This is a genomic window from Mesorhizobium sp. P3_A8, assembly GCF_056402995.1.
In genome coordinates this window covers 273,673-326,815 of the sequence record NZ_JBFUGI010000006.1, presented here as the reverse complement: position 1 = coordinate 326,815, position 53,143 = coordinate 273,673, and the positions used below count along the sequence as shown (strand labels likewise).

General features: G+C 62.2%; 63 protein-coding genes and 1 tRNA gene (1 of these 64 cut by a window edge). 37 read left to right on the top strand and 27 right to left on the bottom strand.

Annotation, left to right across the window (positions count from 1 at the left end; genetic code table 11):
• From AC1DX4_RS17005 to AC1DX4_RS16980, 6 genes are all read left to right on the top strand, one after another.
• Positions 1–680 carry the 3' portion of a DsbA family protein gene (locus AC1DX4_RS17005; protein ID WP_477221395.1) on the top strand. Its footprint begins 175 nt before the window's first position, so 680 of the gene's 855 nt are visible here — the last part of the coding sequence; the start codon falls outside the window, past its left edge; the stop codon is at positions 678–680.
• Positions 681–825: 145 nt separating this feature from the next.
• A complete protein-coding gene (gene aroQ / locus AC1DX4_RS17000) occupies positions 826–1,260 on the top strand; it encodes a type II 3-dehydroquinate dehydratase (RefSeq protein ID WP_019857903.1) in 435 nt (144 codons plus the stop codon).
• 26 nt (positions 1,261–1,286) lie between these two features.
• Complete coding sequence (gene accB, locus AC1DX4_RS16995; RefSeq protein ID WP_477221394.1) at positions 1,287–1,745, top strand: acetyl-CoA carboxylase biotin carboxyl carrier protein; 459 nt, start codon at positions 1,287–1,289, stop codon at positions 1,743–1,745.
• 10 nt (positions 1,746–1,755) lie between these two features.
• Entirely contained in the window at positions 1,756–3,099 is a 1,344-nt protein-coding gene (gene accC / locus AC1DX4_RS16990) for an acetyl-CoA carboxylase biotin carboxylase subunit (RefSeq protein WP_477221393.1), read from the top strand.
• A 12-nt stretch (positions 3,100–3,111) separates the two neighbouring features.
• Positions 3,112–3,729 (top strand): leucyl/phenylalanyl-tRNA--protein transferase, encoded by a 618-nt coding sequence (gene aat, locus AC1DX4_RS16985; RefSeq protein WP_477221392.1) that lies wholly within the window; start codon positions 3,112–3,114, stop codon positions 3,727–3,729.
• Positions 3,730–3,742: 13 nt separating this feature from the next.
• Complete coding sequence (locus tag AC1DX4_RS16980; protein WP_477221391.1) at positions 3,743–3,925, top strand: RNA polymerase sigma factor region1.1 domain-containing protein; 183 nt, start codon at positions 3,743–3,745, stop codon at positions 3,923–3,925.
• Positions 3,926–3,950: 25 nt separating this feature from the next.
• Here AC1DX4_RS16980 and AC1DX4_RS16975 read toward each other — a convergent pair whose 3' ends face one another.
• The 3 genes from AC1DX4_RS16975 to AC1DX4_RS16965 all read right to left on the bottom strand — a co-directional run bounded on the left by AC1DX4_RS16975 (position 3,951) and on the right by AC1DX4_RS16965 (position 5,591).
• The gene (locus AC1DX4_RS16975) at positions 3,951–4,337 is read right to left on the bottom strand and encodes a hypothetical protein (RefSeq protein WP_477221390.1); all 387 of its coding nucleotides are present in this window, start codon (positions 4,335–4,337) and stop codon (positions 3,951–3,953) included.
• Positions 4,338–4,413: 76 nt separating this feature from the next.
• A complete protein-coding gene (locus tag AC1DX4_RS16970) occupies positions 4,414–5,031 on the bottom strand; it encodes a DUF2155 domain-containing protein (RefSeq protein WP_477221389.1) in 618 nt (205 codons plus the stop codon).
• Between the two features lie 161 nt (positions 5,032–5,192).
• Complete coding sequence (locus AC1DX4_RS16965) at positions 5,193–5,591, bottom strand: NADH:ubiquinone oxidoreductase subunit NDUFA12 (protein WP_477221388.1); 399 nt, start codon at positions 5,589–5,591, stop codon at positions 5,193–5,195.
• Between the two features lie 228 nt (positions 5,592–5,819).
• Between AC1DX4_RS16965 and panB the strand changes: the two genes are divergently transcribed.
• Together panB and panC are read left to right on the top strand one after the other, a co-directional pair.
• A complete protein-coding gene (panB, locus tag AC1DX4_RS16960) occupies positions 5,820–6,680 on the top strand; it encodes a 3-methyl-2-oxobutanoate hydroxymethyltransferase (RefSeq protein WP_477221387.1) in 861 nt (286 codons plus the stop codon).
• Positions 6,677–7,528, top strand: coding sequence for a pantoate--beta-alanine ligase (gene panC / locus AC1DX4_RS16955; RefSeq protein ID WP_477221386.1), 852 nt, complete (start codon positions 6,677–6,679; stop codon positions 7,526–7,528). Before panB ends, panC begins: the two co-directional genes overlap by 4 nt.
• Before the next feature lie 40 nt (positions 7,529–7,568).
• Here the strand turns inward: panC and AC1DX4_RS16950 are convergent, their stop codons facing one another.
• The gene (locus AC1DX4_RS16950; protein ID WP_477221385.1) at positions 7,569–7,913 is read right to left on the bottom strand and encodes a VanZ family protein; all 345 of its coding nucleotides are present in this window, start codon (positions 7,911–7,913) and stop codon (positions 7,569–7,571) included.
• 253 nt (positions 7,914–8,166) lie between these two features.
• Between AC1DX4_RS16950 and AC1DX4_RS16945 the strand changes: the two genes are divergently transcribed.
• Entirely contained in the window at positions 8,167–9,327 is a 1,161-nt protein-coding gene (locus tag AC1DX4_RS16945) for a helix-turn-helix transcriptional regulator (RefSeq protein WP_477221384.1), read from the top strand.
• A gap of 30 nt (positions 9,328–9,357) precedes the next feature.
• On the opposite strand, the gene AC1DX4_RS16940 is transcribed toward AC1DX4_RS16945, so the two are convergent.
• The 3 genes from AC1DX4_RS16940 to gatB all read right to left on the bottom strand — a co-directional run bounded on the left by AC1DX4_RS16940 (position 9,358) and on the right by gatB (position 12,207).
• Positions 9,358–10,056, bottom strand: coding sequence for an AIM24 family protein (locus tag AC1DX4_RS16940; protein WP_477221383.1), 699 nt, complete (start codon positions 10,054–10,056; stop codon positions 9,358–9,360).
• Between the two features lie 155 nt (positions 10,057–10,211).
• Positions 10,212–10,703, bottom strand: coding sequence for a GNAT family N-acetyltransferase (locus AC1DX4_RS16935; protein WP_477221382.1), 492 nt, complete (start codon positions 10,701–10,703; stop codon positions 10,212–10,214).
• Between the two features lie 4 nt (positions 10,704–10,707).
• Positions 10,708–12,207 carry an Asp-tRNA(Asn)/Glu-tRNA(Gln) amidotransferase subunit GatB gene (gatB, locus tag AC1DX4_RS16930; RefSeq protein ID WP_477221381.1) on the bottom strand — a complete coding sequence of 500 codons (1,500 nt, stop codon included), beginning with the start codon at positions 12,205–12,207 and terminating at the stop codon, positions 10,708–10,710.
• A gap of 291 nt (positions 12,208–12,498) precedes the next feature.
• On the opposite strand from gatB, the gene AC1DX4_RS16925 reads away from it, so the two are divergent.
• Positions 12,499–12,756, top strand: a complete 258-nt coding sequence (locus AC1DX4_RS16925; RefSeq protein ID WP_477221380.1) for a YjhX family toxin — start codon at positions 12,499–12,501, stop codon at positions 12,754–12,756.
• Between the two features lie 48 nt (positions 12,757–12,804).
• Here the strand turns inward: AC1DX4_RS16925 and AC1DX4_RS16920 are convergent, their stop codons facing one another.
• Positions 12,805–13,236: a CBS domain-containing protein gene (locus AC1DX4_RS16920; protein WP_475451000.1), complete on the bottom strand. Its 432-nt coding sequence runs from the start codon at positions 13,234–13,236 to the stop codon at positions 12,805–12,807.
• A gap of 88 nt (positions 13,237–13,324) precedes the next feature.
• Positions 13,325–14,080 carry a rhomboid family intramembrane serine protease gene (locus AC1DX4_RS16915; protein ID WP_477221379.1) on the bottom strand — a complete coding sequence of 252 codons (756 nt, stop codon included), beginning with the start codon at positions 14,078–14,080 and terminating at the stop codon, positions 13,325–13,327.
• Positions 14,081–14,361: 281 nt separating this feature from the next.
• Between AC1DX4_RS16915 and AC1DX4_RS16910 the strand changes: the two genes are divergently transcribed.
• The gene (locus AC1DX4_RS16910) at positions 14,362–15,885 is read left to right on the top strand and encodes a sugar ABC transporter ATP-binding protein (RefSeq protein WP_477221378.1); all 1,524 of its coding nucleotides are present in this window, start codon (positions 14,362–14,364) and stop codon (positions 15,883–15,885) included.
• Positions 15,882–16,898: an ABC transporter permease gene (locus AC1DX4_RS16905; RefSeq protein WP_477221377.1), complete on the top strand. Its 1,017-nt coding sequence runs from the start codon at positions 15,882–15,884 to the stop codon at positions 16,896–16,898. Before AC1DX4_RS16910 ends, AC1DX4_RS16905 begins: the two co-directional genes overlap by 4 nt.
• Before the next feature lie 66 nt (positions 16,899–16,964).
• Here the strand turns inward: AC1DX4_RS16905 and AC1DX4_RS16900 are convergent, their stop codons facing one another.
• On the bottom strand, positions 16,965–18,008 hold the full coding sequence (locus tag AC1DX4_RS16900) for a substrate-binding domain-containing protein (protein ID WP_477221376.1): 1,044 nt from the start codon (positions 18,006–18,008) through the stop codon (positions 16,965–16,967).
• Positions 18,009–18,591: 583 nt separating this feature from the next.
• Here AC1DX4_RS16900 and AC1DX4_RS16895 point away from each other — a divergent pair.
• The 5 genes from AC1DX4_RS16895 to AC1DX4_RS16875 all read left to right on the top strand — a co-directional run bounded on the left by AC1DX4_RS16895 (position 18,592) and on the right by AC1DX4_RS16875 (position 22,472).
• A complete protein-coding gene (locus AC1DX4_RS16895) occupies positions 18,592–19,224 on the top strand; it encodes a PAS domain-containing protein (protein ID WP_477221375.1) in 633 nt (210 codons plus the stop codon).
• Between the two features lie 119 nt (positions 19,225–19,343).
• Positions 19,344–19,961 carry a PilZ domain-containing protein gene (locus AC1DX4_RS16890; RefSeq protein WP_477221374.1) on the top strand — a complete coding sequence of 206 codons (618 nt, stop codon included), beginning with the start codon at positions 19,344–19,346 and terminating at the stop codon, positions 19,959–19,961.
• 284 nt (positions 19,962–20,245) lie between these two features.
• Positions 20,246–20,854, top strand: a complete 609-nt coding sequence (locus AC1DX4_RS16885; protein ID WP_477221373.1) for a transglutaminase-like cysteine peptidase — start codon at positions 20,246–20,248, stop codon at positions 20,852–20,854.
• A 189-nt stretch (positions 20,855–21,043) separates the two neighbouring features.
• The gene (locus AC1DX4_RS16880) at positions 21,044–21,802 is read left to right on the top strand and encodes an NYN domain-containing protein (protein WP_477221372.1); all 759 of its coding nucleotides are present in this window, start codon (positions 21,044–21,046) and stop codon (positions 21,800–21,802) included.
• A 109-nt stretch (positions 21,803–21,911) separates the two neighbouring features.
• Positions 21,912–22,472, top strand: a complete 561-nt coding sequence (locus AC1DX4_RS16875) for an ankyrin repeat domain-containing protein (protein ID WP_477221371.1) — start codon at positions 21,912–21,914, stop codon at positions 22,470–22,472.
• 49 nt (positions 22,473–22,521) lie between these two features.
• Here the strand turns inward: AC1DX4_RS16875 and AC1DX4_RS16870 are convergent, their stop codons facing one another.
• Positions 22,522–23,049: a gamma carbonic anhydrase family protein gene (locus AC1DX4_RS16870; protein WP_477221370.1), complete on the bottom strand. Its 528-nt coding sequence runs from the start codon at positions 23,047–23,049 to the stop codon at positions 22,522–22,524.
• Between the two features lie 19 nt (positions 23,050–23,068).
• Positions 23,069–23,404 (bottom strand): DUF6949 family protein, encoded by a 336-nt coding sequence (locus AC1DX4_RS16865; protein WP_477221369.1) that lies wholly within the window; start codon positions 23,402–23,404, stop codon positions 23,069–23,071.
• A gap of 117 nt (positions 23,405–23,521) precedes the next feature.
• Between AC1DX4_RS16865 and AC1DX4_RS16860 the strand changes: the two genes are divergently transcribed.
• Complete coding sequence (locus AC1DX4_RS16860) at positions 23,522–24,253, top strand: hypothetical protein (protein ID WP_477221470.1); 732 nt, start codon at positions 23,522–23,524, stop codon at positions 24,251–24,253.
• Positions 24,254–24,308: 55 nt separating this feature from the next.
• On the opposite strand, the gene AC1DX4_RS16855 is transcribed toward AC1DX4_RS16860, so the two are convergent.
• Both AC1DX4_RS16855 and cysE read right to left on the bottom strand, forming a co-directional pair.
• The gene (locus AC1DX4_RS16855; protein ID WP_195174981.1) at positions 24,309–24,512 is read right to left on the bottom strand and encodes a DUF3126 family protein; all 204 of its coding nucleotides are present in this window, start codon (positions 24,510–24,512) and stop codon (positions 24,309–24,311) included.
• Positions 24,513–24,668: 156 nt separating this feature from the next.
• A complete protein-coding gene (gene cysE / locus AC1DX4_RS16850) occupies positions 24,669–25,517 on the bottom strand; it encodes a serine O-acetyltransferase (protein WP_477221368.1) in 849 nt (282 codons plus the stop codon).
• Positions 25,518–25,663: 146 nt separating this feature from the next.
• Here cysE and AC1DX4_RS16845 point away from each other — a divergent pair, with 146 nt between their 5' ends.
• On the top strand, positions 25,664–26,269 hold the full coding sequence (locus AC1DX4_RS16845; RefSeq protein WP_477221367.1) for an HD domain-containing protein: 606 nt from the start codon (positions 25,664–25,666) through the stop codon (positions 26,267–26,269).
• A 48-nt stretch (positions 26,270–26,317) separates the two neighbouring features.
• On the top strand, positions 26,318–27,289 hold the full coding sequence (gene speB, locus AC1DX4_RS16840) for an agmatinase (RefSeq protein ID WP_477221366.1): 972 nt from the start codon (positions 26,318–26,320) through the stop codon (positions 27,287–27,289).
• Here the strand turns inward: speB and AC1DX4_RS16835 are convergent.
• From AC1DX4_RS16835 to AC1DX4_RS16820, 4 genes are read right to left on the bottom strand one after another with little or no spacing between them, the layout of a single operon-like run.
• Positions 27,282–27,653, bottom strand: coding sequence for a hypothetical protein (locus tag AC1DX4_RS16835; RefSeq protein WP_477221365.1), 372 nt, complete (start codon positions 27,651–27,653; stop codon positions 27,282–27,284). The genes speB and AC1DX4_RS16835 overlap by 8 nt on opposite strands.
• Before the next feature lie 21 nt (positions 27,654–27,674).
• The gene (locus AC1DX4_RS16830) at positions 27,675–28,442 is read right to left on the bottom strand and encodes an alpha/beta fold hydrolase (protein ID WP_477221364.1); all 768 of its coding nucleotides are present in this window, start codon (positions 28,440–28,442) and stop codon (positions 27,675–27,677) included.
• A 20-nt stretch (positions 28,443–28,462) separates the two neighbouring features.
• Positions 28,463–29,026, bottom strand: coding sequence for a DUF192 domain-containing protein (locus AC1DX4_RS16825; protein WP_477221363.1), 564 nt, complete (start codon positions 29,024–29,026; stop codon positions 28,463–28,465).
• Positions 29,027–29,050: 24 nt separating this feature from the next.
• Positions 29,051–29,593 (bottom strand): cold-shock protein, encoded by a 543-nt coding sequence (locus tag AC1DX4_RS16820; RefSeq protein WP_477221362.1) that lies wholly within the window; start codon positions 29,591–29,593, stop codon positions 29,051–29,053.
• A 270-nt stretch (positions 29,594–29,863) separates the two neighbouring features.
• On the opposite strand from AC1DX4_RS16820, the gene gloA reads away from it, so the two are divergent.
• Positions 29,864–30,304 carry a lactoylglutathione lyase gene (gene gloA, locus AC1DX4_RS16815; protein ID WP_477221361.1) on the top strand — a complete coding sequence of 147 codons (441 nt, stop codon included), beginning with the start codon at positions 29,864–29,866 and terminating at the stop codon, positions 30,302–30,304.
• Between the two features lie 144 nt (positions 30,305–30,448).
• Positions 30,449–30,745 carry a DUF2218 domain-containing protein gene (locus AC1DX4_RS16810; RefSeq protein WP_477221360.1) on the top strand — a complete coding sequence of 99 codons (297 nt, stop codon included), beginning with the start codon at positions 30,449–30,451 and terminating at the stop codon, positions 30,743–30,745.
• Positions 30,746–30,849: 104 nt separating this feature from the next.
• Here AC1DX4_RS16810 and AC1DX4_RS16805 read toward each other — a convergent pair whose 3' ends face one another.
• From AC1DX4_RS16805 to ilvA, 3 genes are all read right to left on the bottom strand, one after another.
• Positions 30,850–31,551: an outer membrane protein gene (locus AC1DX4_RS16805; RefSeq protein ID WP_477221359.1), complete on the bottom strand. Its 702-nt coding sequence runs from the start codon at positions 31,549–31,551 to the stop codon at positions 30,850–30,852.
• 158 nt (positions 31,552–31,709) lie between these two features.
• Entirely contained in the window at positions 31,710–32,255 is a 546-nt protein-coding gene (locus AC1DX4_RS16800) for a DUF1697 domain-containing protein (protein WP_477221358.1), read from the bottom strand.
• Positions 32,252–33,508 carry a threonine ammonia-lyase IlvA gene (gene ilvA, locus AC1DX4_RS16795; protein ID WP_477221357.1) on the bottom strand — a complete coding sequence of 419 codons (1,257 nt, stop codon included), beginning with the start codon at positions 33,506–33,508 and terminating at the stop codon, positions 32,252–32,254. Before ilvA ends, AC1DX4_RS16800 begins: the two co-directional genes overlap by 4 nt.
• A 203-nt stretch (positions 33,509–33,711) precedes the next feature.
• Here ilvA and AC1DX4_RS16790 point away from each other — a divergent pair, with 203 nt between their 5' ends.
• The 3 genes from AC1DX4_RS16790 (at position 33,712) to AC1DX4_RS16780 (ending at position 37,595) form a co-directional block, all read left to right on the top strand.
• Positions 33,712–35,115 (top strand): aminopeptidase P family N-terminal domain-containing protein, encoded by a 1,404-nt coding sequence (locus tag AC1DX4_RS16790; protein WP_477221356.1) that lies wholly within the window; start codon positions 33,712–33,714, stop codon positions 35,113–35,115.
• A 100-nt stretch (positions 35,116–35,215) separates the two neighbouring features.
• On the top strand, positions 35,216–36,289 hold the full coding sequence (locus tag AC1DX4_RS16785; protein WP_477221355.1) for an alpha/beta hydrolase: 1,074 nt from the start codon (positions 35,216–35,218) through the stop codon (positions 36,287–36,289).
• Between the two features lie 142 nt (positions 36,290–36,431).
• The gene (locus AC1DX4_RS16780) at positions 36,432–37,595 is read left to right on the top strand and encodes an alpha/beta hydrolase (RefSeq protein ID WP_477221354.1); all 1,164 of its coding nucleotides are present in this window, start codon (positions 36,432–36,434) and stop codon (positions 37,593–37,595) included.
• Positions 37,596–37,620: 25 nt separating this feature from the next.
• Here the strand turns inward: AC1DX4_RS16780 and ade are convergent, their stop codons facing one another.
• Positions 37,621–39,438: an adenine deaminase gene (gene ade, locus AC1DX4_RS16775; protein WP_477221353.1), complete on the bottom strand. Its 1,818-nt coding sequence runs from the start codon at positions 39,436–39,438 to the stop codon at positions 37,621–37,623.
• A gap of 81 nt (positions 39,439–39,519) precedes the next feature.
• Positions 39,520–39,906, bottom strand: coding sequence for a SecDF P1 head subdomain-containing protein (locus AC1DX4_RS16770; RefSeq protein WP_477221352.1), 387 nt, complete (start codon positions 39,904–39,906; stop codon positions 39,520–39,522).
• 190 nt (positions 39,907–40,096) lie between these two features.
• On the opposite strand from AC1DX4_RS16770, the gene AC1DX4_RS16765 reads away from it, so the two are divergent.
• From AC1DX4_RS16765 to AC1DX4_RS16755, 3 genes are all read left to right on the top strand, one after another.
• Positions 40,097–40,765 carry an outer membrane protein gene (locus AC1DX4_RS16765; RefSeq protein ID WP_477221351.1) on the top strand — a complete coding sequence of 223 codons (669 nt, stop codon included), beginning with the start codon at positions 40,097–40,099 and terminating at the stop codon, positions 40,763–40,765.
• 282 nt (positions 40,766–41,047) lie between these two features.
• A tRNA-Leu gene (locus AC1DX4_RS16760) sits at positions 41,048–41,133 on the top strand.
• A gap of 984 nt (positions 41,134–42,117) precedes the next feature.
• Complete coding sequence (locus AC1DX4_RS16755; RefSeq protein ID WP_477221350.1) at positions 42,118–43,617, top strand: HAL/PAL/TAL family ammonia-lyase; 1,500 nt, start codon at positions 42,118–42,120, stop codon at positions 43,615–43,617.
• Positions 43,618–43,669: 52 nt separating this feature from the next.
• Here the strand turns inward: AC1DX4_RS16755 and AC1DX4_RS16750 are convergent, their stop codons facing one another.
• Together AC1DX4_RS16750 and AC1DX4_RS16745 are read right to left on the bottom strand one after the other, a co-directional pair.
• Positions 43,670–44,035, bottom strand: a complete 366-nt coding sequence (locus AC1DX4_RS16750; protein ID WP_477221349.1) for a hypothetical protein — start codon at positions 44,033–44,035, stop codon at positions 43,670–43,672.
• Between the two features lie 522 nt (positions 44,036–44,557).
• Positions 44,558–45,136, bottom strand: a complete 579-nt coding sequence (locus tag AC1DX4_RS16745; RefSeq protein WP_477221348.1) for an NUDIX domain-containing protein — start codon at positions 45,134–45,136, stop codon at positions 44,558–44,560.
• 159 nt (positions 45,137–45,295) lie between these two features.
• Here AC1DX4_RS16745 and AC1DX4_RS16740 point away from each other — a divergent pair, with 159 nt between their 5' ends.
• The 4 genes from AC1DX4_RS16740 to AC1DX4_RS16725 all read left to right on the top strand — a co-directional run bounded on the left by AC1DX4_RS16740 (position 45,296) and on the right by AC1DX4_RS16725 (position 47,512).
• Positions 45,296–46,399 carry an NADH:flavin oxidoreductase/NADH oxidase gene (locus tag AC1DX4_RS16740; protein WP_477221347.1) on the top strand — a complete coding sequence of 368 codons (1,104 nt, stop codon included), beginning with the start codon at positions 45,296–45,298 and terminating at the stop codon, positions 46,397–46,399.
• A 126-nt stretch (positions 46,400–46,525) separates the two neighbouring features.
• Positions 46,526–46,843, top strand: a complete 318-nt coding sequence (locus tag AC1DX4_RS16735) for an SH3 domain-containing protein (protein WP_477221346.1) — start codon at positions 46,526–46,528, stop codon at positions 46,841–46,843.
• A gap of 122 nt (positions 46,844–46,965) precedes the next feature.
• Positions 46,966–47,244, top strand: coding sequence for a DUF982 domain-containing protein (locus AC1DX4_RS16730; RefSeq protein WP_477221345.1), 279 nt, complete (start codon positions 46,966–46,968; stop codon positions 47,242–47,244).
• Between the two features lie 28 nt (positions 47,245–47,272).
• Complete coding sequence (locus tag AC1DX4_RS16725) at positions 47,273–47,512, top strand: DUF2188 domain-containing protein (RefSeq protein ID WP_019857848.1); 240 nt, start codon at positions 47,273–47,275, stop codon at positions 47,510–47,512.
• Between the two features lie 115 nt (positions 47,513–47,627).
• Here the strand turns inward: AC1DX4_RS16725 and AC1DX4_RS16720 are convergent, their stop codons facing one another.
• Both AC1DX4_RS16720 and AC1DX4_RS16715 read right to left on the bottom strand, forming a co-directional pair.
• Positions 47,628–47,912 (bottom strand): hypothetical protein, encoded by a 285-nt coding sequence (locus tag AC1DX4_RS16720; protein WP_477221344.1) that lies wholly within the window; start codon positions 47,910–47,912, stop codon positions 47,628–47,630.
• 54 nt (positions 47,913–47,966) lie between these two features.
• On the bottom strand, positions 47,967–48,971 hold the full coding sequence (locus tag AC1DX4_RS16715; protein WP_477221343.1) for an alpha/beta fold hydrolase: 1,005 nt from the start codon (positions 48,969–48,971) through the stop codon (positions 47,967–47,969).
• Positions 48,972–49,133: 162 nt separating this feature from the next.
• Between AC1DX4_RS16715 and AC1DX4_RS16710 the strand changes: the two genes are divergently transcribed.
• The 5 genes from AC1DX4_RS16710 (at position 49,134) to AC1DX4_RS16690 (ending at position 52,521) form a co-directional block, all read left to right on the top strand.
• The gene (locus AC1DX4_RS16710) at positions 49,134–49,877 is read left to right on the top strand and encodes a competence/damage-inducible protein A (protein ID WP_477221342.1); all 744 of its coding nucleotides are present in this window, start codon (positions 49,134–49,136) and stop codon (positions 49,875–49,877) included.
• A gap of 73 nt (positions 49,878–49,950) precedes the next feature.
• Positions 49,951–50,784, top strand: coding sequence for a universal stress protein (locus AC1DX4_RS16705; RefSeq protein ID WP_477221341.1), 834 nt, complete (start codon positions 49,951–49,953; stop codon positions 50,782–50,784).
• Positions 50,785–50,900: 116 nt separating this feature from the next.
• The gene (gene gpt / locus AC1DX4_RS16700) at positions 50,901–51,401 is read left to right on the top strand and encodes a xanthine phosphoribosyltransferase (RefSeq protein ID WP_477221340.1); all 501 of its coding nucleotides are present in this window, start codon (positions 50,901–50,903) and stop codon (positions 51,399–51,401) included.
• A gap of 211 nt (positions 51,402–51,612) precedes the next feature.
• Positions 51,613–52,101 (top strand): NUDIX hydrolase, encoded by a 489-nt coding sequence (locus AC1DX4_RS16695; RefSeq protein WP_477221339.1) that lies wholly within the window; start codon positions 51,613–51,615, stop codon positions 52,099–52,101.
• Positions 52,102–52,209: 108 nt separating this feature from the next.
• Positions 52,210–52,521: a PilZ domain-containing protein gene (locus AC1DX4_RS16690; protein WP_477221338.1), complete on the top strand. Its 312-nt coding sequence runs from the start codon at positions 52,210–52,212 to the stop codon at positions 52,519–52,521.
• Positions 52,522–53,143 lie beyond the last annotated feature (622 nt).

Sequence of the window (53,143 nt, the reverse complement as noted above, 5' to 3'; positions counted from 1 at the left end):
AGGCGGCCGATACCAAGATCGACCGCGCCGAGGTCGAAGGGATCATCCGCGACTACCTCTTGAAGAACCCGGAAGTGCTGCTCGAAGTGCAGGACGCGCTCGAGGCCAAGCAGAAGGAGGAACAGCGCCTCGCCGCGCTCGGCGTCATCAAGAACGCCAAGGACCAGATCTTCAACTCCAGCTTCGACGGCATCGTCGGCAACCCGAACGGCAAGGTGACGATCGTCGAGTTCTACGACTACAATTGCGGCTTCTGCAAACGCGCCATCGACGACATGCGGGCGCTGACCAAATCCGATCCGGATCTGCGCTTCGTACTCAAGGAATTCCCGATCCTCGGCCCGGATTCGCAAAAGGCCAGCGTCGTCTCGATGGCCTTCCACCTGATGATGCCGGAAAAGTACGGCGAGTTCCACAATGCCCTGCTCGGCGGCCAGGGACGCGCCACCGAAGCGACGGCGATCAAGATTGCGCTTTCGCTCGGCGCCGACGAGGCGACTTTGCGCGAAAAGATGAAGGATCCGTCGATCAGCGAGGCCTTCTCCAAGACCTACGATCTTGCCAATAAGCTGGCGATCACCGGAACGCCGTCCTATGTCGTCGGCAATGAGGTGGTGTTCGGGGCTCTCGGGCAGGAGGTGCTGGCGGAAAAGATCGAGGCGGCGAAAGCCGCGCTTTGATCAGCCGGGGGTTTTCTTCACCGGCGCATTTCGGCCTGTTGTGGACAGTGAAAGAACGCACTTGCGCTCTTTTCGCGGACGGCTATGCCCGGTATAGAGGCCCAGCGCGCCGGTTTGATACCGGCGCCGGAAAAGGTCGGCTTTTTTGAAAACGGTTTTCGTCCTGAACGGTCCCAATCTAAACGCGCTCGGCAAGCGCGAGCCGGGCATTTATGGCGGCAAGACGCTTGCCGCGATTGCCGACGACTGCAAGCAGGCCGGCGCGTCGCTTGGGCTCGAGATCGATTTCCGCCAGTCGAACCATGAGGGCGATCTTGTCGACTGGATCCAAGAAGCCGGTGACAAGGCTGCCGGCATCGTCATCAATCCCGGTGCCTACAGCCATACCTCGATCGCGATCCACGACGCCATCCGTTCGGTCGCGCCGCTGCCGGTCGCCGAAGTTCACCTTTCCAACATCCATGCGCGGGAATCATTCCGCCACGTCTCCATGGTCGCGCCGGTCGCCGTCGGCATGATCTGTGGCTTTGGGCCGCTCGGCTACACGCTGGCGCTACAGGCGCTGGCCGCACGCCTATGACCGGCCAACAAACAGAAGGCTCGAAAATGTCGATAAAGAAGACCGGTGTTGACCAGCAACTGATCCGCGATCTGGCGGGCATACTGAACGACACCAACCTGACCGAGATCGAGGTTGAACTGGGTGACCTGAAGGTGCGCGTGTCGCGGCAGGCGCCTGCCGTCCACGCGATTGCGGCCCCCCAGCCCACCTATGCGCCAGCTGCCGCCCAAACCGCTGCAGCGGCAGCGCCGGCGGTGGTCGACGTGTCGAAGAACGCGGTCACCTCGCCGATGGTCGGCACTGCCTATCTGGCGCCGTCGCCCGACGCCAAGGCGTTCATCGAGGTCGGCCAGAAAGTCAAGGAAGGCCAGACGCTGCTGATCATCGAGGCGATGAAGACGATGAACCAGATTCCTTCGCCGCGCGCCGGCACGGTGACGGCGATCCTGTTCGAGGATGCTTCACCGGTCGAATACGGCATGCCGCTCGTCGTGATCGAGTAGAGCGGGCAGTATGTTCCAAAAAATCCTCATCGCCAATCGCGGCGAAATCGCCCTTCGGGTGCTGCGCGCCTGCAAGGAACTCGGCATCCAGACGGTGGTGGTGCATTCGACCGCCGACGCCGACGCCATGCATGTGCGGCTGGCCGACGAGAGCGTGTGCATCGGTCCGCCGCCATCGCGCGACAGCTATCTCAACATCCATCAGATCGTCGCGGCCTGCGAGATCACCGGCGCCGACGCCGTGCATCCGGGCTACGGCTTCCTGTCGGAGAACGCCAAGTTCGCCGACATATTGGCCGCGCACAACATCACCTTCATCGGCCCGTCCGGCGACCACATCCGCATCATGGGCGACAAGATCGAAGCCAAGCGCACGGCCAAGCGCCTCGGCATTCCGGTGGTGCCCGGTTCGGACGGCGCCGTCACCGATCAGAAGGAAGCCAGGCGCATTGCCGCCGAGATCGGCTATCCCGTGATCATAAAGGCATCGGCAGGTGGTGGCGGGCGCGGCATGAAGGTTGCCCTTACCGAGGCTGACCTCGAGATCGCCTTGCAGACAGCGAGCACGGAAGCCGGTGCGGCCTTCGGCGACGATGCCGTCTACATCGAGAAATACCTGGAAAAGCCGCGCCACATCGAGGTGCAGGTGTTCGGCGACGGCTTCGGCCGCGGCGTGCATTTCGGCGAGCGCGACTGTTCTCTGCAACGCCGCCATCAAAAAGTCTGGGAAGAGGCGCCCTCGCCGGCCCTCAACGCCGAGGAGCGAGCCCGCATCGGCGGTATCTGCGCCAACGCCATTGCCGATCTCGGCTATTCCGGCGCCGGCACGATCGAATTCCTTTACGAGAATGGCGAGTTCTATTTCATCGAGATGAACACGCGCCTGCAGGTCGAGCATCCGGTGACGGAAGCGATCACCGGCATCGATCTCGTCCACGAGCAGATCCGCGTTGCTTCCGGCGGCGGTCTTTCGGTGAAGCAGGAAGACATCAAGTTCAATGGCCACGCCATCGAATGCCGCATCAATGCCGAGGATCCGCGCACCTTCACCCCCTCGCCCGGCACCATCACCCATTTCCACACGCCGGGCGGCCTCGGCATCCGCGTCGATTCCGGCGTCTATTCCGGCTACAAGATCCCGCCCTACTACGACAGCCTGATCGGCAAGCTGATCGTGCATGGGCGCAACCGCGTCGAATGCATGATGCGGCTGCGCCGGGCGCTGGATGAATTCGTCGTCGACGGCATCAAGACGACCTTGCCGCTGTTTCGCGATCTGGTCGGCAATGCCGACATCGCCAATGGCGACTATGACATCCATTGGCTGGAAAAATACCTGGCCAAGGAAGAGTAGTCCGGGAACGCGATGACCCGCCCCTACGCGCCCGGCTATCGCATCCCCACCGACCTCCTGCTCAAGGCATACGCTTCGGGCGTCTTCCCGATGGCCGAAAGCGCCAGCGATCCGGAGGTGTTCTGGGTGCGGCCGGAGACGCGCGGCATCATCCCGCTCGATGGTTTCCACACGCCCAAAAGCCTGAGGAAGGCGATCCGCAAAAGCCCGTTCGACATCCGTTTCGACTTCGATTTCGAGGCGACGATCGACGGCTGCGCCGAAAAACGCGAGGAGCGCCGCTCGACCTGGATCAACGCGCCGATCCGTGAGGCCTATGTGCAACTGCATCGCATGGGCCATTGCCATTCGGTCGAGGCGTGGCATGAGGACAAGTTGGTCGGCGGCCTCTATGGCGTGTCGCTCGGACGGGTGTTCTTCGGCGAAAGCATGTTTTCCAAGGCGACGGATGCGTCGAAGACCTGCCTCGTGCATCTCGTCGAGCGCTTGAAGGCACGCGGCTTCGCTCTACTTGATACGCAATTCACCACCGAGCATCTCAAGCGCTTCGGCGCTGTCGATGTGCCACGCGGCAAATACGAAAAGATGCTGGCTGAAGCACTGAAGGGCGAGGCGATCTTTTTTCCGTGACTGGAGAGCTTCGATGTCGAGCGAAAACCACCTTCGAGCGGATATGCAGCCAATTGTTCAAGCGCTGATCGAAAAGGGCAGAGATGTCACAATGGGTCAGCTCGACCAACTGCTTCCCAAGCGGGAATTCAGTTCAACCGAAATCGAAGACATAATGGCTGCTCTCTCCGAGCACGGGATATACGTCATCGAGTGAGCGATCCGTCGACCAACCCAGATGATCAGCTCTTCGCTGCAGCCTCGATCGGCGTCTGCGAATGGAACATCATCTTCCAACCGTTGACGCGATGGACATAGCCGGTGCTGACCAGCGCCGCATATGGCTCGCCATTCTCCCGCGTCGCATGCGCCTCGTAGGTCAGCATGATGATGTCGCTGCCGGGCTCGATTATCCCCTTGAGGTCGATTTTCAGGTCGCGCCAGCGGTTGGGCTTGGTTGCGGTCTTGGCGAGATCGGCATTGTCCATCGCCTTAGCCATCTGCGGAAATGCCACAAGGCATTCGGTGTCGGCATTGGCCGCATAGTAGGCTTCGTCGCCAGTCCAGAAGCCCTTCTCGAGTTCGAGCAATTCCGCCTTGCCGGCGGTGATCCGCTTGCTATCTGACATCGAAAAATCCTCCAGGCGCATAAATGCGCAGGTCGTCCATGGCCCAACGCACGGTGGCCACGACGGTTCCCAGGGATCAGTTGGTGTCGGTCGTATCGGGTTCGGTGGAATCGGGCTGTTCCACATCCGGGCTGGCTGCAGCGTCCGGCTTGGTTGCGGCGGGCTTGGCCGCGGCAGGCTTGGCCAAGGCAGGCTTCGAAGCGTCAGCCTTGGTCGCGTCAGCCTTGGTCGCGTCTGGCGCCGGCACATCCGACTTCTGCTTGCATTCCTTCAGCCAGACGTCATAGACGGCGTGTTCGACAGCGTTGAGGCCCGGGCTTTCGGCGAACATCCAGCCGGTGAAGATGCGGCGTATCTTGCGGTCGAGCGTGATCTCGTCGACCTCGACGAAGGAATCGGTCTTCGGCTCCTCGGTCTGCGGCCGGGAATAGCAGACGCGCGGCGTCACCTGCAAAGCACCGAACTGCACCGTCTCGTCGATATAGACGTCGAAGGTGATGATGCGGCCGGTGATCTTGTCGATGCCGGCGAACTCGGCAACCGGATTGGTGATGCGATCAGATCCAGCTGACGCCGCCGGCGCGGGTGCCGCGGGTGCTGCCGGTGTGGGCGAAGCCGCAAAGGCCGCCGTGCTGATGGCGAGGCTGGCGGCTAGCGTCAGGCCGCCCGTCGATATCAGGTTGAAAAAGCTCATATAGGGTTACCGGTGGTTCGCGCCCGGGTGATTCCGTCGATCGCCAAGGCTAGTCGCCGTTTTCTGATCAGCAAGCAGCTAAACACCAATTGTGGCGATAAAGGACCGGCCTGCACTTTGCACCGTTACAAGCGGGGGGGCGCCGTTACATACAGGGACCGTTACGACCCGGGCGTCCAGGCGTCATAGTCACCTGTGACCTGCGGGCGATGCTGATTGGTCAGCACCGAGCCCTTCGGGCGATAGGCCGCCGGCGTGCCGGTCAGATTGGGCTGATGCGACTTCTGCCATTCGCGCGGCTTGTAGTCTTCGCTCGGTGGCGCGACGTCGACACGGTGATGCATCCAGCCGTGCCAGCCGGGCGGAATGGCCGAAGCCTCCGAATAGTCGCGATAGATCACCCAGCGCCGCGTGCGGCCTTCCGAATCGATACCGCCTTCGTAATAGACATTGCCGGTCTCGTCCTGGCCGACCCTCTTGCCATACCGCCAAGTGTGCAGGCGCGTCCCTATCGTCTGGCTGTTCCACCAGGTGAAAAACTGCGTCAGGAAAGTCTTCATCTCAGAACCCTCGCGCTGGCGGCGCTGTTTCCTGCTTATGGCGTCAGGCCTTCGGGAAGGCAAGGGTTTTGCCGCAGGGAGCGCGCAAATGGCACGCCAGGCATCCGACACAAGCCTGTGATCCCGAGAGGCGGCAGGATGCACGCTTGCCAAGCCTTTCCGCTCTTTCTAAAGCTCAGCGCGCCCATGCGGATATCCAATCCGGCCAGGGGCCGAAGGAGGTGACGATTGGCCACAAAACTGCCGACCACCGACATTCGCATCGGCACCGAGCTGATTCGCCGCAGCAAGGGCGGCATCCCCTTGGTCTGCCTGACGGCCTACACCTATCCCGTTGCCCGCCTGCTTGATCCGCATGTTGACCTGCTTCTGGTCGGCGACAGCGTCGCCATGGTGCTGCATGGCCATGCGACGACGCTGGCCGCTTCGCTCGAGATGATGATCGCGCATGGGCAAGCCGTGATGCGCGGCTCGGCCAGGGCCTGTGTGGTCGTCGACATGCCAGCCGGCAGCTATGAGGATTCGGCGGCGCAAGCCGTGACCTCAGCGCAGCGCATCGTTGGCGAGACCAACTGCCAGGCGGTCAAGCTCGAAGGCGGCGTCGACGTGGCCGGTCAGATCGCGGCGATCGTGGCCGCCGGCATTCCGGTCATGGGCCATATCGGCCTGCTGCCGCAATCGGTGGAGAAGGATGGCGGCTACAAGATCAAGGGCCGCACGGACGAGACTGTCGCGGCGCTGATGGCCGACGCGCTCGCCGTCGAAAAAGCCGGCGCGTTCTCGGTGGTCATCGAAGGCACCATCGAGGCGGTCGCCGCCGACATCACACGCCGCATCGCCATTCCAACCATCGGCATCGGCGCCAGCGGCGACTGCGATGGCCAGATCCTGGTCATCGACGACATGGTCGGGCTGACCGTCGACCGCGTGCCGAAATTCGTCAAGGAATACGCCGATCTGCGCAGCGTGATCGCGCACGCCGCCGAGCGCTACGCATCGGAGGTGCGAAGCCGGACTTTCCCCGGCCCTGACCACGTCTTTTCGGGTTCAAAAGTCCTTTCGGGCACAAATGGCGGGGATGAGTCGTGAGCCGGCCTGAGGTCGTCGATAGCGTCGCCGCACTTCGCGCCGAGATCCGCGACTGGCGGCGCGATGGCCTGCGCGTCGCCATGGTGCCAACCATGGGTGCGCTGCATGAGGGACATCTCTCCCTGATCAGGATCGCCAGGGAAAAAGCCGAGCGCTGTGTGGTGTCGATCTTCGTCAACCCGACGCAGTTCGCGCCGAGCGAGGATCTCGACAAGTACCCGCGCCAGCTCGCCCGCGACTTGGATATGCTGGCGACGGTCAAGGCCGATCTGGCCTTCACGCCGACGGTCGGCGCGATGTACCCCGCCGGCTTTGCCACAGGGATTTCGGTCGGCGGCCCGTCCGCCGGCCTCGAATCGGACTTTCGCCCGACCTTTTTCGAGGGTGTCGCCACCGTGGTGGCCAAGCTTTTTCTGCAGGCAACGCCCGACTATGCGGTCTTTGGCGAGAAGGATTACCAGCAGCTTTGCGTCGTCAGGCAGCTCTGCCGCGACCTTGACCTGCCTGTCGAGATCATCGGCGCCCCGACCATACGCGACGCGCATGGCCTCGCCATGTCGTCACGCAACGCCTATCTCGGCGAAGCCGAACTCGCGGTCGCCCGCCAGCTCAACGTGATCTTGCAGAAGGCGGCTGCCGCGCTGGCGGCCGGCGCACACCAAGATGACGCGACCGGTGAGGCCAGCCGCGCGCTGATCGCCGCCGGCTTCCAGAAGATCGACTATGTCGAGGCTCGCGAAAGCCTGACGCTGGTGCCTTGGCGCCGCGACCGCGTGGGGCGCCTGCTCGCCGCTGCCTGGCTTGGCAAGACGCGGCTGATCGACAATGTGGAAGTTCCCATAATCTAGGGCAAAGGGTCGATCGGCTGCATTCGGCTTCTTGCGGCGCCTACCTCACGCCTATTCGCCCGCGGGTGCTCACCAATAATTGCCCCACGAGGATCCCAATAATCCCAGCTGATGCTTTCACGAGTGCATCGGCAAGATGCGCGTGGCGACCGGGATCGATGATCTGAAGCAACTCCAGTATGCCGGCAGCCGCAACCACAAAGATCGAGATTTGATACATTCGGTTCGGGAAGCCGACCGCCAGCGCGAAGCCCAACAGTAGATAGGCCAGGGCGCGCTCGACATTCGGGTCGGCTATGTGCGGCCGCATCTGGATCGGCGACAGGGTTGCGAAAATGATGAAGACAAGCAGCACCAGCGCCGCGATGCGGAACAGTTTGATCATGTCCCTGCATATCCGTCGTGAGCCGGCACAGCAAATGCTGGGATGACGCAGGGGCGGATTGGGAACCTATCGGCCGGCCCCACCCGATCGAGTATGCGAACAGCGATGCATGGCTGGCACGACCGTTTGCCACAGCGAAACAATCCACAGATGTATGGCGGCATCAGTAAGTTACATGGCGACCCTATCATGCAATCCTGCTCAACATTTCTGTGGAACTTCACACTTACTTGACGGCGGTACGAGAGGGCCCATGTCCAGGTTGGCGAACGCGATCGACCGCGCCCTGCCGCAGGTCATCGAAGCCATTTATGATTCGGTTGCCGACATCGGCCGCTGGCAGTCGACGCTCGAAGCCATTCGCCGGCTGGCGATTGGCCAGCTTGCCATGCTGGCGGTCGTCGACACAGCCAGCAGTTCCGCTCGATTTTCGGTGTCCTGCGGCGATCCCGCGATCCTGGAGCCACTGCAACGCGACTATGGATCGGAAGTGCCCTTCTTAACGGCCGTTCCCAAGATGGATATCGACATTCCCTTCACGATCGATGCCATCTATGCGCTGCAAGGGCCCAACGCACGGCAGAACTGGATCGAAAGCCGCATCGTGCGCGAATGGGTGGAACCCAACCGGCTGGACGATTTCTTCTGGGTGGCGCTGATGAAGCAGCCGAGCCGCATCGGCACGCTGATGGTGGTGACGGACCAGGACAGGCGACAGATCTCGGCCGCTGATCTCAAGCTGGTGTCGTCACTTGCGCCGCATGTACGGCGCGCGGTGACAATCGGCGACCTGTTCGAGACCGAACGGCGCAAGGCCGAGATTTTCCGCTCGATCATCGAAAGCCTCGATCATCCGGTGATGATCGTTTCCAATGACATGCAGATCATCTTCGCCAATTGCGCGGCCGAAGCCCTGCTGATGGAGAGCTCGGCCGTGTCATCGGTGCGCGGCCAGCTGGCCTTCGCCTACCCGCAAGCCAATGCCGCGATCAGCTGCGCGGTCGAACTCGGCACGCGCGATGAGTTCGCGCTGGGGCCGTCCGGCATCAACATCCCGCTCGCCAGGGTCGGCGTTCCGGCAGTGGCGCATGTCATGCCGCTCGCCCGTCGCGAGATTTCAGCGCGGATGTCGCAGCGCGCCGCCGCCGCCATCTTCATCGCCGCTGCCGGCGCCACGCCGACCCCGGCACTGGACGCGATCGCCGCGCTGTTTGGCCTGACCGCCGCGGAAAAACGCGTTGCCGGCCATGTCGCCGCGGGCAAGACGCGCAAGGAGATCGCCGCTGCCGGCGGCGTTTCCGACGGCACCATCAAATCGCAACTGGCGACGATCTTCGACAAGACGGGAGCGGGCGATCAGCGGGAACTCGAATTGCTGATCCGCGAGCTGTCGCCACCGCTGCGCTCACGCTGAGGGTTGCTCTTCCCTCACGCCCTGTCCGAACTACTCCTCCGTCGGCATATGCAGGTACATCGACTGGATGCCGACGCGGCCCGGGCCGGTGAAGCGGTTGACGATGAAATTCATGTTGGCGCCGAAGAAGCCGCTCGACAGGCGGTCGATCTTGGTTTCCATCCGGACCGAGACATCCTTGAACAGCCAGCCACCCGGTTCGATGTCGATGGTCTCGCCGGCGGCCAGCGTTTTCTCGAAGACATTGCCGTAGCCGTGCAACCAGACGATGCCGTCGCCGCTATCGCCGCGAAAACGGTCGATGAAGAAGCCGCTCTGGCCAAACAGCATCGTCGCCAGGCCGCGGACACGCTCGAAGGTGTAGTCGACATTGCCGGTGGCGGCGAGAAACTGGTGTTCGCGCACCTGGATCTCCTCGCCACGCCTGAGATGGATCGGCACGATGTGGCCGGGCCCGTCGCGGCTGAAGGCGATGATGCCCGCTCCCGACGCCTCGGTGACGAAGATCTGCATGCCAGCCATCATGCGCTTCAGCGCGCCCTTCAGCGATTTCAGGCCGATGGTGATGGTGGAGTTCTTCCACAACAGGATGTGGTGCTCGAAATAGACAGGCATTCGCGTCACATCGACCGAAAGCACAGGCACCAGTTCACCCGCTATGTGGTAGGTGACGCCACCAAAGGTTTCGTCCGACACCTGGGTCGGCATCAGTTCCGGCAAGCTTGGCATGGTTTCCCCCTCGCCGCCTTGCGCGCCAGCCCATTCCGGCTTCCGCACGGTCAGCTGCAGCAGCTTGGTATGTGACCCCTAGGCCGTCAAACGAAAACGGCCCCCTGCCGCACCGCTCGCGCGAAGGTGATCCAGACAGGTATGCGTCGAAGCGATCAGCCGGCAAGAGGCCGGCGATAGACCAGCGTCGGCTCGCCGGAGGCACCCGTACGCTCGCCGGCAGCGCCGGATCGCACGAAGCCGTTTGCTTCGTAGAAAGCGATGGCGCGCGTGTTCTGCGCTTCCACTTCCAGACGGATGGCGTTGGCCTCGGGAAAACTTTCGATGATCTCATCGAGAAGCATGCCGCCGATGCCCCGCCCCTGCAGGCTGGGCAGCACGTAGAGCTGCCTCAGGACGACCGTCTTGCCGCCGTCGATGCCTTCGGCGAAAGCCACGCCGCCAATGCGCTTGCCGTCGTCGGCAACGAGGAAATCACTGTTCGGCTTGGTCAGCCGCGCCTTCAGAGAGACGATCGAATGCCATTCGTCGGTGATTTCGGTGACCTTGGCGGCGCCGTATATGGCGTCATAGGTCGCATGCCAGGTTTCGACCAGCACTGCCCGAATTGCATCAAGGTCACGTTCGCCTGCGGTGCGTACGAACATGGCCTTACTCGATGCCGAGCTTGGCCTTGACGAGGTCGTTGACCGCCTGCGGGTTGGCCTTGCCGCCGGTTGCCTTCATCACCTGGCCGACGAACCAGCCGGCCATGGTCGGCTTGGCGCGCGCCTGTTCCACCTTGTCCGGATTGGCCGCGATCACCTCATCGACCGCCTTCTCGATGGCGCCGGTATCGGTGACCTGCTTCAAGCCACGGCTTTCGACCAACTCACGCGGATCGCCACCTTCGTTCCAGACGATTTCGAACAGGTCCTTGGCGATCTTGCCGGAGATGGTGCCGTCCTTGATCAGGTCGATGACCGCACCGAGCTGGTCAGGCGAAATCGGAGCATTTTCAATGTCCTTGCCGGCCTTGTTCAGCTGTCCGAGCAGATCATTGATGACCCAGTTGGCGGCGAGCTTGCCATCGCGGCCGGCGGCCACTTTCTCGAAATAGTCGGCGATCGACTTTTCCGACACGAGGATCGAAGCGTCGTAGGTCGAGAGACCCAGCGAGGAGATCAGCCGCGCCTTCTTATCGTCAGGCAGTTCCGGCAGTCCCGTGGCCAAAGCATCGACATAGGCCTGGTCGAATTCCAGCGGCAGAAGATCAGGATCGGGGAAATAGCGGTAGTCGTGCGCTTCTTCCTTCGAGCGCATGGAGCGCGTTTCGCCCTTGACGGCATCATACAGCCGCGTCTCCTGATCGATCTTGCCGCCGTCCTCAAGGATGGCGATCTGGCGGCGCGCCTCATAGTCGATGGCTTGGCCGATGAAGCGGATCGAGTTCATGTTCTTGATCTCGCAGCGCGTGCCGAACTCGCCACCGGGCTTGCGCACCGAAACGTTGACGTCGGCGCGCAGCGAGCCTTCATCCATGTTGCCGTCGCAGGTGCCGAGATAGCGCATGATGGTGCGCAGCTTGGTGACATAGGCCTTGGCCTCATCGCCGGAACGCAGGTCAGGCTTGGAGACGATCTCCATCAGCGCCACGCCGGAGCGGTTGAGATCGACATAGGACATGGTCGGATGCTGGTCGTGTATCGACTTGCCGGCATCCTGTTCCAGATGCAGCCGCTCGATGCCGACCTCGATGTCCTCGAACTCGCCCTGCCGGTCCGGCCCGACCGAAACGATCACCGTGCCCTCGCCGACGATCGGCTGCTTGAACTGCGAAATCTGATAGCCCTGCGGCAGGTCGGGATAAAAGTAGTTCTTCCGGTCGAAAACCGACTTGTGGTTGATCTGCGCCTTCAGCCCGAGACCGGTGCGGATCGCCTGCTTGACGCATTCCTCGTTGATGACGGGCAGCATGCCCGGCATTGCCGCATCGACCAGGCTGACATTGGCATTGGGGGCCGCACCGAAAGCGGTCGAGGCGCCGGAAAACAATTTTGCTTCCGAGATGACCTGCGCGTGCACTTCGAGACCGATGATGATTTCCCAGTCGCCAGTGGCGCCGGGGATCAGGCGTTTCGCGTCGGGCGTGCGAGTATCGATGAGGGTCATGGCCTGCCGTCGAATTCAGAATTGATGGTGAATGCACTGCGCATTCAGGAGGTACAAATCGTACTCGCTTCGCTAGTGCAAACCGCCAAAAGAGACAAGCGCAAAGCCACAGACTGGCCTTTTCAGCCGCTTTCGCCTATAGGACGCCCATCCCAATGGAGAGTGGATGTCCACTTACGCTCAGTCCCGGTAAGGCCCTGACCTCGTAGCGAGGTAGGGCAGAAAACCTGAAACCCCGTGCCGCGAAGGTTTCGCGGCGGCGGCCTTTTTCGTTTTCCCGGAAACTCTCACATGGATATTTCGCGCATCGAACAGCGCATCCTGCACCTGCTTGCGCAGGGCGGACGCATTGAAATCGAAAAGAACCAGAAGAAACGGATCGCCTCCGTCAAATGCCTGACCCGCGACGGCTGGCACTATCCGGGCGTCGATCTCGACCTGTTTCGAAAGCTGAAACGCAAGAAGGCGGTTTCGTCGTCAGGCGGCGGTCCCTACCGCATCACAAGGCGCGGACTCGAACTCGTCCGTTCCGAACTCGACAACAGATAGAAATGCCTCCGCCGGTCGGGTCTCCGGCCGGCGGGTCCTTGTCACCGCTCAGGCGGTGGCGATGTAGGCCCTGATCTCATCGGCCTCGCGTTCGACATCCTCGATGCGGCGCTTGACCACGTCGCCGATGGAGACGATGCCATCGAGCAGGCCGTCCTTTTCCACCGGCAGATGGCGGAAGCGGCCCCTGGTCATGATCTCCATCACCTCGTTGACGGTGTGGTTCTCATTGCAGATCTTCACCTTCGGCGTCATCGCCGAACGCACGGCGATATCGAGCGCGGCGCCACCTTCCTTGGCGACAACCCGCACGATGTCGCGTTCCGACAGGATGCCGACGATCTTGCGATCGCCGTTGGTGATGACCAGCGCACCGATCTTGTGGTCGGCGAGCATGCGGATGGCCACGCTAAGTTTTTCATTCGGCCCGAGCGTTAACACGTCGTGGCCTTTTCTCTCGAGAATTGCCTTAACCGTCATGGCGTCCTCCTCTGCTTTTGCCTGCCGGTTCCTGCCCTGACCGGCTTTCACATAAGAGTGAACATCGTGCGCCGTGATCGGTTGCATTTCAAGTGCGGTCGGTGGTTTCCCACTCGGGTGGCTGCCATCGCCGATCGAACCAGCGCAGGCCGAAGAAGGCCGCGACAAAGCCGCCAATATGGGCCTCCCAGGCGATCTGGCCGTCAAGACCGAAGGCGAAGCCGAACAGACCTGTGGCGAGGTTGATCGCCATCCACGCAGCGACAAAAGTCATGATACCACGCGAGCGCAGCACAATCGCGATCGGCAGCACGGGGCCGGCGAAGGCCGCCCCGCCGGGTGAGCGGTCGGTGCGGAAACCAAAACGCACCGCGGCACCCATCATGCCTGATATCGCACCGGAAGCGCCAACCAGCGGTACTTCACCGGAAGGATGAATTGCCCAGAAGAGCACCACGGAAGCCACCACGGTCACCGCGAAGAACAGCGCGAAGCGGAGGGGACCGAAGCGATTGGCCAGCGGCGACCCGAAGGCGGCCAGCGACACCATGTTGATCAGCAGATGCGGCCAGCTGCCATGCATGAACGCATAGGTGAAGGGTTGAAACAGCAAATAGACGGTTGGAGGGTTTTCGCCGGAGTAGCCAGCGGGTGTGAAAGCGAAGTTTGAAACGAATGCGTTGTCCTGCGCTGGCGTAAGCAGATAGTTTTCAACCAGGAAGACGGCCGCGCAAATGCCGATCACCGCCAGCACGATGGGCGGCAGATTGAACACCGGCTCGCGCCGAGGCTCCGGCATCGGTTCGGTGGGTTCGATTTCCAAAGGGCTTACCGGTTCACTCATACGCGCTTGGTCCAGGGATTCGATGCGCGAGCTTTAGAGCAAGGATGCGCGACTTGGAACAATTCTGTTCTCGAAACAGCGAACGCACCGCGCGGCGTTGCCTTCATTTGCTACGAACCGAAAGGAAACGAAGCGGAAATGCTCCGGGATCTGAAAAACTCGCAACGAGCGTTCTAGGAAGCGCCGAGTCCCCTCCCTACAATGCGGCACCATAGCGGGTGACAAAGACGGCCATAACTCGCCGCCCCAAGCGCAATGCCATAACCCGAAGCCCACGCATCTTGCCCCCAGCAAACTCAGCCATCGCCGTCAACGGCATCGAGAAATCCTTCGGTCCGACGCGCGCGCTCGCCGGCGCCGATCTTGCCGTCGCGCCGGGTGAGGTCGTGGCGCTAATGGGCGCCAATGGCGCCGGCAAGTCGACTTTGGTGAAGATACTTTCGGGCTCGTACACGCCCGACGCCGGCACGATCACGCTGGGCGGCAACACGGTCGCCTTCGCCTCGCCCAGCGCCGCCAAGGCCGCCGGCATCGCGACGGTGCATCAGGCGACCGACCAGGCGGGCGCCGCCGGATTGACGGTTGCCGAAAACCTCCTGCTTGACGAGCTTTGCGGCCGCACGGGGCGTTTCCTCGTCTCGGCGGCATCGATCCGCCGGCGGGCGCGCGCGGTCGCGGCGCTGATCGACCTCGATCTGCCACTCGATCGCGACTTCATCGATCTGCGCCCGGCGGAACGGCAATTGATCGCCATCGCCCGCGCCGTCGCGGCCAAGGCCTCCGTGCTTATCCTCGACGAGCCGACGTCGAGCCTGTCGACCACGGAAGCCGAGCGGCTGTTCGCCATCATCCGCCGGCTGCGCGCCGGCGGCATGGCAATCCTCTACATCTCGCACAGGCTTGGCGACCTTGCGGCAATCGCTGATCGCGCCGTCGTCATGCGCGGCGGCCGCATCGTCGGTGCCTTTGCCAGGCCGATCAATTTCCCGGCTGCGGTCGCGGCCATGATCGGCCGGACACTGGAAGCCGCCACACATGACGGCAAGACATCAACGGCGCCGATCATCGCCTCCATCAAGGGGGCGCGGCTGGTTCCCGGAGCGGAGCCTTTCGATCTTGACCTGCGCTCCGGCGAGGTCGTCGCCATCACCGGCACGCTCGGATCGGGCAAGAGCCGGCTGCTGCGCGCGCTTTTCGGGCTCGAAACGCTGGCGCAAGGCGGCTTCGCTCTCGATGGAAAGCCGTGGCTCTCGAGCGGGCCGGCACAGTCGATCGAAAGCGGTGTCTTCATGGTCGCCGAGGACCGCTGGCAATCGTCATTGTTGCCGCCTGAGGTTCCCGGCGCCTCGATCGCCGGCACGATCGCCCTGCCGCATCTCAGACGCTGGTTTCCAAGCGGCCTGCTGCGGGCCGCGCGCGAACGCAAGGTCGCCGTCGAGGCCATCTCGCGGCTCGGCATCAAGGCGCGCGGCCCCGACGACACGCTCGACGAGCTTTCCGGCGGCAACCAGCAAAAGGTCGTGCTCGCCCGATGGCAGGCCGCACCTTGCCGGCTGCTGCTGCTCGACGAGCCGTTCCAGGGCGTCGACGTCGGCGCGCGCGCCGACCTGATCGCTGCCATCCGCAGCAGCCAAAGCGGTTCCGCCACGCTGATCGCCACCAGCGACACCGAAGAGGCGCTGGAGGTTGCCGACCGCATCCTTGTCATGCGCAACCACTCACTTCATGAGGCCGGAGACGGCCATAGCTCGCTGACCGACCAGATCGGCAAGGTCGAGAGCGACAAGGCCGGAGACCACCGATGACCTATCCGACGACGACACAGCAATCCGCCTCGCGCACATCGCTTTTTCGCGAAACGCGCCGCTACGCTCTTTTCGTACTGCTGGCGCTGATGGTGGTCGGGTTCTGGCACGTGCAGCCTGCCTTCATCCGCTCGGCCAATCTGTTCTCGATCCTGCAGGCGGTTTCGGTGGTGGCGATCCTCGGCGTCGGGGTGTCGATCACCATGGCGGCCGACGGCTTCGATCTGTCGGTCGGCAGCATCGCCGCTTCGTCGGTGATGGCAGCAAGCTATGCCATGGTCGTGTGGCAGCTGGACGCGGCTGAGACCATGGTTCTGGTCTTGCTGATGGGTGCCTTCATCGGCCTCGTCAACGGGCTGCTGATTGTCCGCGTCGGCGTACCCGATCTTCTGGCCACGCTGGCGACCATGTTCCTGCTCGCCGGCCTGCAGCTGATCCCGACTGGTGGCCGCTCGATCACCGCCGGCATGGTGCTTCCCGACGGCTCATCGGTTCCCGGCGCCTACGATCCGGCGTTCCTGATCCTCGGCCGGTCACGGCTCTTCGACACGATCCCCCTGTCCGTCGTGGTCATGGCTATCGTCGCCGTGCTAGCCTGGTTCCTGATGGAGCGCACGCGCTGGGGCCGCGTCTTCTACGCCATCGGCGGCAACGAAACGGCCGCACATCTTGCCGGCGCGCCGACCAGGAGATACCGGCTCTGGGCCTACATCCTGTCCGGCACGCTGGCTTCACTGGGAGGGCTGATCGTGGCCTCGCGTGTCGGCCGTGGCGACGTTTCGGCGGGCAATTCGCTGCTGCTCGATGCCGTGGCGGCCTCGTTGATCGGCTATGCCGTGCTCGACAAGCGGCGCCCGCATGTGATCGGCACGGTCGTCGGCGCGATCTTCGTCGGCGTGCTCCTCAACGGCCTCACCATGTTGAACGCGCCCTATTACACGCAGGACTTCGTCAAGGGCGTCGTGCTGGTTGGCGCGCTGGCGCTGACCTTCGGCCTGGGAAAGAAGCGGTAGCCGAGACCACTCGAAAGATGATCTCCCCTCCCTCGCGGTGAAACGAGGGAGAGGAGAAAAAATGGATCAGTTGGACGGAATCCAGCTGGCCGCCGCCGCGTCGCTCTGGCCGAAGGCCGGAAGCTTGGCCTCGAGATCCTCGACTGTCTTGATGCCGTTCTTGCGCAACTCTTCCTGGGTCAGCAGCACCGGCTTGACGACGATACTGTGACCTGGATCCTCGCCGGCGATCAGCTTGGCCGCCGCCCGCACCGAAACCGCACCGACGACGGCCGGATTGGTGGCCGCGGTGGCGACCCACGGGCTTCCTTCGGCGGTGATTTCGGTGATGTCGGCGGTGGACACGTCGGCCGAATAGATCTTCACCTTGTTGGAGATGCCGAGTTCGTCGGTGGCGAGTTTCACGCCGCGCGCGAACTCGTCATAGGGAGCAAAGACGACCGAGATGTCGGGGTTGGCCTGGAACGCCGCCTTGGTCTGGTCGGCCGTCGATACCGCGGTCGTGTCGTTGACCGTCCCCCAGCGGGCTTTCTCGACGATGCCGGGATTGGCCTTCTTGGTCTCGTCCCAGGTTTCGTTGCGGCGGTCGAGCGGCGCAAAGCCGGCGACATAGACATAGCCTGCCTGGAACGAGGTGCCGTTGTCCTTGAGCGCCTGACCGAGCGACGCCTTGGCGAGCTCGTGATCGGACTGTTCGACCTGCGGGATCTTCGGGTTGTCGAGATTGACGTCGAAGGCGACGACCTTGATGCCGGCATCGAGCGCCTTCTGCGCGACGTCCTTCAGCGCTTCGGGTTGGCCATGGTCGATGATGATGGCCTGGACGCCGAGATTGATCGCCTGCTCGATCTGGTCGCGCTGCGCGGCCGCATCCTGCCGGCCGGAAAAGATCTGCAGCTCGATGTCGAGTGCTTTGGCCTGTTTCGTCGCGCCGGCCTGATAGGCCTGAAAGAAATCGCCGGCCGAGATGAAGGTGACGAGCGCCACTTTCACGCCGCCTTTGTCGAAGGGTGCCGGAGCACCCGCGATTCCGGCAGCGTGACCGGCACTGAGCGGAACGGCGCTGGCAAGCAGGCCGGCCGTGATCAGTCCAAGGATAGAAGTCTTCATGAAGGTTTCCCCAGGGAATTACGCTGACAAGGCACGTCTCCGGACCGCGGGATCGCCGCCGTCGCGCCTCAAGGAGCGAATGCACGAAGGGTACAGCGGCAACGGAACCGCTCGGAACGCAGATTTTTCTCTTTAGCGGCGCGTGATTGGCAAATGTTGCTGCTGCCTGCCCCTACAGCCCGGGGTCGGGCTATCCCGGCGCCACCGATCACCGGACCTCCACAGGGGCTGCGACGGGCGAAAAAACATGCCCACCGTTAACCGCGAATCACGGGGCACGAATCAAAAAAGAAGCCGTCCAAGGTTTCCCTTGAACGGCCGGTCGAGCCCCCTGCTCCCCTAAAACTCTGACTGAAGTGCTGCCGATCGTCGCGAAACGACCGCTTCTGGAGTGGTTTTGGTGTGCCACGGGGCGCCCTCGGGCGCAACGTAAACCAGTTGTTAACCTTAACGGCCCCGACCCGTGAACAAGTGTTAACGATGCTGGCACGCTTCCTGCTCCGCAACGCATGTAAGTCATCGGAGGGCGCCCTTCTGTTCACCGATGGGACATCAGACGACAGAATGCGCGGAGCAGCATACCATGAACCAAAACGGATCGATCACGCTGTTCCATTACTGGAATCGCCTGCGTGACGGACGCCCTGCTCCGAAGCGATCGGAAGTCGAGCCGGCCGATATCAAGTCGCTTTTGGCCGATACGTTCATCCTGGAAAAGGATACACGCGGGCACCCCGTGTTCCGCCTCGCCGGCACAAGGATCTGCGCCTGCTATGGCCGCGAACTCAAGGGGTTCTCCTTCCCCTCACTGTGGCGCGAGAAGGATCAGCGGCTCGTCTCGAAGCTGATCCACGGCGTGTTCGACCAGAAATCCGTTGTGCTGATCACCTTCGAGGGTTTCAGCCGCAACGGCCGCTCCAACAAGTTCGAATTGCTTGCCTTGCCGCTTGACGGCGGCATCGAAAACCCGCGCTGCCTCGGCGTGATCAGCGCGGCGGAGAAACCGTTCTGGCTGGGCGCCGACCCGATCACGGACGCAATGATCGATTCGATCCGTGTCATCGATCCTGAGAAAGAGCTGCTCAACAACCGTCCGGCGATCGACGTTCCCTCGCTTGTTCCAGCCGAACTCGAGGCGCCCGATACGATCTCGGCGCTTGGCCGGGCGCGCCGTATCCGCCATCTCGTCGTCTTCGACGGCGGGCGCGAGGAATAGTTGATGATCACACAGTCGAGCAGGCTCGTTTTTTCCCTTTGTTAACCCGCTTTGTTGTACTTCTTTGATGAAGTCCTTCGCATCGACGCGCGGGAATGCCAAACGGGGTGTAGGCAGTCATGAGGTCAGCGGCGGTCGACTACGCGCCGTCCCAAGCTGAAAGGCGTAACTTTCAGCGCGTCCGGGTCAAAATATACGGGCGATTCATGCTGGAAGACCGCACCGAGCACCCTTGCCAGGTCGTCGACATGTCACCTGGCAACGTCGCGTTTCGCACCGACCGCATCGGCATGCCCGGCGAAAAAGTCATCGCCTATATCGACCATATCGGCCGCATCGAAGGCGTCGTCACGCGCACGCTGCAGGACGGCTTCGCCATGACGGTGATTGCGTCCGACCGCAAGAAGGACAAGCTTGCGGCGCAGTTGACCTGGCTTGCCAACAAGCACGAGCTCGACCTGCCGGAAGACCGTCGCCACGAGCGCGTCGCGCCGCGCAACCCGACCAGCGTGCTGCAGCTCACCGACGGCCGCCAATACCAGTGCCGGATCATCGATCTGTCGCTGTCTGGCGCGGCGGTCGAGATCGACGTCAAGCCGGCGATCGGCATCCAGGTCATGCTCGGCACAATGCGCGGCCAGATCGTTCGCCATTTCGAGGATGGCGTCGCCATCGAATTCGCCGTCATCCAGCGCCCCGAAACGCTCGATTCCGAATTCAACACGCCGCGCGCCTGACCGGACAGGACAGGACGACCAATCGAACCGGCCCTTCGTGGCCGGTTTTTTGTTTCTGGCAACACCGACCGACACCGTCCGGGTCAGCCGAGACTGTGACCTGCAATGCTCAACGCAGGCCACGCCTTCCGCCTTGCGAGCTCCGGCAATCCAAACAATTCAATACTCAAATGATTCAAATTTTATGTGTATTCTACTGGCGTTTTACTTAAAGTCTGCTTCGCGCTTTTGCGTCAAATAAATCCAGCCGTGGCAATGTCTCCTTCGAACGGGGAGACTAGAAAATGAAAAGAACGAGGGGCAAGCTGTTGCTGATGGCAATGGCGATGCAGCTTTCCGCTTGGGGATCAGCATATGCCGCGGGACCGGCCTATATGCACACCGGCGGACGTACCACACAGCCTGTTGGCCATTATGAATTCTGCCAGCGCATTCCTGGCGAATGCAATGAGAGGACGCCCAAAGGCGATCCGGTCGACCTGAGCCGCAAGCTCTGGGCGACGATCGTCAACATCAACAATTCGGTCAACACCCGCATCAAGCCGCGCACCGACATGGAAAACTACGGTGTCGAGGAGTATTGGGCCTATCCCGACAATGGCTATGGCGATTGCGAGGACTACGCGCTGGAGAAGCGCCGCGAACTGATGGACGCGGGCGTGCCGGCGGGTGATCTCTTGATGACAGTTGCGCGCCAGCCGAATGGCGATGGCCATGCCGTGCTGACCGTGCGCACCAGCCTCGGCGAGTTCATTCTCGACAATCTGGAAACCAAGGTGCTGTCCTGGACGGACACCGACTACACCTATCTCAAGCGTCAATCGACGGAGAACTCCGGCGTTTGGGTAACAATCAACGACGGCCGCTCCGACGCGGTCGCCAGCGTCCGCTAAGGGCGTAACGAGAAACCCGGTCGAGTCCCCACCCTCCCCGTCCCCAACGACCGGGTCAAAGGAGCCGGCCCCGTCCCCGGGCCGGCTCCGCCATTTCTGGCGGCAGCTGCCAAAATTGATCCAATTTCGATGGCATGGTGTGTGCTCGCGTCGCCATATCTCCAGAAGATATCAGCCGTAGGAGGTCTTATGCCCACCGACGCTCGATCACCACGTCTTGCGGTTCTTATCGACGCCGACAACACCTCCGCCAAGATTGCCGACGGTCTGTTCGAGGAGATCGCGAAGATCGGCGAGGCCAGCGTGCGTCGGATATATGGCGACTTCTCCAGCCTTCGGTCCAAGGGCTGGGCAGACATCCTGGCGAAGCACGCAATCATTCCGCAGCAGCAGTTCGCCTATACCACCGGGAAGAATGCTTCCGATATCACACTGGTGATCGACGCGATGGACCTGCTCCATAACGGCCGTCTCGACGGTTTCTGCCTGGTTTCTTCCGACAGTGATTTCAACAGACTCGCCCTGCGCATTCGTGAACAGGGCGTCGACGTGTTCGGGTTCGGCGAGCGGAAAGCCCCAAAGAGCTTCCAGCAGGCCTGTCACCGCTTCATCTGTACCGAAAATCTTCTGCGTGGCGCGGCGAACGGTCAGGGTGCCGCGCCCGCAACGAAGCCGGGCAAAACGCCAGGTGCAGCCCTGCCCATACTTAAGAAGGCCATCGGCCTGATGAAGAGTCCGGATGGCTGGGTGCTGTTTGGCACCTTCGGGAAGCAACTCTCAAACCTGTTTTCGGACTTTAATCCTCGGACCTATGGCTTCAGCAAGTTGAGCGATCTGGTGAGAAGTACAGGTGCATTTGAAATCGAAACCCCTAAGGGCGGCGCGATGCGAATGCGGACCAAGCCGACGCCTGGCAAAAAGGGAACAAACAAATCCGCTCAGCATTAGGCGCTTGACGTCCAGGGGTCGCAGCCGCCAGACGCATCCGAACCTCCCTTTCCACGCGTTGCAGATCGATGCACTATCAGCCGTTGCTTTCGTCCCCTGGATCACGGCGATGTTGGAAATCCCGGAAGATCGATGCGAGCGCCATCGCCTGTTCAAGGCTATCGACGATGCCTTCAAGGCCGGCGACTTCGAGGCGCTCGGTGCAGCCCTGGGCGGTTCGCCCCGCTGGTTCGACGAGCGCATGCCTTTCGAACTCGGCCTCGGACATCCGCTGGAATATGCGATCTATTGGAGTTCCGTCGGCTTCATCTCAACCCTGCTGGGTGCGGGCTCGGATCCGAACTACGGGGATCACGGCGGGTTTCCGGCAATCATTGCCGCGCTGTCCACCGACCGGGCCGACAGGCTGGAAATCGTGCGGGTGTTGATCGAGGCTGGCGCCGATCCAGACATGCGGGGCGTGAACGACTGGACACCGCTTCATTATTCAGTGGTCATCCGCGGTGTCGATGCGATCCGCCTGCTTCTGGCGGCAGGCGCCGACCCGACGCTCGAAACCCGCATCGACGACTACAGGACAGCCGCCGAGGAGGCCGACATTGCCGGCTTTGAAGCCGGAGCGTCATTGTTGCGCGATGCGATGGCCGGGCGTGGCTCCAACGGACGGTGAGTTGGCCCGCGACTAAAACGGTCGGCGACAGCTATTGGCCAAGCCGGCCTCAGACCTTCTTCAGCCCCGCCTTGAAGCGCTTGCCATTGGCGACGTAGTGCGCGGCCGAGCCGCGCAGCCTGGCAACGGCCGCATCGTCCAGCACCCTGATCGCCTTGGCCGGCGAGCCGACGATCAGCGAATTGTCCGGAAATTCCTTGCCTTCGGTGACCAGCGCGCCGGCGCCAACCAGCGAATTCTTGCCGATCCTGGCGCCGTTCAGCACGATGGCGCCCATGCCGATCAGGCTGTTGTCGCCGATCGTGCAGCCATGCAGCATGGCCCGGTGACCGATCGTGCAGCCTTCGCCGATGGTCAGCGGAAAGCCTGGATCGGTGTGCATGACCGTGTGTTCCTGCACATTGGTGTCAGCGCCGACAACAATCGGCTCATTGTCGCCGCGAATGACGACGCCGAACCAGAAACCGGCATTGCGGCCGACCCTGATGTCACCGATCAGCGTCGCGTCGGGCGCGATCCAGTTTGTGTCCGCGTCCGCGAAGCTGGGCTCCGTTCCGTCGATCGCATAAAGCGGCATTGTCGGTCTCCGAATCGTCTCAGATCCCGGACCCTAGGAGACCGATCATCCATGAGGCAATGGCAAGCACGACGATGCCGAGCGCCAGGGACCAGGCAATCGCCGTGCAGCCGCATGACAAGAGCGCCATTGTCGAAATACGATTCTCACGCCGGGCATCGAGGGCAGCGTTGACCAGCATGAACGGCCCGGCGCCAGCGGTGGCCGCCAGCGAGCGCAGCACATGCGCGGGCGACACATAGGGTTCGGCGAAGGCGACCTTGCGACCCGACACCAGTTCCATCGCCGAACCCGTCAGCCCGCAGACCGTCAGCCCGACGACAAAAGCGAACAGGAAGAGTTCCATCTGAGCCATCTTAACCTTCCATTTACCATGAAATCGCACAGTCGTTTCAGGAAGGCTGCAAGAGCCGTGCCGCGCGATGTGTGCCGTCGAGGGACACCGGGAATGGCGGTTGGGATGAGGACCGAGATGAAGCAGGCAGCGATAGCCGACGGCCCTGAATTCACCGTGGTCGATTCCACGCTGATGAGGCGGGTGTTCTATGCGTTCGCCGTACTTGCCTTGCTGTCGGTGGCGATCAGCCTTGGCGGCAAATGGTTCGGCCACTCGATCGCGATGGCCGGGTATACGGACGACACCACGGTGCGCCAGGTGGTGCTCGGCAAGAATGTGATTTCCGTGCCGGCCAATTTCATCCGTTTCGACCAGGCCCGGCGCGACGGCATTGCCTCGCGTCTCGACCTCTATCTGCGCTACCCCGAGATGGACGGCTACAGCGAAGCGGCCCGCGACGATTTCAATCACTCCGAAGCCAACCGGAAGATCATCTTCCTGTCCTTCGAACAGCAGATGATGTCGCGCGATATGAGCGGCCGGTTCGCGCCGATCTACAGCGCGCTGATCGTCCAGCCCGGCATTCCGGGACCTGGCGGCACGACAGTCTACGGGTTCAACGAGAAATCAGGCTATCTGAGCGAGGTGCTGGTGGTCGGCAAGCGCGGGGGCAAGGACCCATTCGTGGCCCGCTGCCTGAGCGGGCCGAGTGCCGGTCAATCGCTGGCGCCCTGCGAGCGGGACATCCATGTCGGCGACGATCTCAGCCTCACCTACCGTTTTCCCAAGGAATTCCTTGGCGACTGGCAGGCGCTTGACGCGGCGATGACGGCAGAGGCCGGGCGAATCCTGAAGCCCGGACATTGACCGACAGATGCCGAGGCCGGCCGCGCTCGGCGCGGCCCGCCCTCGGCTTACTGGCTCAGGCCAGATCGATGTCGAGGATCGCCATCGAGAAATTGTAGTCGCCGTCGTCCTCGTCCTTGAAGACGAGGCCGAGGAACTCGTCACCGACATAGACTTCGGCCGAATCTTCCTTGCGCGGCCGTGCCTTGACCTCGAGCTTGGGATTCTGGAAGACGCGCTTGAAATAGGCGTCCAGCTTTCTGATTTCGTCCGGCTTCAACAGTCTTCTCCGATCATCGGGCTTGCTGGTTTGAACGGCGCTTCTGGCACGTCGACAATGGCGATGTAAAGGCAAGCCGACCGTATTGCACCGGAAGCGGCAGCGCCGCCGGCCAAAAATCGCAACAACGCCGGACAGCGCGCCGGCGCGGAAAAATCAGATATCGAAGCTGACCACCTGGTCCATCGACTGCGACGGCAGAAGCTGGTCCATCTGGCGCGAGGGCTGGTCGCAACCGGTCTCGCCGACGACGCGGGCCGGCACACCGGCAACCGTCTTGTTGTGCGGCACGGGCGACAGCACCACCGAGCCCGCCGCGATCTTGGAGCAATGACCAACTTCGATGTTGCCGAGAATCTTGGCGCCGGCGCCGATCAGCACGCCACGGCGGATCTTGGGGTGGCGGTCGCCACCGGCCTTGCCGGTGCCGCCCAGCGTCACGCCGTGCAGGATCGATACATCGTCCTCGATGACCGCGGTCTCGCCGACGACGAGGCCGGTGGCGTGATCGATGAAGATGCCCTTGCCGATGCGGGCGGCCGGATTGATGTCGGTCTGGAAGACCGAGGACGAGCGGCTCTGCAAATAGAGCGCGAAGTCCTTGCGGCCCTGGTTCCACAGCCAATGCGCCAGCCGATGGGTCTGGATGGCGTGAAAGCCCTTGAAATAGAGCACCGGCATGATGAAGCGGTCGCAGGCCGGGTCGCGGTCATAATAGGCCTGGATGTCGACGCGCACGGTCGTCGGCCAGTCCTTGTCGTCGGCCAGCATCGATTTGAAGGTCTGGCGGATGAGATCGGAGCCTATATCCTGATGGGCAAGCCGCTCGGCGATCCGGTGGATGACTGCCTCTTCCAGGCTCTCCTGGTTGAGGATCGTCGAATAGAGGAAGGCGGCGAGCAAGGGATCGCGGTTGACCGCTTCCATCGCCTCGTCGCGGATCGAACGCCAGATCGGGTCGACCGGCTGCAACGAGCTGTGGCGGGAAATGCTGATGCTGTTCATCGACGTTTCGTCCTGCGTCCTGCTAGCTGGCCTGTTGTGCTTGCCTGCTGTCTGGCCGCACATATAAGCCAGATCATAGCACGATTGAACTCAATTTTCCTTAGTGCTGTGTCAAATGGATTTGGTTCGCAGGAATTCAAGCAGCCATGGAAAACGAACCCTTGATCGACACCGCCCTGAAAGCCGAGCTTTCGGCGCTCTACACGGCCGAAGACCGCCACTACCACAACCTCACCCATATCGAGGCGATGCTGGCGCTGGCCGGCGATTATCGAACCCTGCTCGGCGATCCCGAAGCCGTCGAAGCGGCGATCTGGTTCCACGATGCCGTCTACGACACCAAGGCCAAGGACAATGAGGCCAGAAGCGCTGGCCTTGCCGAGAAAAAGCTCGCGGGCCGCACCGATACCGGGCGCCTGGGCCGCATCAGCGCGATGATCCTCGCCACCGCCACGCACCAGTTGCCCCGGTTCGACGACGCGAAGGCCACGCGCGACGCCAGCCTCTTCCTCGACATGGACCTGTCGATCCTGGGTGCCGCGCCGGATGCGTTCGACGCCTATGAACGCGCGGTCCGCCGCGAATATGGCTGGGTGGAGGAGCCGATGTGGCGTGACGGACGGGGTGCCGTGCTGAAGGACTTCCTGGCCCGCCCGCACATCTTCCACACCGAGGAATTTCGCCAGCGCTTCGAGCCTCAGGCCAGGCTGAACATGGCGCGGTCGCTGGAGACCCTGCAAAAACCCTCGTGATTTTCGCGAGGCTTCGTCAAAAGCAATTTCTTCCGAGGTGCGGACATCATGAGCAGCAATTTCTTCCAGCCGATCGATGCCTCGGTCGTACCCCGCTTTGCCGGACTCTCCACCTTCATGCGGCTGCCGGCGGTGGCGAGCGCCGAGGGGCTCGATATCGCGCTGGTCGGCATACCGTGGGATGGCGGCACGACCAACCGCGCCGGGGCACGGCACGGCCCGCGCGAGATTCGCAACCAGTCGAGCCTGATGCGGCGCGTCCACCATGTCTCGGGGACCGAACCGTTCAGCATCGCCAATGTCGCCGATGTCGGCGATCTCTCGGTCAACCCGATCAACCTCATGGACGGATTGAAGCGCATCGAGGACGGCATCGCGGCGATCGTCACAGCAGGCGCCATCCCGCTGGCTGCCGGCGGCGACCATCTGACGACGCTGCCGGTGCTGCGCGCCGTCGCCAAGGATCGGCCGGTCGGCATGATCCATTTCGATGCCCATTCCGACACCAATGACCGCTATTTCGGCGACAATCCCTATACGCACGGCACGCCATTCCGCCGCGCCATCGAAGAGGGACTGCTCGACCCGAAACGTGTGGTGCAGATCGGCATTCGCGGCTCGATCTACGAGCCCGGCGAGCATGACTGGGCGGTCGCCCAGGGCATTCGCATCATCTACATGGAGGAGTTCGTCAGGCGGGGTGCTGCCAGCGTCATGGAAGAAGCGCGCGCCATCGCCGGAACCGGACCGACCTACGTCACCTTCGACATTGACTGCATCGACCCGTCGATGGCACCGGGGACAGGCACGCCCGAACTCGGCGGCTTCACCACCCGCGAGGCACAGGAGATGGTCCGACTGCTCGACGGATTGAACATTGTCGGCGCCGATGTCGTGGAAGTGGCGCCGCCGTTCGATCTTGCCGACATGACGGCGCTGGCCGGCGCGACGATGATGTTCGAACTGCTGTGCGTGCTGGCGAAGTCGGTTCAAGCCGCGAGAGCGCCGAACGTCAGGTAAAGGCGCCTATGGTCGACGCCATTGCCGCGAGGATGGCCAGCCCCGCCGCCACCGACAGTCCATTGAGGATGATGCCCAGCAGGCCAAGGGCGCGATTGTCGTTCGAACGCGCCAGCGCCATGATGCCGAAGACAAACCCGGTGATATGCGCCAGCGGGGCGGCGAGCAGGAACACCGCCATGAAGAACCCGATGGCGACGTTCTGAACCGACTGGGATGTATCGCTCGGCATCGCCACCATTATGGCGATGGCAAGCGCTCCCGCCGTGAAGGCCGCCAATGCCAGTATGACCGAACGTTTGCCGAACCGACTGCGAGCCACGGCGCCTAGTATGGCCGCCGTGCTTCTTCCCCATTGTGCCATCGTTGCCCCCCGGCCAACCGCTCAAAGCGGATATTCAGCATAAAACTCCAGCACGCGCTGCTTGAAGGTCTTGTCCCCGACCGCCAGCATATGGTCCCTGCCCTCGATGTGGAAAGCCCTGGCGTTCGGCATCAAGGCGGCGAGCTCGTCCGGTGAGCCGCCAATGTCATCCGTCGTACCGACCGCGACCAGCGTCGGCTGGGCGATGCGGGCAATATCGTCCTCATCGAGCAACTCCCGCGACTTGGCGATGCAGGCGGCGAGCGCCCGGCGATCGCTGCGGGTCTGGTCGGCGAAGGCGCGGAAAGAGCGGCCGCGCGGATGGGTGGTGGCAGCCGGATCGTCGGCAAGCAGGGCCGCGGCAATCGGATCCCAGTCGCCGACGCCGTCGATCATGCCGATGCCGAGGCCGCCAAAGACCAGCGTCGCCACCTTGTCCGGATCGGACAGTGCCAGGAACGCCGCGATGCGCGCGCCCATCGAATAGCCCATGACATGGGCCCGTTCGATGCCGAGATGATCAAGCAAGGCGGCGCCATCTGAGGCCATTTTCGCCGGTGTATAGTCGGCTTCGTCATAGCTCTTCGATGACGAGCCGTGACCGCGATTGTCGAAGGCGATGGCGCGATAGCCGGCATCGTTGAGCGTCTTGAACCAGCCGGGCGACACCCAGTTGACGTAGTGGCTCGAGGCGAAGCCGTGGATCATGAGCACAGGATCGCCCTCGCCCGACGCCGGCTGGCGGTCGAGGAAGGCAAGATCGAACCCGTCATGGGAAAAAACCTGCATCGGAAGGCGATCCCCGGGGCTCAGTTGGAATCGACGTTCGGAGAATCGCCCTTATCAGCCGGCGGCATACCGGGGCCAGATACGGTGCCGACCGCCGGATGGCGCAAAAGGTCGTCATAGTCGATGCCGTTCCTGGCGGCGGTGCCAGCCTTGAGTTCGAGCACGAAGCGCACCGGTACGCCTGGCGAAATGATAGCCTCGGATTGCGGTTCGCCGTGCTTGATCGCCCGGATCTTGCCATCCTGGCCGACAAAGATCAGGTCAAGCGGCATCGGCGTGTTCCGCATCCAGAAACTGACCTGCTGCGGTATCTCAAAGACAAACAGCATGCCGTGATCGTCCGCCATGTCCTGGCGGTACATCAAGCCGGCCTCGCGCTCCGCATCGGTGTCGGCTACTTCGATGGAAAACGAGCGATTCCCGTCTTTCGTCACCACGACCAGCGGCGTCGGATCGACCTGAAGGATCATCGCCCGGCTGTCGGCCGAGGTCGGTCTTTCTGAATAGAAGAAAGCGCCCGCGGCCACGATCACCGCAGCAATGGCGCAAAGCACGCCCGCCGTCAGCCAGTTCCTGTGAGCCATGCAAAGTCCTCGACCGAAATCGTCCTAGTGCGAAACCGGCAAGGTACCCATATCGGGGTGAATTTCGGCGGCCATAAGGCCTTTGTCACCGCGGCCGAAACGGACAAGCACGACCTGCCCCGGCCGAAGCTCGGTGATGCCGTAACGGCGCAAGGTCTCCATGTGGACGAAAATGTCCTCGGTGCCCTCACCGCGCGTCAGGAAGCCGAAGCCCTTGGTGCGGTTGAACCACTTGACCAAGGCGCGTTCGAGCCCGCTCTCCGGCGTCACCGCGACATGGGTGCGCTGTTCCTGCATTTCCGCGGGATGGACGGCGGTGGTGACATCCATGGAAAGCACACGGAAGGCCTGCAGTCCACGATCGCCCTGTTTGACAAGACAGACCACGCGCGCGCCTTCCAGGGCTGTCTGGAAGCCGTCCCGTCGAAGGCATGTCACATGGAGGAGAATATCGCCCGAAACACCGTCATCGGGAAGGATGAACCCATATCCCTTGGCCACATCGAACCACTTGATGGCGCCGGCAATTTCGGTCAGGTCGGCGGCATCGCCGCCTTCGTCGCGCATCAAGGCGTCGCCAAGGGTTCCGGCCCGCCCCGTCAAAGAGGCCTTTTCCCCCATAAGAATGCCCCCTTTGTTCAAGAACACCGCAACTGATTCTTGACACCAGATTAACACCGCGGCTTCCGGTGTGTGCAAGACCTTCCCTGCCTTTTTTCACGGTTCATTGCGGGAATACCGGATTTGTTCTTTGCCGGCGTCGCCGGCCGCCGGAGATTGCCCTTTGAGCGGGCCGACCCTATGTTGCGCCGCAACCCAACAGATCGAGGAAAACACATGCGCTATCTGCACACAATGGTCCGCGTCGCCGATGTCGATGCCTCGCTCGATTTCTACTGCAACAAGCTCGGGCTGAAGGAGGTCCGCCGCTATGAAAACGAGCAGGGTCGCTTCACGCTGATCTTCCTCGCCGCCTCCGAGGACGAGGAGAGCGGCGTCAACGACAAGGCGCCTTTGGTCGAGCTCACCTACAATTGGGACCCCGAGGACTACAAGGGCGGGCGCAATTTCGGCCACCTCGCCTATGAGGTCGACGACATCTACGCCACCTGCCAGCACCTGATGGACAACGGCGTCACCATCAACCGGCCGCCGCGCGACGGCAACATGGCCTTCATCAGGTCGCCGGACGGCATCTCCATCGAGCTTCTGCAAAAGGGCCCGGCGAAAGCCAAGGCCGAACCCTGGGCTTCGATGGCGAACACCGGAAGCTGGTAAGCGTCGACCTGCCATCGGGCGGGATTTGCTCGGCCGCCTTTGCCGTTTCTCACGAAGGCACCTATCTACCCGAACATGGCGCCAACCCGGAAGGTCCGGCGCCATGTCAAGCATTGGGCGCCTGCCCTTCTGGAGAATTCACTTATGCCGACCAGCCGTGCCGATGTCGCCACCGAACATGCCAGCCGCTATCTGCAGCAACTGTGCAAGCACTGGGCGCACAAATTTCCTGTCGAATTCGACCCGACCCACGGGACCATCGATCTGACGTCGCTGGGACACACAGTCATGGATGCGGACGCGAGCACGCTGCACATCACGGTGTCGACCGACGAAGCCGGATCGATCGAACGCCTGGAAAGTGTCGTCGCCGACCACATCAAGCGCTTTGCCTTCCGCGAAGAGCTGACCTTCGACTGGAAGCCGGCCACGGCCGCATAGGCTATTCGCTGCTCAGTTCGGCGCCGAAATAGCCAGAGCACTCAGGACAGCTCTGGCGCCGCGTTGTCGCGACGCCATCTGAGCCATGTCGGAACAGCAGAAGGTCAGAACCTGTAATTCAGGCCGATCTTGATCGTATGAGCGTCGATCTTCACCTTCGCGTCGTCACCATTGATGTCGGTCAAACCGACCTTGCCGAAATCGAAGTACTGATATTCCAGCTTGGTGGTCCATTTCTCGGAAATGGCCCATTCAGCACCGCCACCGATTGTGTAGCCGAAACGGCCACCGCTTTTCGATGCACTGTGGTCCGGATCGATGTCACCGCCGTCGAGGTCGCCGTAACTCACTTTGTAATGTGTGGCCGCGGCGCCGCCCTTTGCATAGATCAACAGCCTGTCGGTCGCATACCCCAGGCGTGCGGTCAGATCGCCGTAGACGCCCAGTTTTGTCGATCCGAAATTGTCGGGATCTTCAACAACAAAGTTGTCACCACGAACCCCCAGATAGCCCAGATCGGCTTCGACACCGTATACGAACGCACCAGACTGCCAGTTGTAGCCGGCCTGAACGCCGCCGAGAAAGCCATCGGTATTGACGTCCAAGGTTTGGCCTGGATCTTCCTCGAAGAAATTGCCGCTCGGATCAACCGCGTCAGCACTTCCCCAGCCATAGCCGGCGTTGATACCGACATAACCGCCTGACCAGATAAATCCCGCTGGCGTCTCCATTGTGACCACGTCGGCCGCGAACGTTGCACCGCAGGCAGAGATCAAGAAAGTAGACGCAATAATTAGGCGCTTCATCAAATTCCCCCAAAATAGACTGGGAGAATAACACGGCGCGAAATATTTCGGCAGCCCTGCAAGTCAGACAGTCACAAATTGTTGCAGAAAAATCACAATCGCTTGATCAGGAACAACACGCGCCGCACCGGTAGGCTGCACTTTGTATCAAAGGCGCTTCAGAGCACGCGAGCCATCTCCAGCAGCGCCAGCACCGAGCGCCAGTTGCGCGCGGTGCCAGGTACCCTCAGAGTGCGCGGGATCAGCCCGGCAAACACTGATTTGCCGAGCCCGTCCGGCGCGCTGAGGTAGAGCACGTCGCCCTTGACCTCGAAGCGCTCGGGGCCGGTGCACTTTTCGGCCAGCCGCGCCACCTCATCGGCCGTCGGCTCACGCTCCAGCGCATAGGCATGGAGCTTGGTGTGGTCGGCGGCCACTTCCGGATAGGGATTTTCGCTCACCAGCCGTTCGAACCAAGAGAGATCGCGCACCATGATGCGCGAATAAAAACCCCATTTCTTCTCGAAGGCCGCCTCGATCTGTTTGGTCAACGCGGCGGCGTCGCCCTTGCCGCCCCGGAACACGACATTGCCGCTCTGCACATAGGTGGCGACATCGGAAAAGCCGAGATCCTCGAAGAACGAGCGCAGCTCCGCCATCTTAACGATGCGGTTGCCGCCAACATTGATGCCGGAAAACAGGGCGATGAAGACCTTTCCGCTCATATGATGAACCCCGCCAATGTCTCGTTGTCGGTGATGTCCTGATACTGGACGCCCTCGGCCTCGAAATTCGCCTTCAGCAGATCGAAGTTGCGGCGGTCCTTGGTTTCGATGCCGATCAGCACCGAGCCGAAATTGCGCGCCGACTTCTTCAGATATTCAAAGCGCGCAATGTCGTCGTCGGGGCCCAGCATTTCGAGGAAATCGCGCAGCGCGCCGGGCCGCTGCGGAAAGCGGATGATGAAGTATTTTTTCAAGCCCTCGAAGCGCAGTGCCCGTTCCTTGACATCGGGCAGCCGCTCGAAATCGAAATTGCCGCCTGAAACCACGGCGACAATGGTCTTGCCGCGGATTTCCTTCCTGGAAAAATCCTTCAATGCGTCGATCGCCAACGCGCCGGCCGGCTCGAGCACGACGCCTTCGACGTTGAGCATCTCGATCATGGTCGCACAGAGCCGGTTCTCCGGGATGAGCCGCACCGTCTCGGCGGCAAACTCCTTGAGGTATCGCAAGGGTTCGCGGCCGATCTCGGCGACCGCAGCACCATCGACGAAGTTGTCGACCTTGGCGAGCTTCAGCCGTTTCCCAGCCGCGAGGCTGTCATGCAGGCTCGGCGCGCCGGCCGGCTCGCAGAAGATGAAACGCGCCTCCCGGCCCTGATCGGCGAAATAGTGCGTCACGCCGGCCGCGAGGCCGCCGCCGCCGACCGGCAGCATGATGATGTCGGGCATGCGTGCGCCCGGCATCTGGTCGGCGATCTCATAGGCGACCGTCGCCTGGCCTTCGATGATGTCCTTGTGGTCGAAGGGCGGCACCATGTGGGCGCCCGAGCTTTCGGTGAATTCGAAGGCGGCGCGATAGCAGTCGTCGAAAAAGTCGCCGACCAGCCTGATCTCGACGAAATCGCCGCCGAACAGCCTGGTCTTGTCGATCTTCTGCTGCGGCGTCGTCACCGGCATGAACACCACGCCCTTCTTGCCGAAATGGCGGCAGACGAAGGCGAAACCCTGTGCATGGTTGCCGGCCGACGCACAGACGAACAGTTCAGCCTGATTGCCGGCAGCAAGCGCCTTGCGGAAGAAGTTAAAGGCGCCGCGGATCTTGTAGGAGCGCACCGGGCTAAGATCCTCGCGCTTCAGCAGCACCCGCGCGCCCGTCTTCTTCGACAGATAGTCGTTTTCCTGCAGCGGCGTTTCGGGAAAGATCTGGCGGATCGCTGCGGCGGCGACGGCGACGCGGGAGGAAAAACTGGTCATTGGAAAGTCACCTTGTGCCGCATATCCGCGCGGACCCTTGTCATCAAACCTAGCCGCACAGTGCCTGTCTGTTGCATCCTGACCTCGCGCAGCCGATCCTGCCTATTGCATATCCGGCCCCGCAACGCCATTGTGCGACCCCTCATGCCCCTCCCGCAAAGGGCATTCACAGAATCCTTGCAAGCACTTGGGAGCGTTTGTTCATGCCTGTCGTATCGGTCGGCCTGAAATCCATGTCGCTGCCGGAATTCGGCGAACCGACAGTGATGCCGCTGGTTGCCCGGAACACCCATGAAGCGCGCATCGAAGCGCTGATCGCGCGCGGCGCCAAGGCCGGCTTCAATGCCTTCGCCATCTATGGCGACCGCGAACACGCGGCCAATGTCGCCTATCTCTCCGGCTACGATCCGCGTTTCGAGGAAACCTTGCTGGTCGTCGTTCCCGGCAAGCAGCCAAGGCTGCTCGTCGGCAATGAGGGCTGGGGCTATGCCGAAATCTGCGATGGGCCTTACGAGCGCGTGCTCTACCAGACCTTCTCGCTGCCGGCGCAGCCACGCGACCGCTCGAACGCGCTGCCCGACATCCTTGCCGGCTGCGGCCTGAAGCCCGGCGACAGGATCGGCGCCATCGGCTGGAAGCCTTTTGGCGCCGGCGACGCCGGGTTCGATGAGATGACGCTCGACCTGCCGTCCTTCATTGCCGATACGCTGCGCACCTTCGTCGGCGACAAGGGCGCGGTGATGAATGCCGCCAATCTTTTGATGAACCCCACCGACGGCCTGCGCGCCATCAACGAGGCCGACCAACTGGCTGCCTTCGAGTTCGCCGCGACCTTCACCTCGCAAGGGCTGCGCAATGTGCTGCGAGGTATCGAACCCGGCATGAGCGAACTGCAGGCGGCGCGGCTGATGGGCATGAACGGCCTGCCGCATGGTTGTCACCCGATGCTGTCGGCCGGAAAACGCGCCGCCTATGGTTTGCCCAGCCCCCGTCTCGACATCATTCGGCGTGGCGATCCGATCACCATGGCTTATGGCATCCAGGGCGCGCTCAACGCCCGCGCCGGTTTCCTGGCCGAGGATGCTTCCGAGCTGCCTCCTGACATCCGAGACTATGTCGAAAAGCTGGTCGCGCCGTATTTCGCCGCGGTTGTCGACTGGTACGAAGCGATCGGCATCGGTACGGCGGGCGGCGCTTTGTGGAAGGCGGTGCATGACCGCATCGGTGACCCGTTCTTTGGCGTCTCCCTCAATCCCGGCCATCTCGTCCATATTGACGAATGGATGCACTCGCCGGTGTTTTCCGGCTCCGACATCAAATTGCGATCCGGCATGGCGTTGCAGGTCGACATCATCCCGGCGACCGGCAGCGACTATTTCACCACCAACATCGAGGACGGCATCGCGCTCGCCGACGAGGCACTGCGCGAGGAGATCGCGGCGCGCCATCCCGAAGCCTGGAGCCGTATCGAGGCGCGCCGTGCCTTCATGGCGGATGTGCTCGGCATCCGCCTTAAGCCCGAGGTGCTGCCCTTCTCCAACATTCCGGCGTTTCTTCCGCCATTTTGGCTTTCGCGCAACAGTGCGATGGCTGTAACCGGGCGCTGACCACATTTCGGCAGGACACGACTTAGTTCTGCCGCACTCTCCCTGTCCGGGAGGTGTCGCGGGGGTGGATGGGCCTTTTGGCCGGAGTGGAATTTCAGACGTGCCTTTGAAGAAGATATTTTCGGTTGTCCTTGCCTTGCTCGTTGCCGGCTGCGCCGGCCCGCAAACTCAGGAATTGCTCGGCAGCGCAGTCATGTCCGCGCCGGTGACGGAAATCGCCGGCAACCACTCGATCTTCATCGCCACGACGCGCAAGAAATCCGACGATCCCAACAAGGTTTTCGACGGCGAGCGCTCGGCCACGCTGAACTATGCCCGCGTCAACGTCACCGTTCCTGGTCTGCACCAGACTGGCCAGATCGAGCGGCGCTCGCGTGGCAAGTCGAATGATCCGGCCAAATATTTCATGGCTTCCGAGGTCGTCGGCTACGACGCGCAGCCGAAATTCTCCAGCGCGCTCAACGCCGATATCGCCGCGCGCGGCGGCCGCGTCATGGTCTTCGTGCATGGCTACAACACCGGCTTCGACGATGCGGTCTACCGCTTGACGCAGATCGTTCACGATTCCGGCTACCCGGGCACGCCAGTGCTGTTCTCCTGGGCCTCGGGCGCCAAGACCACCGACTATGTCTATGACAAGGAAAGTGCCAGTGCTGCGCGCGACCAGCTCGAAGTGACCTTGCGCATGCTGGAGCAGTCCGGCGCGCGGCGCATCGACATTGTCGCGCATTCGATGGGAACCTGGGTGACCATGGAAACGCTGCGCCAGATGGCCATCAGCGGCGACCGTGATCTTGGCGGCAAGCTGGGCGATGTGGTGCTGGCCTCGCCCGACATCGACGTCGACGTGTTCAAGAGCCAGATGCGGCGCTACGGCAAGCCCGACAAGCCATTCATCCTGCTGTTGTCTGACGACGACCGCGCGCTGAGGCTCTCCGGCCTGATCGCCGGTTCGCGGCCACGCGTTGGCGACTACAAGGATGCCGCCGACCTTGCCTCCTACGGCGTGACGGTGGTCGATCTCTCCAAGGTCAAGGGCAGCGACAGCTTCAACCATACGAAATTCGCCGACAATCCGACCCTGGTGAAGATGATCGGCCAGCGGCTGCGCGAGGACGACGGCTTCGCCAGCGACCGGGACGTGACCGACCGCATCACCCAGCTCGGGCAGTAGATGCGCCGCCACGGATTTCGCCGTGCCTGTTCACCATTGCTGAGCCACCAGGCCACTTTGAACTGGACCGCGCCGGTCTCTGGCTCTATCGGAATGACTGGTGACGTCACGTTTTGACGTCACCCTTTACGGGAGCCGGCGCGTGACCGTGCGTTTGAAGAGTGTCGTCGCCATAACTTTCGCGCTGCTGGTCGCCGGCTGCGCTGGAAATACGCACGATCTGCTCAACAAGACGACGGTCGCGGTACCGGCGTCCGCCATCGCGGCCACACATGCGATCTTCGTCGCCACCACCCGCCAGAAGGCGACGAAGGACCCGCGGCAGGTGTTCGATGGCGATCGTTCGCTGACCACCAGCTTCGCCCGGGTTGATGTCACGGTTCCGACGAGCCATCAGGTCGGCGCCATCGAGCGCGCCAAGGGTTCCGCCAACAGCAATCCGGCCAAGGATTTCACCGCCAAGGACGTCACCTACTACGAAGGCGCGCCGCAATTCGCCAAGGCGGTCGGCGCCGACATCGCCATGCGCGGCGACCGCGCGCTGGTTTTCGTGCATGGCTTCAACAACGGCTTCGACGACGGTGTCTACCGGTTGACGCAGATCGCCCACGACACGAAATATCCGGGCACGCCGGTGCTGTTTTCCTGGGCGTCGAGCGCCAAGACGACGGGCTATATCTACGACAAGGACAGCGCCAACGCCGCCCGTGACGATCTCGAGGCGACGCTCAGGATGCTCGCCAAGACGCGGGTCAAGAGTATCGACATCATCGCTCATTCGATGGGAACCTGGTTGACGATGGAGGCACTGCGCCAACTCGCCATCACCGGCGATCGCGATCTCGGCGGCAAGCTCGGCTATGTCGTCCTGGCTTCACCCGACATCGATGTCGACGTGTTCAAAAAGCAGATGATGCGTTACGGCAAGCCGGACAAGCCGTTTGCCGTGCTGCTTTCAAGCGATGACCGGGCGCTCAAGCTGTCATCCATCATCTCGGGCGACAAACCGCGTGTCGGCGACTATGGCAATGCCGCCGATCTCGCCAGCTATGGCGTCTCCGTGGTCGACCTGTCCAAGATCAAGGGCGGCGACGGTGGCCTCAACCACGCAAAATTCGCCGACAATCCGATCCTGGTGCAATTGCTCGGCGACCGCCTGCGTACGCCGGCTGGCCTGGCTTCGGACGAACCCGATCCGGCACAGCTCAACAATCTCGGCCAGGGCCTCGGCAAGGCCGTCGGTTCGGTCGCCGAGGTCGTCATCACCACGCCGTTCAAGGTGCTGACCATCGTCACCGGGGGGTGAGCGAGTCACCGGCGACGGGGCTGAACTAGACGAACAGATCGACCTTCTGGAACGTCGTCACGTCGATCAGGCCGACATCGGAAATCCTCAGCTCCGGAATGACCACCAGCGCCAGCAACGAGTGCTGCATGTAGGCATTGTTCAGGGAACACCCCATCTTGCGCATCGCCTCGGTCAGTTTTTCCGCCTTGGCGGCGACGATCTCGGCGCGCTCGTCCGACATCAGGCCGGCGATCGGCATTTCGACCAGTGCCAGTTCCTTGCCCTTGGAAAACAGCACGACGCCGCCGCCGACTTCGCCCAGCCGATTGACCGCCAGCGCCATGTCCTGCTTGTTGGTGCCGACACAGATGATGTGGTGGGCGTCATGCGCCACGCTCGAGGCCATGGCGCAATCGCCCATATAGCCAAAGCCGGAGACGAAGGCGTTGGTGACGCCGCCCGTGCCCTTGTGCCGCTCGACCAGCGCGATCTGGCAGACATCGTTGCGGCGATCCATGGCGACCAGCCCGTCCTCGACCGGAAGATCGGCCTCCAGCGCCCGCGTCGGCGCCTGGTTCTCGATGACGCCGATGACCCGCACCCGCACTTCGTTGGCGCCCTTGGGGGCGGCGATGTCGAAATCTGCCGCCTTGAATTTCTTACCTAGCTTGACGGTGTTCTTTGCCGTCTTCGGGTAGTCATAGGCCGGAATGTCGATGTCGAGCTTGCCGCCCTTGGCCAGCCTGGCGCCGCGGGCATAGACCTCGTCGATGGTCATTGCCGCGAGATCGGAGACGATCAGCAGGTCGGCCAACCGCCCCGGCGCGATCGAACCGATCTCGCGTTCCAGCTTGAAATGCTGGGCGGTGTTGATCGTCGCCATCTGGATCGCCGTCACCGGCTTCAGCCCCTGTTGGATGGCGTGGCGCACCACACGGTCCATGTGCCCCTCGTGCACCAGCGTGCCGGAATGGCTGTCGTCGGTGCACAGGATGAAGTTTCGCGGATCGATGCCGCCTTCGGTCACCGCCTTGATCTGCGAGGCAACGTCGTACCAGGCCGAGCCCAGCCGCAGCATCGCCTTCATGCCCTGGCGCACGCGGGCAATCGCATCCTCGGCGCGCGTGCCCTCGTGATCGTCCTCGGGTCCGCCGGCGACATAGCCGTGGAACGGCAGGCCAAGATCGCGCGAGGCATAGTGGCCGCCAACGGTCTTGCCTGCCTTCACCGTCGCGGCGATCTCGCCCGACATGACGGGATCGTTGGCGACGACACCGGGGAAATTCATCACTTCGCCGAGCCCGATGATGTTTTCCCATGTCATCGCCTCGGCGACATCGGCGACCGTCAGTTCGGCGCCGGCATGCTCCAGGCCAGGTGCTGAAGGCACACAGGACGGCATCTGCACATGCACGTTGATCGGCATCGCCACCGCCTCGTCATGCATCAGCCGCACGCCCGGCAGGCCGAGCACGTTGGCAATCTCGTGCGGATCGATGAACATCGACGTGGTGCCGTGCGGGATGACGGCGCGGCAGAATTCGGTCACCGTCACCATGCCGCTCTCGACATGCATATGCGCGTCGCAGAGGCCGGGCACCAGGTAGCGCCCGCCGGCATCGACCACCTTGGTGCCCTGGCCGATGGCGTGGCTGGCATTCGGCCCGCAATAGGCAAAGCGGCCGCCGGCAATGGCGATGTCGGTGCCGGCGATGATCTCGCCTGAGTGAACGTTCACCCAGCGGCCGTTGCGGATGACGAGATCGGCGGGCTTGCGGCCCATGGCGACGTCGACCAGATGCGTCGCCATCTCGGTCCACGGTTTTGGCTTCGTCGCATGCGCCGCCGGCTTCTTTGCCATGAGKGGACTCCTGTTTGCACGACTGTGCCAAGCCTGCCTGGTTTTGACCAGCGTCAAACAACGGATAGGCCTACCCAGCCCTCACAAAGGCTGTTCGGCCTTTACCTCGACCGTGACTTTCGCACCTCCGGCTGAAATCCGTTCCGCGAGGCGCTGGAGTTCGCCCGCCGCGAAGGTGCCGTTGAGCATCACCTCGCCGCCGAGGATGGGTTCGACCAGGCGCGGCGAGGCCACCACGGCACCGTCGACGCTGAGATCGACCACCTTGCCGACATTCGCCCTGGTGAAGTCGGCGAACGCCTTAGCGCTGCCCGGTGTCATCTTGAGGTTGAGCGCCATCTGTCCCGAGGCTGCATCGGATACGACCACGGCCTTGGCAATGGCGAGCGTCAATGGCTCGGCCATGGCGAAGCCGCAGGCGAGCAGCGCAATGGCTACCCCAGCGATGAGACGAGCCAGGCTGTTCATCAGGATTTTCCCCGCGAGACGACCATCTTGCACGCTGACATTCGCCCGGCAATGTCAGCTGTAGTGCACTTGCAGGCCGCGGGTCTGCGCGGCACACACTGCCGCAGCCAGAAATCCGATTCCGTTTTGTCGCAAATCGGTCTACCTTGATTGCCAAGGATTTTTCCGACTCTTCGTCCGGGGAGTTCGAATGTATCGCCTTGTGGTCGCAAGTGCTGGTCTTCTTGCCGTCCTGTCCATGCCGGCTTTCGCGGCTGACCCGACGGTCGATGTCCCGATGACCGCGCCCGGCTTCGACTGGACCGGATATTATGCCGGCCTGCAGGCAGGCTATGGCTGGGGCCAATCCGATATCTCGGGAAACGACGGCGGACCGTTTTCCGTCTCGCCCGACATTGATGGCGGTTTCGTCGGCGGGCACGTCGCCGGCCTGTGGCAGTTCGACCAGGCGGTGATCGGCGCCGAAGCCGACCTCAACTATTCCTCGATCGACGGCACGACGGAACTTGGCGGGCCCGGAAATGTCGTCGGTACCGACATCAAATGGTTCGGGTCGGTCAACGCCAAGGCCGGATATGCGATGGATCGTGTGCTGGTCTACGGCATCGGCGGGGTCGCCTTCGCCGGGATCGAGACGTCGCAAGCCTCAGGCTCCGCATTCTCCGAGACACGCACGAATGTCGGCTGGACGGTGGGCGCCGGCGTCGACTATGCGCTGACCGACAAGTTCGTCGTCGGCGCCCAATATCGCTACTACGATTTCGGCTCCGAACACTATGATGGATCCAGCGACTTTGTCGGCCGCGACCAGGATACGAAGCTGAACACCGTCGGCGTCAACCTGAGCTACAAGTTCTGAGCGCGCCGATAGCGATCGGCGAGCGAAGGCCCTCAGGTGATCAGCAATTTCGATGAGAGGGGCGGCCGGCGCCCCCAGTGGGCGGGGGAATGGGTTGGGGCCTGGTAGACGCCGGCCTCGGCGGATCAAGTCCGCCGTGCAAAGACCCTATCCACTGTGCGCGGCGCGCTAAATTCCGCGATCACGCCAGTATCGCCGCGCCCCCTCCTCTGGGCTGCGCACTCAGACAGCTCAAGAACACGACTTGACGGCCTGTGTCTGGCATCTGAAAAGGGCGGGCCTGCGGACGTGGCGGAATTGGTAGACGCAAGGGACTTAAAATCCCTCGATCTCTGATCGTACGGGTTCGATTCCCGTCGTCCGCACCAGCAATGGGCGTTGGCATTATCCCTTGGAACATATCGACCCCAGCGACGTTCGCTTGAATGGCTCACGTTATCGGGTTTACAGCTGCAGTGGTTGTTCTGTTTGTCGTGCTGCTATTCACCCATGCAACACGAGACCTTCAAAGTTCGCCGATCTATCATCGGCTATGTCGCCGCCTGCGCCGAGCCTCTAACGCGCATGAGACGGGGACCTAGATCAAATCGTGCAATGTCGCGATGAACCCGGCGGCTAAGGACCTGGCTGGATCGCAATGGTTGGCGGCCCAGGCCCTTTGTCTTTTGATCGCGATATTTGAGGAATGGAAAGCCGGCAGCCCATCGAGTGGTCATCTCTTACCCTCACGGAGCCGCCAAAGGAATCCGGTTACCAGCGGTGGCGCAACGTGTTTTCCTCAAAGACAGCTGAGAAGTCGATCTCATCGTGAAATGGAGCGTGGGGATCAAACGCGAGCCAGGACGCATGAGACCGAAGTTCCTTGAGACGGGCATTCTTGGCGAGACGGGCTTCGCGTTCAGTCTCAAAAGTGGCCTTTTCACCAGGGCTCATACGCACTCTCGATTTGCGCCATATTCCTATTGAACGCCCGCGCGATGAATTAGTTTCCTCCCGAGCCCCGCCAGCGCGCGTTCAACCCTGGCCGTTGTCCAGACTGCGGGAGGCCCATGCGCCTTGCTGTGGCCTGCAGACAGCGCGAAATTTGGCCAGGAGCGCGTCTTTCTTGCAGAACCGGCGCGATGGCTGGTTAACGGCATAGCCTGCGCGAAAAGCTTTTCGGGCGCCGGATTTCCAGCGCCGGATCGCGGACGGCATGTCTATTATTACCGACGACGTCGCTCCAGTCGTATCAGTCGGCAATTCCATCGCCAATATGCATCGCGGTTGGACGGTATGGAACCGGGGCAAGGTTCTCATGCCGCCTTTCAGGCGAGCGCCTGCGCATTCGCAAAGCTATTTCGGAACGGGCAATGACAATAACGATAGATGGAAACGCCAGCTGGCGCGATATCGCGGGAGTAAGCGAAGGCGAATCTCTGGCGCTTGGCCAGGCAGCGTGGGAGAGGATCGCTTTTGCGCACCAGCTCGTGGCGGCCATCGTCGACAAAGGCATCCGCGCCTATGGCGTCAATACAGGGGTGGGCGCCTTGGCAAGCAAGGTCGTGGCGCCTGCCCTGCACAAGAAACTGTCGCGCAATATCATTCGCAGTCACGCGTGCGGCGTCGGTGACCTCGTGCCGAGACGCGGCGTGCGCGCCATCATTGCTGCTCAGGTGGCAAATTTCGCGCATGGCCATTCGGGCGTGAGCCCTGCGATCGTCCGTAATTTGCTCACCTTTATCGAGCGCGACTGCGTTCCCGACGTGCCGTCCCGGGGATCGGCCGGATATTTGACGCACAATGCGCATGTGGCACTGGTCTTGATCGGTGAAGGCAGCGCAACCGTGGCAGGTCGCTCAATGAGCGGGCTCGAAGCCCTGGCCGAAATGGGTCTGGAGCCGTTGGAGCTTGGCGCCAAGGAAGGCTTGAGCCTCGTCAATGGCACCGCGTGCGCAACCGGCCTGACAAGCATCGCCGTGCGGCGCGCGGAGCGTTTGCTGGCATGGGCTGACGCGGCGGCGGCTTTAACGCTTGAAGCCGCAGGCGCACAAATGCCGGCTTTTGGCGAGGCGATCCTGGCGATGAGGCCCTCACCCGGCATTCAGGACGTTGGCAAATCGCTGCGTGGCTGGCTTCACGGCAGCGAACTTATTGCGCTGGCACACGGCAGTCGCACGCAGGACGCACTCAGCCTTCGCGCCGTGCGGCACGTTCATGGCGCCGCCCGGGAGGTGCTGGACCGTTCTGCCGAGCTGGTCGACCGCGAATTGGCCGCCGTCACCGACAATCCCGCGGTATTCGGGTCTTTGAACGATCCTCAGGTTGTTTCAGAAGCGCATGCGGTGGCGCCCGCTCTTGGGCAGGCGGCTGACGGCCTCACCATCGCCTTGGCTCAGGTGGCTGGAATGAGCGAGCGTCGGATCGACCGTCTCGTCAATCCACTTGTCAGCAATTTGCCGGCCTTCCTTGCCGATGAGGACGGAGCCAATTCCGGCTTCATGATCGCCCAATACACCGCCACGTCGCTCAGCAACGTCAATCGGCGTTTGGCCGCGCCGGCGGCGACTGACGGCGGTGTCACATCGGGCCTGCAAGAGGATTTTCTTGCTCATCCAACCGTCGCAGCCAACAAGCTGCTGGCGGTCATCGACAACGCGGAATACATCCTGGCGATCGAACTCATGGCAGCCGCGCAGGCCCATGATTTTCTGGCGCAGCGCGGTGCACGCGCGCCTGGTACCGACGCCATCTACCGAATGGTCCGGGAAAACATCGCCCACTATTCCGACGACCGGCCTCTGTCCCGGGACATGGAGGCCTTGCGCAACTTCATCCGTGAAAGGGACGTGCCGGCCTGTCCGCAGCCGTAAGGCAAGTGGTCGGCGAGGTTCCGCGCCTCGATCTCGGTGGCAGGGCTGCAAGCTAAGTCTCTCTGCGGCGGAGCCACCACGTGAGCCCGTAAGCGAATACCCAGTTGAAATAGATGAGAGCGATAACAGACCCGGTGAGAGGACCTTGCACGCGCCAATAATGAAGGAAGTAGTCCGTGCCTTCCGATAGCGTACCAAATGCCGTGCCCACGAGCACGACGCATGCGGTAACAAGCAGTCCGTTAGCGATATGGGCTGAAGGTGTAGTGCGCAGTGCGTTGAGCCAGGCGGCAAACGAGACCGCCGCTAATGGCAGGCAACTATACGCGCCCGCGATCCACCCGTGGCCAGCGCCAGCCAACACGATGAAACCGAACAATAGCAAGGCGCCGAACAGCGAGGCGATGACGTATTTCATGCGTCTAAGTTCCGGCGCTCTTGGTCCTTAGCTGTGGCCATCTCTGTTCTCCTTACGGAAATCCTGCAGCGAAGCGTGTCGCAGATCCTCCTGGCCGCGCAAGTGCTTCACAGCACCGATTTAGATCAGGCTCGCCCATGGAGCCTTGAGCCGACGGCCGCTTCATGCCTTTCGGCGAGCCGCCGGAGAGGAAGGCCGAGGCTTCCCGCGCCGGAAATGAAAAAGCCCGCCGGTTAGAGCCAGCGGGCTTGATATGTTCACCTTGGGAGGCAATCAGGCGTTTTTCACCGGCCCCGAGATCGGAACGATCTGCGCGGTAATCAATGGCAGACGCTCACGCTTGGTCAGCAACGGCGTTTCATATGTCTTCTTCATTATGTCCTCACTTTTTCCCTCGACTGAAAATTGTTTGAGGCGCCGGTTTTTGTCAACCTAGCGATTTCGTTAGCCGCCAGCGATCACCAACTCGGTCGCAAGCCGGCGTTGATGCTTCAGCACCAGGGCAAGGTGCGATGGCGTGGCTCAGGCCTTCATCGGGTTCAGCTTCAAATGCTGGATCAGAATAATCGTCTTGGCATCGACGATACGTCCGTCGGCAATGCCGGCCAGCGCTTCATCGAGCGGCATTTCCAGAACCTCGATGTCCTCGCCTTCTTCCGGCGCGCCGCCGCCGGCCGAGATGCGGTCGGCGGGTGAATAGCGGGCGACGAAGAACCACAGCCGCTCGGTGACGCTGCCTGGGCTCATGTAAGGCGAAAACAGCCGCTCAATCTTGTTCAGCCGATAGCCGAGCTCTTCCTCGGCTTCCTTGCGGATGGCGGTTTCGGGATCGTTTTCGTCGAGCAGCCCGGCACAGGCCTCGATCAGTGGCTCGCGATGGCCGGTGACGTAGGCGGGATAGCGGAACTGGCGCACCAGCAGCACGGTCGAACGGCTGGGGTCGTAGGGCAGGATCACCGCGCCATCGCCGCGATCATAGGTCTGGCGGATCTGCGTCTCCCACTGGCCGTCACGCCGGCGATAGTCGAGCACGGTCTTTTTCAGCACCGCCCAGTCGTCGGAAAGAACCTCTTCGGAGCGGATGCGAATGCGATCTTCCATTGGACACCTCGGTATTTGCTGCCGAGCGCAGGCGTAGCCGCGAACCTGCGCCGGTGCAATTGGGACAGTGATTGGTCCAGCGGGCGTTTCACTCTCTCGTGTGTGGTATGCAAGAGTTCCATTTCCTAAGTAACGTGTTCCCCTCCCCGGAGCCCTTTCATGACTGCATCGCTTTTTCAGCCGATCACGCTCGACGGCCTCACATTCCACAATCGCATCGCAGTGGCGCCTATGTGCCAGTATTCCGCCGAGGACGGCTGCGCCAGCGACTGGCATCTCTATCACTGGATGAACCTGGCCATGTCCGGTGCCGGCATGGTCACGGTCGAGATGACCGATGTCGAGCGGCGCGGGCGTATCACGCATGGCTGCCTCGGGCTTTATTCCGATGACAATGAAGCCGCCGCGCGCCGTACACTGGACGCTGCACGACGCGTCGCCGCGCCGGACACGAAATTCGGCACGCAGCTGGCGCACGCCGGCCGCAAGGCCTCGAACCGCAAGCCCTGGGAAGGCGGCGGCCCGCTGCAGCCAAACGAAGACCCCTGGCAGACCGTCTCGGCCTCGGCCATCGCCTATGACACCGGCTGGAACGTGCCGCGCGCGCTCAATGAGGAAGAAATCCTGCAGCTCATCGAGCGCTTCGTCGAAGCCGCAAAACGGGCCGAACGCGCCGGCTTCGACTTCATCGAACTGCATGCCGCGCATGGCTATTTGATCTTCCAGTTCCTGTCGCCGCTGTCCAACCAGCGCACGGACCGCTGGGGCGGCTCGCTGGAAAACCGGATGCGTCTTGTCGTCGAAATCGCCAGGGCGGTGAAAAAGGCGGTGCCAAAGCTGATGCTCGGCACGCGGCTGTCGGTGAAGGACTGGGTCGATGGCGGCTTCGACGTCGAGGATTCGATCGAAGTAGCGAAGGCCCTGAAGGCCGAGGGCGTCGCCTATCTCTGCTGCTCCAGCGGCGGCAATTCGCCGTTGCAGAAATTGCCCACCGGCCCCGGTTATCAGGTGCATCTGGCGGAAGCCGTGCGCAAGGGCGCCGGCATCCCGACCCGCGCGGTCGGCCTGATCGACGATCCGAAGCAGGCCGAGGCTGTTATCGCCGAGGGCCGAGCCGACATGGTGGCGCTGGCGCGCGCCTTCCTCGCCGACCCGCGCTGGGGCTGGCGTGCTGCCGCCACATTCAGCGAAAAGATCCATCCGGCGCCACAGCTCGCCCGCTCGGTGACGACCATGGAACACTGGATGAAGGCGGCGGGCTGATCGGCCCGTTTTCCTGATACCGGCGCATCCTGCCCAGCCCGTCTGCAACAGCCCGCTTCAATTCTCGCCGCAAACTGTTAATTTGGGTGAGGCTGCGGCGGGCGCGGCCGGGCTTGGGAGGAAATCATGTCGTTCAAGGCATTCTTGCCGGCTGCGATGCTTGTGACTGTCGCCGGGTTTTGGCTCGGTGCATCGACGCCGAGCGTCGCGCAATATTGCGAGGGTACGGTGCACGGCCTGTCCGGGCGCTACAATCTGGCCACCGGCAGCGGCTTTCTCGCCGTGCGGACACGGCCAAACTCGTCATCGCGGATGATCGGCCAGCTGTTCAATGGCGATCACACCGAAATCTTCGACCGGCGCGGCAACTGGTATCAGGTCGAAATCGGCGGTACGACCGGCTGGGCGAACGCACGCTGGCTGCGCAACGATTGCGGCTACTGAGGCCGTTTCGAAAATCGCTCTGGATGGCTGCCGGAGCAGAGGTTCCCAAACAGCCTCTGAGACGTTTGGGCGCAGGCTGACGGCCACTTTTGCAACCAAATTGGCTGCTTTGCGTTGCGGCCATGATGGACAACAAACCTTTTGAAACGCCGGTCGTGGTCGAACTCGGCCATGTCGGCAAATATCGCCATATCCGCAGCACCCAGGAAGCGGCGGAGTGTCTGATGACGGTGTGGCCGCTCAATCGCGGTCCGCGTCATCGTGATGCCCTCGACACTTGCCTCAAAGTGCTGGAAGGTTATCGTTCGACAGCGGAAGCGCGACGGGCATTGATCGAGGCCGCCAGGGAATCGGAAGTGCTGGTGCCCGACGACAGGCTGTCCGACGACCGGCTGCRTTGAGCAGGCGGACTTTCAACCGGAGGTTTTGATGGCGAAGCTGACTTACAAGATCGTCGAGCATGACGGCGGCTGGGCCTACAAGGTCGGTTCGACCTTCTCGGAGACATTTCCCACCCATCAGGATGCGTTGCGCGCCGCCGAGATCGCCTCGGCCGAGCAGCAGGTGGCCGGCGCGACGGACGGCATCCAGTACGAGGATGCCGATGGCAAATGGCATGAGGAACTGGCGGATGGCCGCGACCGGCCGCAGACCGAAGTGTCCGACTGAGCAATTTCCCGGAAAAGTCTGAAGAAGAGAACTTGCCGGCAGGAACAGGCAGGGCGCCGACCGCGGACGTCAGGAGAGACGACGTCCTACGGTCAGCGGCTGCCCAGCGGTTGAACTACTTACCGCAATAGTGGTCGTTGGTGTTCAGTCCGGCATTCGCATCCGGACCGGCCGTATTGTAAGCGCAAGGTCCGGCCGCACCAGTGTCGCCGAGGCTGTCCAGCCCGGAGCGGTCGCCATTGATGCTTCCGGTCGTGTTCTGGTCAACACCTGAAGACTCTTCGTTGCCGAACGGCCACCAGCTGTGATGGTTGGAATATGCGGCGTCCGACGATTGCGCCATCGCCGATGTGGCGAGACCGATCGTCAGAACCGATGCTGCGAGAAGTTTCCTGTACATTGCATTACTCCGTGTCTTGGTCGCCTTGGGTGCGACACGGGGTAAACCCGGCAGTCAGCCGGTTGGTTCATTGAAATTGTCGTGAGGCTGGGGTGATGGAAACGCGCGGGCGGCAATCCGCTCGATGAAATCAATCACCCGCCTCGGCTCGACGAACTGCGGCATATGGCCGACCCCATCGACGGGTTCGAAATCGAGCCCCTTGATCTTGCCTCGCATCGGCTCGCCATGGATGCGGATGTCGATGACGCGGTCGCCGGTTCCAAACAGGATGCCGGCAGGCATGGCAATCTCGCAGTAGCGTTGCTCGATGCGGCCGAGATCCTGTTCAATGGCCACGACATCGGCTGAAGTCGCTTGGAAATGGGCTGGCCGCAGCCCGAGCCAGCCACCGCCGTCGACCATGTAGTCCGCAGGAAAAGCCTGCGGCGCAAAGATGAATTCCATCGTCGGCCGCGCATAGCGCAGGCTCAGCGGTATCGCCACGGTGTAGGCCATGATCCAGCGCTTCAGGCGCGAGGGAATGTAGAGCAGGTCGAACCGCTGGCGTGCCCTGGTTTCCAGATGCGTCAACGGCGCCAGCAAGGCGATGCCCGAAATCGCCTCGGGATGCTCCACGGCCAGCGTCAGCGTGACGGCGCCACCCAGCGAGTGACCCACCACCAGCGGCCTTTCCAGCCCCAGTCTTTCAATGAAGCCGCGCACCAGGGCTGCCTGCTCGGGCAAGCGGCCGGTGGCACCGCTGGCGCGCACCGAATAGCCCGATCCCGGACGATCGAGCGCGATCAGCCGGTAGCCCGGGCCAAAGTGCGTGAACAGCGTGTGCCTGAAATGATGGAGTTGCGCACCAAGCCCGTGCAGGAAGACGATCGGCCTGCCCTCGCCCACATCGACATAGTGGATGCGGTTGCCGTCGATCTCGATGAATTTTCCGACCGGCGGCACCAGTCTTTGCGCCTTCGCCGCGATCCACAGCGTCGCCAGCACCAGACAGGCGAACCCCAGGGCCGCCAGCAGGAGCAACAGGGCCAGCAGCCACGACAGGATCGATATCAGCATTGTTCACCCGGACCAGAACCAGTTTGAGCTTACCTGCATCCGGTTACGCCGCAACCTCACATCGAAACGGGGCCGTCCTGGCATGGATTGTTCCCCCCGGTTGGCATTGCCGACAGCCACGCGCCGCGCTATCTCAGGCGACCCGTCCTGCCGGAGCCCTCCATGCCTGAAATCGTTACAGCCGCCATGCTCGTCATCGGCGATGAGATTCTGTCCGGCCGCACCAAGGACAAGAACATCGGCCACCTCGCCGACATCATGACGGCTGTCGGTATCGACCTGAAGGAAGTACGCATCGTTCCCGACGAGGAAGACGAGATCATTGCTGCGGTGAATGCCGTGCGCGCGCGCTACACCTATGTGTTCACCACCGGCGGCATCGGCCCGACCCATGACGACATCACCGCCGATTCGATCGCCAAGGCGTTCGGCGTTCCCTGTGAATACGATGCCAAGGCCTATGCGATGCTGGGCGAAAGCTATGCGGCGCGCGGCATCGAATACACCGACGCGCGCAAGCGCATGTCGAGGATGCCGCGCGGCGCCGACCACATCGACAACCCGGTCTCGGTGGCGCCTGGTTTCCGCATCGGCAACGTCCACGTCATGGCCGGCGTGCCATCGATCTTCCAAGCCATGCTCGACAATGTCGTGCCGACGCTGAAGACCGGCACGAAGATGCTGTCGGCGACGGTGCACTGTCCGTTCGGCGAAGGCCTTATCGGCGGGCCATTGGGTGAGATCCAGAAGGCGCATCCGGACACGATCATCGGTTCCTATCCAAAGTATGGCGACGGCAAGTTCTGGACCGAACTGGTCGTTCGCGCCCGCAGCCAGGAGGCGCTCGAGGCCGCGCGCGCCGATGTCGAGGCGATGGTGGCGGGTTTCGCCGCCAAGGCGAGCTGAGGCCGGAACCAAGCACGGCGCGCCAACGTTTCCTTGCACGCGAGATCGAAGCTCGCCAGATTGAGGGACCACCATGCGCTTCAAGACCATCGTTGCCATTCTGCAGAACGAGCAGGACGCCGAGCGCGTGCTCGACTGCGCCATTCCGCTCGCCAGCCGCTTCGAGAGCCATCTGATCGGCATCCATGCCGAGGCGCTTCCGGTGCCCTATACTTCGGCGACCGGCTTCCCGGATACCGAGTTCCTGCAGGTCTCGGCCGACCTGAATCGGGAGCGGGCCGACAAGCTGCAGGCTGTCTTCCTGCGGAGCATTGAGGATTCCGGCCTCTCCTTCGAATGGCGCAGCCTGGAGAGTTTCTCCGGCGACAGCGCGCTGACCGGCATTTCGAGCGTGCGCGCCGCCGATCTGATCATTGCCGCCCAGCGCGATACGGGCGGCGACCCGAGCGCCGATGTCGATACGCTGGTCTATGATGCGGGCCGGCCGGTGCTGGTGGTGCCACATGCGGGTCCGCTGGTCACCACATTCAAACATGTGCTGCTCGCCTGGAACGGCAGCAAGGAAGCCGCCCGCGCCGCCTTCGACGCACTGCCCTTCATCATCGAGGCCGAGAAAACCGACATATTGGTCATCGATCCGCCCGACACGCTCGACGAAAGCCCGGAGGCCGCCGGCGCCGAAATCGCATCGGCCCTGTCGCGCCATGGCGCCAATGTCAGCGTCTCGGTGCAGAAATCGGGCGGCACCTCGGTCGACGACATGATCCAGAACCGGATCGCCGAGACCGGCGCCGATCTTCTGGTGCTTGGCGCCTACAGCCACTCCTGGCTGCGCCAATTGCTGTTTGGCGGGGTGACACGCACGGTGCTGCGCACAACGCAGGTGGCGGCCTTCCTGTCGCGATAAGTCCACAGCCATCGCAGCCGGTCGCCCTTGCCAAGCCCAGGGGTTTCCGTTTAATTCCGCGCGCATTCCCCTGTTTTTGTGCACGCGGTCTTCGCGTGCTGCGGAGTGCGCGAAAAATGTCCCTTCCCGAAAAAGCCTTCCCGGTCTCCTGGGACCAGTTCCATCGCGACGCCCGTGCGCTTTCCTGGCGGCTTTCCGGCGCCAACAAGGGGCAATGGCGAGCGATCGTCTGCATCACCCGCGGCGGACTGGTCCCCGCGGCGATCATTGCGCGCGAGCTCGGCATCCGCGTCATCGAGACGGTCTGCGTCGCCTCCTATCATGACTACACCAGCCAGGGGCAGATGCAGGTACTGAAGGAGATTACGCCGGCATTGCTGGTCGACGACGGCGTCGGCGTGCTGATCATCGACGACCTGACCGACACCGGCAAGACGGCGGCGATCGTGCGCGCAATGATGCCCAAGGCGCATTTCGCCACCGTTTACGCCAAGCCGAAAGGCCGCCCGCTGGTCGACACTTTCGTCACCGAGGTCAGCCAGGACACCTGGATCTATTTCCCCTGGGATATGGGCTTCACCTATCAGAAGCCGATCGCCGACGACCACGCAGGTTGATTCGCAACACGCCGCTTTTTTCCAGTTAAGCCGCCACAGATGACAATATTTGCTTCCGCGGACGGGTCTGCGGGGCAGGATATCCTATCAAATCGACCCTTCTTGACGGGAATCGGCCAGCCTGACCAAAGTTTTTACTTTTATTGGTCACAATTAGCCGTAAGATTCGTAAGGCGGCAAACGATTCTGGAGGCTGGGGCTAGCTTCTCCGATGTTGACAAGGCCAACGACGCACAACCATCTGGCTGAAAGGGTCCGGCGACTCTTCGGCACCGCGCCGTGCCGCCTGCAAGTTGCCGCCCTGCCGTGGCGCGATACCGGAAATGGCGTCGAGATCATGCTGATCACCAGCCGTGATACTGGTCGCTGGGTGTTGCCGAAGGGCTGGCCGGAAGCCAGGGAGCCGCTCTGCGAGGCGGCGGCGCGTGAGGCCGGCGAGGAAGCCGGACTGCGCGGAAGCATCTCTCATCTCGAAGCCGGCCGTTACTTCTATGCCAAGGTGCTGGCATCGGGCGAAGAAGTGCCTTGCGAGGTGCTGGTGTTTCCACTGCACGTCGACAAGATCGCCGAGCGTTGGAAGGAAAAACGCTCCCGCACCCGCAAATGGGTCAATTCCAGCGAAGCGGTGCGTATGGTCAATGAACCCGACCTTTGCCAGATCATCGCCTATTTCTGCGCCGACCCGCATAGGTTTGCCTGAGCGACATCTTTCGCGTGTCCTACGGCGGATTCACAACCATGTGATGTGCCGCATGAATGGTTTGCTAATTTTTCATCGCTAAGAATCGATCAATATGGCGATTGATCGATGGCAAACTCCGTAGACCCACTTAAGCAAGAGTCCGACGCCTCCAAGCGCGAGCACCGTCCACGCGTGCTCAAGGGCGGTTCCGTCATCACCGGGATTCAAAATTCGGAAATCGGCGTTATGGTCCGCAACCAGCATGCGGGCGGCGCCGAGTTGAAGATACCGCTCGAGTCGCGGGTTCCCGATCGTTTCCTTCTCTATGTGCCGCTCGACGGCGTCGCCTATCGCTGCGAGGTTCGCTGGCGCCGCAACGATCGGGTCGGCGTGCAGTTCACCGGCACCGAGCCGAAGCCGAAGCTGCACTACGGCTGACATCGGGTGTATCGGCCTGACAGGCTTTGCGGTTGGCCGATCGCCGCCGACCAGTGCCTCCTGACTGTCAACGACAGCAACCCGCCGGCCGAAACGATAATCGCAGCGGCGCATTTCTATCCCCGTTATCCACATGTGTGACACACAAGATGTTGGGGTCACAAAAGCTACGCAAACGAATCCTTGACGGCGCAAAACGAGTCGCCTTTTATAGGCCATGCGCTCCTGTTGAGAGTGCGACCGGAAAGTTCTGAGCCCGGTCTTTTTCCCGGATTATGTGCGTTTTTGCCCGCATTTTCGCCTGTTTACGAGGCCGGCGGAAGCGTTGGGATTGTGGGGTGGTGGGGCGACGAAAGGGAGAATTGTCGGACTGGAATAAATTGTCTGTTAATACTATATTTAGTGTTTGCAGGTAGGTTCGACGCTAGATAGTGTGAATTTCCCTCGAGTGAGGGAATCGAAAAAATCAGATTTGAGGGACCCGCGAGGTTCTCCGGTGCGTTGTGACAGAGGCTTCTTAAGGAGCCCAGGTAGCAAGTGCTGGGGGAGATCGCGAAATGGAGAGCCGGCCGTTTTCGAACGCCGGCAGACGGCGGACATGCGCGTTTCGCATTGGGGGCAG

Bases quoted from the DNA above. Each gene is read 5' to 3' on its own strand.
- accB (WP_477221394.1), top strand. From the start codon at position 1,287: ATGTCGATAAAGAAGACCGGTGTTGACCAGCAACTGATCCGCGATCTG.
- accC (WP_477221393.1), top strand. From the start codon at position 1,756: ATGTTCCAAAAAATCCTCATCGCCAATCGCGGCGAAATCGCCCTTCGG.
- aat (WP_477221392.1), top strand. From the start codon at position 3,112: ATGACCCGCCCCTACGCGCCCGGCTATCGCATCCCCACCGACCTCCTG.
- AC1DX4_RS16980 (WP_477221391.1), top strand. From the start codon at position 3,743: ATGTCGAGCGAAAACCACCTTCGAGCGGATATGCAGCCAATTGTTCAA.
- AC1DX4_RS16975 (WP_477221390.1), bottom strand. From the start codon at position 4,337: ATGTCAGATAGCAAGCGGATCACCGCCGGCAAGGCGGAATTGCTCGAA.
- AC1DX4_RS16970 (WP_477221389.1), bottom strand. From the start codon at position 5,031: ATGAGCTTTTTCAACCTGATATCGACGGGCGGCCTGACGCTAGCCGCC.
- AC1DX4_RS16965 (WP_477221388.1), bottom strand. From the start codon at position 5,591: ATGAAGACTTTCCTGACGCAGTTTTTCACCTGGTGGAACAGCCAGACG.
- AC1DX4_RS16950 (WP_477221385.1), bottom strand. From the start codon at position 7,913: ATGATCAAACTGTTCCGCATCGCGGCGCTGGTGCTGCTTGTCTTCATC.
- AC1DX4_RS16945 (WP_477221384.1), top strand. From the start codon at position 8,167: ATGTCCAGGTTGGCGAACGCGATCGACCGCGCCCTGCCGCAGGTCATC.
- AC1DX4_RS16940 (WP_477221383.1), bottom strand. From the start codon at position 10,056: ATGCCAAGCTTGCCGGAACTGATGCCGACCCAGGTGTCGGACGAAACC.
- AC1DX4_RS16935 (WP_477221382.1), bottom strand. From the start codon at position 10,703: ATGTTCGTACGCACCGCAGGCGAACGTGACCTTGATGCAATTCGGGCA.
- gatB (WP_477221381.1), bottom strand. From the start codon at position 12,207: ATGACCCTCATCGATACTCGCACGCCCGACGCGAAACGCCTGATCCCC.
- AC1DX4_RS16925 (WP_477221380.1), top strand. From the start codon at position 12,499: ATGGATATTTCGCGCATCGAACAGCGCATCCTGCACCTGCTTGCGCAG.
- AC1DX4_RS16920 (WP_475451000.1), bottom strand. From the start codon at position 13,236: ATGACGGTTAAGGCAATTCTCGAGAGAAAAGGCCACGACGTGTTAACG.
- AC1DX4_RS16915 (WP_477221379.1), bottom strand. From the start codon at position 14,080: ATGAGTGAACCGGTAAGCCCTTTGGAAATCGAACCCACCGAACCGATG.
- AC1DX4_RS16905 (WP_477221377.1), top strand. From the start codon at position 15,882: ATGACCTATCCGACGACGACACAGCAATCCGCCTCGCGCACATCGCTT.
- AC1DX4_RS16900 (WP_477221376.1), bottom strand. From the start codon at position 18,008: ATGAAGACTTCTATCCTTGGACTGATCACGGCCGGCCTGCTTGCCAGC.
- AC1DX4_RS16895 (WP_477221375.1), top strand. From the start codon at position 18,592: ATGAACCAAAACGGATCGATCACGCTGTTCCATTACTGGAATCGCCTG.
- AC1DX4_RS16890 (WP_477221374.1), top strand. From the start codon at position 19,344: ATGAGGTCAGCGGCGGTCGACTACGCGCCGTCCCAAGCTGAAAGGCGT.
- AC1DX4_RS16885 (WP_477221373.1), top strand. From the start codon at position 20,246: ATGAAAAGAACGAGGGGCAAGCTGTTGCTGATGGCAATGGCGATGCAG.
- AC1DX4_RS16880 (WP_477221372.1), top strand. From the start codon at position 21,044: ATGCCCACCGACGCTCGATCACCACGTCTTGCGGTTCTTATCGACGCC.
- AC1DX4_RS16875 (WP_477221371.1), top strand. From the start codon at position 21,912: ATGTTGGAAATCCCGGAAGATCGATGCGAGCGCCATCGCCTGTTCAAG.
- AC1DX4_RS16870 (WP_477221370.1), bottom strand. From the start codon at position 23,049: ATGCCGCTTTATGCGATCGACGGAACGGAGCCCAGCTTCGCGGACGCG.
- AC1DX4_RS16865 (WP_477221369.1), bottom strand. From the start codon at position 23,404: ATGGCTCAGATGGAACTCTTCCTGTTCGCTTTTGTCGTCGGGCTGACG.
- AC1DX4_RS16860 (WP_477221470.1), top strand. From the start codon at position 23,522: ATGAAGCAGGCAGCGATAGCCGACGGCCCTGAATTCACCGTGGTCGAT.
- cysE (WP_477221368.1), bottom strand. From the start codon at position 25,517: ATGAACAGCATCAGCATTTCCCGCCACAGCTCGTTGCAGCCGGTCGAC.
- AC1DX4_RS16845 (WP_477221367.1), top strand. From the start codon at position 25,664: ATGGAAAACGAACCCTTGATCGACACCGCCCTGAAAGCCGAGCTTTCG.
- speB (WP_477221366.1), top strand. From the start codon at position 26,318: ATGAGCAGCAATTTCTTCCAGCCGATCGATGCCTCGGTCGTACCCCGC.
- AC1DX4_RS16835 (WP_477221365.1), bottom strand. From the start codon at position 27,653: ATGGCACAATGGGGAAGAAGCACGGCGGCCATACTAGGCGCCGTGGCT.
- AC1DX4_RS16830 (WP_477221364.1), bottom strand. From the start codon at position 28,442: ATGCAGGTTTTTTCCCATGACGGGTTCGATCTTGCCTTCCTCGACCGC.
- AC1DX4_RS16825 (WP_477221363.1), bottom strand. From the start codon at position 29,026: ATGGCTCACAGGAACTGGCTGACGGCGGGCGTGCTTTGCGCCATTGCT.
- AC1DX4_RS16820 (WP_477221362.1), bottom strand. From the start codon at position 29,593: ATGCGCGACGAAGGCGGCGATGCCGCCGACCTGACCGAAATTGCCGGC.
- gloA (WP_477221361.1), top strand. From the start codon at position 29,864: ATGCGCTATCTGCACACAATGGTCCGCGTCGCCGATGTCGATGCCTCG.
- AC1DX4_RS16810 (WP_477221360.1), top strand. From the start codon at position 30,449: ATGCCGACCAGCCGTGCCGATGTCGCCACCGAACATGCCAGCCGCTAT.
- AC1DX4_RS16805 (WP_477221359.1), bottom strand. From the start codon at position 31,551: ATGAAGCGCCTAATTATTGCGTCTACTTTCTTGATCTCTGCCTGCGGT.
- AC1DX4_RS16800 (WP_477221358.1), bottom strand. From the start codon at position 32,255: ATGAGCGGAAAGGTCTTCATCGCCCTGTTTTCCGGCATCAATGTTGGC.
- ilvA (WP_477221357.1), bottom strand. From the start codon at position 33,508: ATGACCAGTTTTTCCTCCCGCGTCGCCGTCGCCGCCGCAGCGATCCGC.
- AC1DX4_RS16790 (WP_477221356.1), top strand. From the start codon at position 33,712: ATGCCTGTCGTATCGGTCGGCCTGAAATCCATGTCGCTGCCGGAATTC.
- ade (WP_477221353.1), bottom strand. From the start codon at position 39,438: ATGGCAAAGAAGCCGGCGGCGCATGCGACGAAGCCAAAACCGTGGACC.
- AC1DX4_RS16770 (WP_477221352.1), bottom strand. From the start codon at position 39,906: ATGAACAGCCTGGCTCGTCTCATCGCTGGGGTAGCCATTGCGCTGCTC.
- AC1DX4_RS16765 (WP_477221351.1), top strand. From the start codon at position 40,097: ATGTATCGCCTTGTGGTCGCAAGTGCTGGTCTTCTTGCCGTCCTGTCC.
- AC1DX4_RS16755 (WP_477221350.1), top strand. From the start codon at position 42,118: ATGACAATAACGATAGATGGAAACGCCAGCTGGCGCGATATCGCGGGA.
- AC1DX4_RS16750 (WP_477221349.1), bottom strand. From the start codon at position 44,035: ATGAAATACGTCATCGCCTCGCTGTTCGGCGCCTTGCTATTGTTCGGT.
- AC1DX4_RS16745 (WP_477221348.1), bottom strand. From the start codon at position 45,136: ATGGAAGATCGCATTCGCATCCGCTCCGAAGAGGTTCTTTCCGACGAC.
- AC1DX4_RS16740 (WP_477221347.1), top strand. From the start codon at position 45,296: ATGACTGCATCGCTTTTTCAGCCGATCACGCTCGACGGCCTCACATTC.
- AC1DX4_RS16735 (WP_477221346.1), top strand. From the start codon at position 46,526: ATGTCGTTCAAGGCATTCTTGCCGGCTGCGATGCTTGTGACTGTCGCC.
- AC1DX4_RS16725 (WP_019857848.1), top strand. From the start codon at position 47,273: ATGGCGAAGCTGACTTACAAGATCGTCGAGCATGACGGCGGCTGGGCC.
- AC1DX4_RS16720 (WP_477221344.1), bottom strand. From the start codon at position 47,912: ATGTACAGGAAACTTCTCGCAGCATCGGTTCTGACGATCGGTCTCGCC.
- AC1DX4_RS16715 (WP_477221343.1), bottom strand. From the start codon at position 48,971: ATGCTGATATCGATCCTGTCGTGGCTGCTGGCCCTGTTGCTCCTGCTG.
- AC1DX4_RS16710 (WP_477221342.1), top strand. From the start codon at position 49,134: ATGCCTGAAATCGTTACAGCCGCCATGCTCGTCATCGGCGATGAGATT.
- AC1DX4_RS16705 (WP_477221341.1), top strand. From the start codon at position 49,951: ATGCGCTTCAAGACCATCGTTGCCATTCTGCAGAACGAGCAGGACGCC.
- gpt (WP_477221340.1), top strand. From the start codon at position 50,901: ATGTCCCTTCCCGAAAAAGCCTTCCCGGTCTCCTGGGACCAGTTCCAT.
- AC1DX4_RS16695 (WP_477221339.1), top strand. From the start codon at position 51,613: ATGTTGACAAGGCCAACGACGCACAACCATCTGGCTGAAAGGGTCCGG.
- AC1DX4_RS16690 (WP_477221338.1), top strand. From the start codon at position 52,210: ATGGCAAACTCCGTAGACCCACTTAAGCAAGAGTCCGACGCCTCCAAG.